The organism is Devosia sp. (assembly GCF_965229025.1).
GTDB lineage: Bacteria > Pseudomonadota > Alphaproteobacteria > Rhizobiales > Devosiaceae > Devosia_A.
In genome coordinates this window covers 460,248-516,809 of the sequence record NZ_OZ245853.1, presented here as the reverse complement: position 1 = coordinate 516,809, position 56,562 = coordinate 460,248, and the positions used below count along the sequence as shown (strand labels likewise).

The window sequence follows — 56,562 nt, the reverse complement described above, 5'->3', positions numbered from 1 at the left end:
TTCCGCGATGCCCCGTTGGCACCTCGCATCGGAAAGGTGAGCGCATCATAACCCCGCCCCAGGCGGCGGGGATAGGTCTGGGCGGAAACCGGCCTACCCGTTTCAATGGGCCGTCGCAACTTGCGCCTATAAGTCAAAAAAACCTGTGACAGCCGGTTGATCTCCCCGGCGATTGCCGCTTGTCTATCACCACCCCGAGGCCGCGTTTGGTATGCAGACTCTCACACTTCTGGTTCCCCTAGCGCTGGCCGTGGTCGTCCTGCTGGGTTGGGTGTGGCTACGTCAGTCCGCAAAACGCGCGCACCAGCGCCAACGGCTGGACACCCCTTCGCAGCCCGTTGTCGCTCGCTCCAATGCTTCGGAACTGGCAGGCAGCAAGATGCTGAGCGCCCTCCGCGCGGAGGCCGACAGCGACACGATCGTTCTTCCAAACCCGTTACGGCAGCGGCGCTAGCGCGACCGAGGACAACGTTGCGCCGCGGCGTCAACCGGTTAGCGTCATGCTATCCACGCCCTTTGTGACAGCATGACCGTTGGTTTTTTGACCATTCAGTAGAAAACTGCTTGCGCTTCCGGGGGCAAACTATAGCGCTAGTGACCATGATCGAGCGGAATCAACGACAGCCAGCGAGAAAGCGTGGGGCACCCGGCCTCATTGCCGACTACAAACTGGTGGCGGGCGTCTCCGACGAGATGATCGACGCGACCGGAGCTATACGGCCCGGCTGGTCCACCCTCATCAACGCGCTCGATGATCTGGGCCCTTCCGAGGTTGCCGCGCGCTTCGAGCGCGCCGATCAATATCTCCGGGACGCTGGCGTTTTCTACCGCAAGTATGATGGCGCCGAGGGCAAGGAGCGCGCCTGGCCCCTCGCCCACCTGCCGCTGATCATCGACGACTCGCAATGGGCCACCATCTCGCGTGGCCTGACCCAGCGCGCCGAACTGCTGGAAAAGATCGTTGCCGACATCTATGGCGACAACGAACTGGTCAAGCGCGGCCTCCTGCCCCCTGAACTGATCGCGCGGAACACCGAATTCCTCCGGCCCATGGTCGGCATCAAGCCGGCGAGCGGGCACTTTTTGCACTTTTGCGCCTTTGAGCTGGGGCGCGGCCCTGATGGTGGCTGGTGGGTGCTGGGCGACCGCACGCAGGCACCCTCGGGCGCCGGCTTTGCCCTCGAAAACCGCGTTGCGACCACCCGCGCGCTCTCCGATATCTATGGCAAGATGCATGTGCATCGGCTGGCGAGCTTCTTCCGCGCCTTCCGCGACGCCCTCAATGGTATCGCCCGCGCTGCGGATGGCCGCGTCGGCATCCTGACCCCCGGCATCCACAACGAAACCTATTTCGAGCACGCCTACATTGCCCGCTACCTCGGCTTCATGCTGCTGGAGGGTGAAGACCTTGTGGTCGACAACGGCCAGGTGATGGTGCGCACCGTCTCTGGGCTGAAGCAGGTCAGCGTGCTGTGGCGCCGTCTCGACGCGAGCTTTGCCGATCCGCTGGAACTGCGCTTCGACAGCCGTATCGGCACGCCGGGTATGGCCGAAGCGGTGCGCCAAGGCTCGATTTCGATCGTCAACGCACTCGGCACCGGCATCCTCGAGACCCGCGCCTTTTCGGCGTTCATGCCGAATTTGAGCCGCGCGCTGCTCGGCGACGATCTTGAACTGCCCACCATTGCCACGTGGTGGTGCGGACAAGAAGCGGAGCGCAAGCACGTCATCGAAAACTTCGACCAGATGATGGTTGGTCCGGCCTTCGCGACCGGCCTCGCCATCGACGACCCCAAGAGTGCCGCTCTCGGCAAGCGCCTGCCTCTGGCCGAACGCGAAGCCATGCTGGCGCGCCTTGAGACGGACGGAGGCGCCTTTGTTGGCCAGGAGCCGGTGCGGCTCTCGACCGCGCCGGTGTATTTTGGCGGCAAGCTTGAACCCCGCCCAATCACGCTGCGCGTCTATGCGGCGCGGACCAAGGACGGCTGGATCGTAATGCCCGGCGGCTTCGCCCGCGTCGGTTCCACAGGAGACACCACGGCAATTGCCATGCAGCGCGGCGGCCAGGCGGCCGACGTCTGGGTCGTCAGCCCCAAGCCCGTCGAACGCGTTTCACTGCTGCCGCGTGAGGGCGAAAAGCTGGTGCGCGTCTCCGCCGGCAGCCTCCCCAGCCGTGCCGCTGACAACCTGATCTGGTTGGGCCGGTACGCTGAGCGCTGCGAAGCGACCGTGCGCATTCTTCGCGCCTATAACGCCCGGCTGGCCGAGAGCTCCAACCCCGACCAGGCAATCCTCAAGGACACACGCGCCTATCTCGATGGCATCGGGGTCGATCCCAAGCAGGCGTTGCCCACCGGACTGCTGGCGGCGATCGATAGCGCCGTGCACAGCGCCAGCCAGATCCGCGATCGCTTCTCGCCGGATGGCTGGCTGGCTCTCACCGATTTGCGCAAGACCGCGCGCAGCTTTGCGCAGAAGGTCCAGCCGGGCGACGACGCGACGCGCGCCATGACCGTGCTGCTGCGCAAACTCGCCGGCTTCTCCGGCCTTGTGCACGAAAACATGTACCGCTTTGCCGGTTGGCGCTTTCTTGAGATCGGGCGCCGCCTCGAACGCGGCATCCAGATCGCCGGTATCGTCGCCTGGTGCACGCGGAAGGGCGCGCCAGAGGGCTCGCTGGACCTGTTGCTGGAGATCGGCGACAGCGTCATGACCCATCGTCGGCGCTACGCGGTGAGCGCAGGTGTCGATTCCTATGTCGACCTGCTGGTGCTCGATCCGCTCAATCCACGGTCCGTCGCCTTCCAGGTGGCCGAGTTGCGGGCCCAACTGGAACGTCTCCCGGGCGGCATCGACGACGGCCACCTGTCGCCGGCCACCCAGGCGGCACTGTCGCTACACACCGAGTTGCGGGTCACCGAGCCCGATCTGATGACCGCCGCCAAGCTCAACCGCCTTCGCACCCAGATCGGCAGCCTCGCCGGCCTGATTGCAGACGCCTATTTCGTCTAGGAGCGGGGCCGTGCTCTACGACGTCCGGCTCGAACTGCATTACGACTACGAGGCATCGGTGCATGGCGACCGCCACCTCGTGCGCGTCACCCCAATCACCATTCCCGGCGTGCAGCGGGTGATCGCGACCTCGCTGTCGTTCGAACCGCGCCCCGAGCAGGAGACCACGTTCTCCGATTTCTTCGGCAACACCGTCACCACGATCGCCTACTCCGGCTCGCACGACCGCCTCGATGTGCGCCTCGCCGCTCGCGTGCAGGTTGAAGACCTCCACCCACCCGCTGACCTGTCTCCCACGGTTGCCGGCCTGCAACAGGAAGTGGCGGCGCTCTGGTCGCTCGATGCCAACTCGCCGCACCACTTCCTCAGTGCCTCCCCGCGCATCCCGATCGACCGCGAGATCACGGCCTACGCCGCTGAAAGCGTCGCACGCACGCTTTCGGTGCAGGCCGCAGCCATGGATATGTGCCTCTCGATCTATCGCGACTTCAAATACGACAAGGACGCCACAGACGTCGGCACCACCCCGGTCGAGGCGTTTGCGCTGAAGGGTGGGGTCTGCCAGGACTTTGCCCATGTCATGATTGCCGGGCTTCGAGGCGTTGGCATTCCGGCCGGCTATGTGTCGGGCTTTTTGCGCACCATCCCGCCCAAGGGCAAGCCGCGCCTCGAGGGTGCGGATGCGATGCATGCCTGGGTACGGGTCTGGTGCGGACAGCATGCCGGGTGGATCGAGTTCGATCCGACAAACGCCATGCTCGCGGGCCCCGATCACATAACCATTGGCCACGGCCGCGACTATTCCGATATCTCACCCATTGTCGGCGTCCTGCGCACCAGCGGCGACCATCACGCCAAGCAATCGGTCGACGTCCTTCGCGTCGAATAGCCTGCCCTTCCCTTAGATATTTGCTTGATCCCCGGGAACCAATCCCGGGCGTTGCCGTTGTTTTGGCATTCGACAAAGCAACACGCGACTAAGCAAAGCGCAGTGCTTTGAAAATTCAAAGCAGGGATTTTAGCCATGAGTTCGATCGAGATTGCCAACCTCGAGCATGCAGGCCGCGTTGCGATGGCCTGGAGCCCTGAGGCGTACGATGGAAAGTCTAGCTATACTGCAGTCCTTCTTGCGCTTATTCTGGCATTTTGCTCGTGACCGTGACTTTTCTTATTTCCATTATCTAGGAGCGTCACATGACAATCAGCACCATCCTGATAATTATTCTCATTCTGCTCGTCATCGGCGCTGTTCCCGCCTGGCCATATTCCAGATCCTGGGGTGCCTTTCCCTCCGGCATCCTCGGTGTCGTGCTCGTGATCGTCCTCGTCCTTATGCTGATGAGGGTGTTCTAGCGCGCAAGCGGTCCCATAGGCCGCCCCCCTTGGGACTTGCATATGACCCTCCGGCCCTCCCTGGCCGGAGGGTCTTTTGCATTTGATGTGGCGCAAAATCTGCGCCGCGCTCAAGTGCAATACTGGTGGAACCTTGGCGCGGTCGCAGCGTTATCGCCTTACAAACGCAAGGAGCGAGAAATATGGCTTCCACGACTGATATGGCCCCCGGCCGCACAAACACGCCCGCCGCGCCCGCTCGGCGCGCCAACAGCTCGCGCCGTCCCAGCGCACCGGCGCGCAATGAGGACGACCTTAGCGCCCAGGTCACCCAGCTGCAAAGCGACCTCAAGCAGATCGCAGTGACGTTGGCGACCTTGGCTGAAAACAAGGTCTCCGATGTGCAGAAAGTGGCACAGAAAGAAGCGCACAACCTCGCAAAGACGGGCCAGAACGCTCTCGAAGACGTGCAGGACGAGTTCGGCGAACTCGAAAAGCAGTTGAAGGACTCCATCCGTCAAAAGCCGCTGACCGCCGTGGCTGGCGCTATCGCGCTTGGCTTTATCCTGGCCGTAGTGTCGCGCTAAGACAATGAACCTTCTCCTGACGCTGGCATCGCTGCTCGGCATCGAAATCGAAGTCCTCAAGGAGCGGGTCAAAAAGGACGTCGCGGCCTGGCTGGTCGTGGCGTCATTTGCTGGGATTGGGGTCGTTTTCCTGCTGGTCGCTCTCCACGCCTGGCTGGTGACGGTTATGGGTCCGATCTGGGCGCCGTTAGCGATCGCCGGCGGCGCGCTGCTCATCGCCTTGATCGTGTTTTTCGCAATGCGCATGGCCGACGCGGCGGAGCATCGGCGGTCACTCGAGCGCAAGCATAATGTCGACCGGACGGCCCTCGTCACCACGGCAGCTATTGCGGCTTTCCCGCTCGCAATGAACTCGGACCTGATGAAGAAAGTTGGTCTGCCAATCGGCGGCGCTCTTGCGGCAGCGTATCTGCTTCGAAAGCCAGGCCGTCACCACAGCACCGAAACCGACACCCCGTCCTGACTCCCACCCAGCAACCTTTCTGGAGGTTGATGCGTTGAATGTCACCGAGCGGAACCACAACGCGGTCCGCTCGGAACCGATCCAAGGAGTGTGAGCTATGACCCACATCAAAGGAAAGATCGCATCGATCCTGACTGATCAGGACATGCCGACGGACGAAAAGATTATCGTGCTGCGCCAGCTGGAGGCAGATTCGCTCTCCAAGGAACGCAGTGCCACTGAAGGAATGACACCCGTCGACGGCGACGACGGGGAAGACCTCAAGCTTATCGAGATCGCACTGCGCACCCTGGGCGAAGGCCCGGTGGATGCCGGAGCAGCAAGCCTTTAGCCAGAACGCCAAGTCTATCCGGCCTCGCTGCATTTCAGGATGCTGCGAGGCCTTTTTCGTTGGCTGCGGCGATATCGGCCAATGGGCTTGCCGGCGCCACCACTTTGAGCGCGCCAGCATGGATTTTGAGGCGCACCTGCCGCTCAAGCGGCACCAACTCACCATCGATGACCGCTCGGAATGATTTCTTGGTGCGCCGAAACGTCAGCGTCAGATCCCGCACCTCTTTTTCCGACACCATCGGATGCTGCTTCCATTTGCCGAACATCAGCGTGACGGCCAGCCTCGCCAGCTCGACGCTGGGCATCGGCTCAACGACATAGACACCGAGCACGCCCTTGTCGATTTCCTCGGCATAGGGCACGTGCCCCTCCATCAGCCGGTTATTGGAGATCGCGATGGCGGTGGCGCGGCGCTTCTCGGTGCCCTTTCTGGTCGTCAGTTCGACATCGAACACCAGGGGCCGCGACAGCGCTTCAAACACCGCCCGGACGCTGGCGGCCATCTTGCCGATACGGCTGTGGTAGACCATGCCGTTGCGAATCCGCACCAGCCGCGAATGCATGCCTACCGTGAACTGATGGACGAAGGGCTGGCCGTTGGCGGTTGCGATATCGACGTGTTGCACAACGCCTGTTGCCACGGCCTCGAGTGCCTGATCGAGGCCGAGCGGCATCTGAAGGGAACGGGCGAAAAGGTTCATGGTGCCAGCCGGCAGCACGGCAAGCGGCTTTCCCGCGGCAAAGCAGACCCCGGCCGCGGCCGAGATAGTGCCATCGCCGCCGCCGGCCATCAGGGCATCGGCAGCGGGGTCGGCAGCGGCGTGTTGGAGGGCAGGCACCAGCTCGTCGCTGCTCACCACACGGCAGTCGAGACTATGCCCATGTGCGGCGAACAAGGCGGTGGCGTTGGTGGCAAACGCAGCCATATCCATGGTGCGAAATGTCCCGCCATCCTTGTTCAAGACGCCGATAAAATGCATGCCATCGCTCCAATGCCTGGCCTGGGGCTGAACGTCCAGACGGCGACTAAATGAATGGCCGCTGGCCTTCCTCAAGCCCGGACCAGCCCGACAATTCCATCAGTCCTGCCTCGTCCAGAACCTCGCAGGCGCTGTCATGCCAGCGGATGAACTTTCGGTCGACCAGCTTGCGTAAGGTCTTGTTGGTGTGCACCACCGACAGGCCCAACGTATCGGCAACGTGTTGCTGGGTAATGGGGATCAGCATCTTGCGGCCCGTACCAAAGCCCAGTCGGTTAGCGCGCTGATAGATGAAGGCGATCAGATAGGCGGCACGCTCCAGCGCACTGCGACGCCCGACGCTGAGGAGGTTCTCATCGAGCATCCTCTCCTCGCGCGAGGCGAGCCAGGTGATATCGAACGCCAGGCCGGGATGGTTGCGAAACAGTCCCGGCAGGCTGTCGCGCTGGAAAACGCAAAGAACGACCGGGGACAGCGTTTCGACTGAATGCTGCATTTCACCGATCACCGAACCCTGCAGCCCGACGAGATCACCCGGCAACAGGTAATTGAGGATCTGCCGCCGCCCGTCTTCGAGCATTTTGTAGCGGAACGCCCAACCCGACAGCAGGGTGAACAGCTGCGCGCTGTGCGAGCCTTCCGACAGGATCATCGAACCCGCATCCGCCACCAGCTCGCCGCGTTTGAACTGCTTGACGAACTTGAGTTCCTCCGCCTCGAAAGGGCGGAAATGCGGATTGGCGCGTAGTGGACACTGCTCGCACGGAACCCGCCGCGCGGTCTGCGTCGCCTGCTCACTCATCGGGGTTACCCGATATGCGGCATTGCGGTGACCTGGGCGGAAACCCCGTCAGGGCCATAGTCGGTCTCGCCTTCCACCTGCAGCGCTTCCTGCAGGCGCGAGCGGGCGCGGCTGACGCGGCTCTTCATGGTGCCGACGGCGCACTTACAGATCTCGGCGGCTTCTTCATATGAAAAACCCGAGGCGCCGATCAGAATGATCGCTTCGCGCTGGTCATCAGGGAGCTTGTCCAGCTCGCGCTTGAAGTCGCCAAGGTCCAGTATCCCGTATTGCGACGGGTTCACGGCCATGCGCTCGGTCAACAGACCATCGCTGTCCTGCACTTCGCGTCCGCGCTTGCGCATCTGGCTGTAAAATTCGTTGCGGAGAATGGTGAACAGCCATGCCTTGATATTGGTGCCCATTTCGAAGCTTTCCTGCTTCGCCCAGGCCCGCATCACGGTGTCCTGCACCAGGTCATCGGCCTTGTCGTGGCGGCCTGTCAGCGACACCGCGAAGGCCCGGAGGCTTGGCAGGGTGGCCAGCATCTCGCGTTTGAAGCTCGGGGTTTCCGGGGTCATAGCGCTACTCGCTCTTGCCGGTTTTGGCGCTCTGCTCCACCTGATCGAGCTTTTCAAGCAGGTCCAGAAGCTTGGAGGGGATGCCCTCCTCCTCGACGGCGCCATAAAGCGCGCGGAGCTTGCTGCCGATATCTGAATTCGGGCCTAGGCCGTCATTTGTACGGCGCTGCCGAATACTACCTGCTTGGTTCATGGTCGTCTTATCTTTCATTAGCCCTGCCCCGCGGTCAGAAATCACGCCCGTTTCCTACCGCCAGAGGAAAAAAGCACCAGCCGAAAAAAAGTTCCCGCCCGTTGCAACCTTTTTTTGAGTACCGGCGTTTTCAACGATGTTAAGCTTGGAATGCGCCAGGGGAGTAGCCTTACGATGACTTTGTCCATGCGGATTGCACCGCATTTGCCGTATCTGCGCCGGTTTTCTCGCGCGGTAACCGGCTCCCAGACGTCAGGCGATGCCTACGTCGCAGCGGCCCTTGAGGCGCTGATCGCAGATCTCTCGATCTTCCCCGAAGGCTCGAACGATCGCATCTCGCTCTACAAACTGTTTTCCGCGCTGTTCTCGACTTCGGCCGTGCGCGTACCCGAGCCCAACTCCACCTACCCTTGGGAATCCCGCGCAGCAGCCAACCTCGCCAACCTCGCTCCCAAACCGCGTCAGGCGTTCCTGCTGGTTGCAGTCGAGGGCTTTACCCACGCCGAAGCCGCTGAAATCCTTGGCACATCGCCGGCCGAGTTCGCCGCGCTTCTGGCCGACGCCTCGGCAGAAATCTCCCGCCAGGTGGCAACTGACATCCTCATTATCGAGGATGAACCGCTGATCGCCATGGATATCGAGCAGATGGTCGAGGGCCTTGGCCACCGTGTGGTCGGCATTGCCCGGACCCACAAGGAAGCGGTGGCGCTCTACCACAAGACCCAGCCGCGGATGATCCTTGCGGACATCCAGCTGGCCGATGGGTCTTCGGGCATCGACGCCGTCAACGACATCCTTTCGACCCACCCCGTGCCGGTGATCTTCATCACCGCGTTCCCGGAGCGCCTGTTGACCGGTGAGCGTCCTGAGCCGACGTTCCTCGTCACCAAGCCGTTCAACCCGGACATGGTCAAGGCCTTGATCAGCCAGGCGCTTTTCTTCGACGAGGGTTCGCGCGCAGCGGCCTGATTGAAGTAGACATGATCGCATTTGAAGAGCCGGGCCCTGCCCGGCTCTTTGCGTTTTGGGCCAGATTTCGCTTTGCCCGGCATGTGCCTTAGCCTGAACTCCTGCTAGGCAGAGTCGCGAACGGTTTGGGGATGGCGTGATGACATTTGAACGCAAGGTGGTGCCGCTGAGGGGCGATACGCCGGGGCAGGTCACCGAGTTCACCTACTACGTCATCGGCCCGCGCGATGCGCCGGAGAAGGTTCATCTGCAGGCAGCGCTGCATGCCGATGAACACCCCGGCACGATGCTGCTGCATCACCTGTTGCCACAGCTTCGTCATGCCGATGAACAGAACCTGCTGAGGGCGCGGTTCACGGTGATGCCGCTGGTCAATCCGCTCGGCATGGCCAACTTCTCGTTCCGCCACCACCTTGGACGGTACGACCCCAACACCGGCGTCAACCACAACCGGCGCTGGCCGGATCTGTTCGCCCAGATCCGCACCCAGCTCGCCGGGCGCCTCTCCGAGGACGAGCGCTTCAACGTCAACCTGATCCGCAAGGCTGTCGCCCAGTGGATCGATGCGCAGCAGCCGCGCACTGTTGCCGAGCAGTTGCGCCTCCTGGTGTTGCGCGAGGCGCATGATGCCGAGTTCGTGCTCGACCTCCACTGTGACAATGACTCGCTGCTCCACATCTTCACCTCGCCCGAGCTGATGCCCGAATTGCAGGATCTTGCCGACTGGATGGGGGCGGCGGCGACTTTGACCGCGGCAGATTCCGGGGGCGGATCGTTCGACGAGGTGCTGCCGCAACTCTATCGCAAGGTGGCACTCGCCAATCCGGGCAAGCCCGTGCCGATGGCCAGCGCCACCGCGACGCTCGAATACCGCGGCACGGCCGATGTGTTCGACCATTTCGGTGCCGACGACGCGCGGCGGCTCTGGGGGTTCCTGTGCGAGCGCAACCTGATCGACGCGGATCCGGGCCCTCGCCCTGGCACGTCGCCCGGCGGGACATCGCTTGAAGCCACCGAGATCGTGCGGGCTGACCGGCCGGGGCTGGTGGCTTACCGGGTTGAGCTGGGCGAGGTGGTCAAGAAGGGCCAGCCGATCGCCGACATCATCGCGCTCGATGGCCCGGAGGCTTTCATGGCCCGAACGCCGGTATTTGCAGGCACCGACGGGTTCGTGCTCTCCCGCGTCGAGCGGAAGTATGCGGCGCGCGGCGCCTCGATCATGAAGATCGTCGGCACCCTGCCGCTGGCGGCAAGGAAGGGCGCGTATCTGCTGGAGGATTGAGGGGGTAACTGCCCCTCACCCGGCCGCTGCGCGGCCACCCTCTCCCTCAAGGGGAGAGGGAAAGAGGGGGCGAGATTGTGCCACAACTCCCCTCTCCCCTTGAGGGAGAGGGTGCCCGAAGGGCGGGTGAGGGGAAGGCTTACTGCAGCCCGAACTCCCGGTGCCCCAGCGCCGTCATGATGCCCCGCAGTTCCGCGAGACCCTTGAGACGCCCAATTGTCGGGTAGCCGGGCTGGGCGCGGCGGGTGAGGTCGTCGAGGATGTCTTGTCCGTGGTCGGGCCGCATTGGGATTTCCCAATCCGCCCTGCCCTCGCGCTTGCGGCGGGCTTCTTCGGTGAGGATCGCCGCGATCAGCGCCACCATATCGGTATCGCCGCCGAGGTGCTCGGCTTCAAAGAACGAGCCGGAGATCGCGTCGCTGTCGCGCTTGACGTTGCGGAGGTGAAGGAAGTGCACCTTGGGGCCGAACTGCCGCATCATCGCCGGCAGGTCGTTGTCCGGCCGGGCGCCGAGCGAGCCCGAACAGAGCGTCATGCCGTTGGCGGGGCTATCCACCGCATCGAGGATCGCCTGGTAGTCGGACGCCGTCGACATAATGCGCGGCAGGCCGAGCAGCGGGAACGGCGGATCGTCGGGATGGCAGCCGAGCCGAACGCCGACCTCTTCAGCCACCGGCACGATCTCCGAGAGGAAATCGATGAAATGCTGCCGCAGCCGGTCGGCAGAGATATTGCCGTATTCGGCCAGATGCGCCCGCACATCTTCCAGCGTCATGCTCTCGGTGGAGCCCGGAAGGCCCATCGTCACATTGCGCGCCAGCTGCTTCTGGCCAGCGTCATCAAGCGCGGCAAAACGGCGTGCGGCTTCTTCAACCACAGCTGGAGTAAACGCCTCCAACGCACCGGGGCGCTTAAGGATATGGATTTCGAATGCCGCGAAATCGTTAATGTCGAACCGCATGCACGAGCCGCCATTGGGGAGGCCCCAGCGGAGGTCGGTGCGGGTCCAGTCGAGCACCGGCATGAAGTTGTAGCAGACCATTTCGAGCCCAGCCGCCGCGACGTTCCTGAGGCTCTCTTTGTAGTTGGCGATGAGCTCGCGCCAGGCGCCCTTCTGCTTCTTGATGTCTTCGGAAACCGGCAGGCTCTCGATCACATCCCACTCGATTCCCGAGGGCGAGCCGTCCTTGCGGACGCGCACCAGCTGCTGGCGCTTGGCGATCTCTTTGGGCGACCAGACGGTGCCGTTGGGAATGTGGTGCAGCGCCGTGACGATGCCTTCGGCACCGGCCTGAACCACATCATCGATGCTGGCGAGATCTGCTGGTCCGAACCAGCGCCAAGTCTGCCTCATATCTGAGCCTCATTGAGTAAAATGAGGGGAGCGGGCTAGGCCCGCTGCCCGGTCAAGTCAACGCCCTTCAGCCCATCGCCGCGACGAGCAGCGCGCGATAGTCGGCGGCCGAGGCAACGCGTGGGTTGGTGGCGTGGCTGTGGTCGGCCAGCGCCCGCTCGACCACCCAGTCGAAATGATCTTCCCGCACCCCCAGCAGCCGCAGCCCGGGCGCAATACCGAGGCGGACGTTCAGGGCATCGAGTTCATCGGCGAGATCGGCATCGGGCTTGAGCCCCATGGCCGCCTTGAGCCGCGACAGCTTTTCGACGATGGCGACGGCATTGAAGCGCAGCACCGGCGGCATCAGGATGGCGTTAAGCGTGCCATGATGCAGCGAGACATCCTTGAGGCCGCCCAGCGCGTGGCTGAGCGCATGGACGGCGCCAAGACCCTTCTGGAACGCCAGCCCGCCCATCAGCGCGCCCATCAGCATTTCGGTGCGCGCCGCGAGGTTCTGGCCATCGCGATAGGCGATCTCCAGCGCGCCCCAGATGCGGGCCGCACCATCGAGCCCAATGGCTTCGGCCGGCGGGTTGATGCGCGGCGAGCACAGCGTTTCGATGCAATGGCTGAGCGCGTCGAGACCGGTGGCCGCGGTAAGCCCCGGCGGCAGGCCCAGCGTCAGTTCCGGATCGGAAATGGCGCGCTTGGGGATGAGGTGCGGAGAAATGAAGCCGAGCTTACGGCCATCATCGAGTGTGAGCAGCGCGGCGCGCCCGACCTCGGCGCCGGTTCCGGCGGTGGTCGGAATGGCAATCAACGGCGCGACCTTACTGGTGATGCGATCAAGCCCACCATAGATCATGGCGTATTGCTCAAGCGGCACCGGGTGCGTCGCGAGCAGCGCCACGCCCTTGGCAAGATCGATGGGCGAACCGCCGCCGAGCGCCACGAGGCCATCGCAGCCTTCTTCTTGGTACATGGCCAGCGCCGCCAGCACGGCGGATTCGGTAGGGTTGGGCGGCGTATCGACAAAGACCGGCGTGCCCTCGGGCAGGAAGGCCAGCGCCTTGGCGGCGATGCCGGCGGCAACGACGCCCTTATCAGCCACCAGCAATGGGCGCTTCAGCCCGAACTCGGTCATTGCGTCTTTCAGTGTGGCAAGGGTGCCGACCCCGAATTCGATAGCAGTCAGATAGGCAATACGGCTCATTTCAACTCCCCCTCAGGCACTAACAATTCAACTCTTGCAATGACCTAGCCATTGGCAATTTCGATAAGGACATCAGCATGGCACGGCGTGCCCGGTTTGCACCAGCAGGCGAGGTTATGTCCCGCGAGTTCTGTGCGGATCAGGTCGAGCGACGGCGCAGGCCCCGGCGACAGCGGCGAAGTGCTGAGCGCGCCGATCAGCCATTGGGTGCAGAGGTCCACCGCCCGCGCCTGCGCCTCCGCCGGGTCGAGCGTGTAGCGCTTGGCAATCTCGGCGATGACGAACGGATTGCCCCATTTGCCCGGCCGCGCCACGATCTTTGCCGGCAAGCCGTTCAACTCGCGCGACGCCTCCTGCAGGTTAAACCCCTTCTTGCGGGAAAGGTGCAGGCGTTGGGGCTTGGCGCTCACCGGAGCTCCTTGTCGTAGACGAATTTCGGCATTTCCAGCTTAAGAATGATTGCGGCGACACGGAGGGAAAAGCCAATGACGATGACGCCCACGACCACTAGATCGTGCGGCAGGCCCCATTGCAGGCCGTAATAGTAGAGGACGCCCGAAACGATCGCGACGGTGGCATAGAGCTCGGACGAGAACACCAGTGGCACGTCGTTGCACAGCACATCGCGCAGAATCCCCCCCACGATCCCGGTGACCAACCCCGAGACGATGATGATGATCGGCGACAGGCCCAGCTCGATCGCGATGTTGCAGCCGATGATGGTGAAAACCACCAGACCCAGCGCATCGAGCAAGAGGAATGGCCATTTCAGCGCATCCATGAAGCGGGCGAGCGCTATGGTGAAGAGCGCCGCACCGCAGCAGATGAGCAGCAGATAGGGGTTCGCCACCCAGGTCAGCGGGTAGTGACCGAGCAGCGTGTCGCGCATCGTGCCGCCGCCGAGCGCCGTGACGCAGGCGAGGACGCACACCCCGAACCAATCCATCTTGCGGCGCCCGGCAGCAAGCGCCGCGGTCATCGCTTCAGCGGCAATGGCGATATAGAAGATGACCTGCAGCAGCATGGCGTTCCCCAAAGGCGCAATTCAAAGTGCGACCCGCGGCGAGTAGAGCGGCTTGCTAGTCCGCCGTCGACTGGATGGTGACGATCTTCACGTCGAAATCGCTGCAGGCATCGTCCTTGCAGATGCCGTTGAGCCAGACCTCGCCATTGCCGAACATCACGCCGTCGGCGTTGACGAACAGGTCCTCGTATTTCTGGGATACCACCGCCTGAGAAATCGCATCGGTGATGATCTGGTCATACTGGGCGATGAAATCTTCTGGGCCTTCGATTGTCACTTCATCGCCGCCCTCGCGCACCGTGATCGGGTAGCTGACCCAGTCCGCCACGACCGCGGCCTCGCCAGCACCGACCGCCGCCTGAATAGCCTCGAACGCTTCGCCGTACTTGGCAGGATCGCCCAGCACGGTTTCGATGGAGGCGTTCACATCCGCCACGCTCTGGGCGAATACCGGGCTCGCGCCCAGCGCCAGTATCAACGCGAACAGGGCCAGGCGTTTCATGTCAGTCTCCGGTCAAAATCAGGTGGTTCGATCGTTATTCCTAGCGCACCATCAGCCAAAAGAGGAGATCGCTCAATGCGTAAGCCACAGAGTGTGAAAGCGTTGGAAGAACTCGGTCGGGTGCGGCTCAGCCCCAGCTTCTTCATGCGCGATTTTCTCCATTCCGAGATCGCCAGCTTTCACGGCATCCCCAATATCCCCGACGATCCCGACCTCGCCATCGCCGCCGGCCGCCAGCTTTGCGAACAACTGCTCGAACCGCTTCGTGCCCGCTTTGGCCGCATCTCCATCCGCTCAGCGTTCCGGTCGATCGAGGTCAACGGCTTCGGCAACGCACACAAGCTCAACTGCGGGCGCAACGAGACCAATTTCGCGGGCCACATCTGGGACCGGCGGGATGCCGCAGGACGGATGGGGGCGACCGCCTCGATCATCGTGCATGCCGCGATCCCCTATTACGAGGCGACGGGTCAATGGGAAGCCATCGCCTGGTGGGTGCATGACCACCTGCCCTACGACAGTATGGAGTTCTTTCCGCGCTACGCCGCCTTCAACATCCAGTGGCGCGAGGAACCGCGCCGCGACATCTATTCCTTCATTCCGCCGCGGCGCGGCTGGCTGACCAAGGGGGATCGCGCGGATGGCCTCGGTGATCACAGCGCGCACTATGCCGAATGGCTTACGAGCCTCGTGCGTCGTGAGGGGTGACAGCGCCAAGATCAGCCGATACCTCTAGGCGACCACCGAGGACGCACCATGACCACCCATCGCTTTGTACCCACCCAATGGCACAATGTGCTGGGGACGCTCCCCGCCGCCCTGCTGGTCTCCTCAGGTGACGTGATCATCACCGAAACGCTCGATGCGGCCGGGTACGACAAGGACGGCATCCAGCGCAAATCCGGGCCCAACCCGATGAACGGCCCGATCTTTGTGGAAGGCGCCGAACCCGGCGATGCGCTGAAGGTCGAAATCCTCCGCATGACGCCCAACCGCGCCACCGGCTGGACCCGCGCCGTGCTCGCGGGCAATGTCGTCGACCCCGAAACGGTGCGCGACCTGCCGCCGCGCGACCGGGCCGAATGGGCGATCGACCGCCAGGGCGGCACCGCAACGCTTGATCCGCCGGTGGCCGGCATCGAGAATTTCGTTCTTCCGCTGGAGCCGATGATCGGCTGCTTCGGCGTCGCGCCCGCCATGGGGCAGGCCTTTTCCACTGCGACCAGCGCCGAGAACGGCGGCAACATGGACTATCGCGGCTTCGGCCCCGGCGCGACGGTGTGGTTTCCGGTCGCGGTTCTGGGCGCGCTATTCTTTCTCGGCGACTGCCACGCCACCCAGGGCGATGGCGAAATTGTCGGCACCGGCATCGAGACCAGCTATGAAGTCGAAGTGCGCCTGACTCTCGAAAAGGGCAAGAAGCTCACCTGGCCGCGCGGCGAGAATGCCGACGACATCTTCTCGGTCGGCAATGCCCGCCCGCTCGACCAGGCGCTGCAGCACGCCACCACCGACATGCTGGAATGGCTCACCACCGACTACGGGCTCTCGAAGGTTGCGGCGAGCCACATCATGGGCCAGGTGGTGCGCTACGATGTCGGCAACGTCTACGACCCCGCCTACACCATGGTCTGCCGCATCGCCAAGAAATGGCTGCCGCAACGTCAATAACGGACGACCTCTCTCGAGGCCGTTGCCTTCCGAGCCGTTGGAAACCATGTTACTGCGTGAGCAGTTGTACGGGTTTGTGCGTTGCGCTATCCATGGATGACAACGTAAACACCTTGTTAACCAAGGATACGGGGGGATGCCGGGAACGCGGAAGACCGCGAACTGGCAGCGGATCGCAGTGAACGCGTACCAACCAATACCTATAGCTGACCCGCATGTGGTGCCGGTGGACGCCGCGCTCCTCTATCCGCGCGTCAAAGGTCCCAAAGACATCATCGTCGGCAACACAGCGCAGACCTTTGCGTTTCAGCTCGACGACGATCTCACCAAGCTGGTCTCGCTGATCCCCAACAAGTCGATACTGCGCGTCGTGGTGCGTTATGCCACCGATGTTGTTGTGCAGCAGGACAGCTATGAACTGCCCGCGAGCACGACCCCGACCGTCACCGCTGACAGCCAGGGCATCATAGTGCGCTGGCAGGCGCGTCTGCTGCCGCGCCTACCGTGGCCGCTTGTTGCGCGGAAGCGCCGGTTTTAGGCCTTAGCCGCCGATCTTGCCGCCCAGTTCATCCTCGATATGGATGCGGATGATCTCGTCGAAGCTGGTTTCGGCCACAAAGCCCAGTGACTCAGCCCGCTTGGTTGCGAAATTGCGCGGCCAGCCTTCGACAATCTTGTCGATCTTGGGATCGGGCACTTCGCGGATCAGCTTGACGGCCTTCTCGCCGGCCACCCGGCGCAGCGCCTCGATTTCGGCGCCCACGGTGGTGGAAAGACCGGGCGCGGAGAGCGTCCGGCGCCAGCCAAGGCGGTTGGTGTCGATTTCGGCGGCGTGGATCAGGAAGCCGACAGCGGCGCGCGGGCTGGCGAACCAGTGCCGCACATCCTTGCTGACCGGCAGGATCGCCTCCTGCCCCACCAGCGGCTCGCGGAGGATATTGGAGAAGAACCCTGAGGCCGCAAGGTTGGGCTTGCCCGGACGGATGACGATGGTGGGGAGGCGGATGCCGATGCCATCGACAAAGCCCTTGCGGGAATAGTCGTTGAGCAGCAGCTCGCAGATCGCCTTCTGCGTGCCGTAGCTGGTCAACGGCGTCAACGCGAATTCGTCGCCGATGGCTTCGGGGAACGGTGCGCCGAACACCCCGATCGAGGAGGTGAAGACGAGACGCGGCAGATACGGCGCCTTGATGCCTTCCTGGCGGATCGCTTCGAGGAGATACCGCGTGCCATCGAGATTGATGCGATAGCCCTTATCGAAATCGGCCTCGGCCTCGCCCGAAACGATGGCGGCGAGGTGAAAGATCACGTCGGCGCGCTTGGCGGCCAGGGTCACAGCTGCGCCGGGAGCGGACAGGTCAATGGCGAGGGTTTCGACCGGGCCCTTGAAATCGATCCCCGAAGGCTGGATCACGTCGGCGAGCGTGAACTTTTCAATGTCTTTGCCGGCCAGACGGCCGGTTTTCAGCAGTCCGGCAGTGAGCTTGCGCCCGACCATGCCGGCCGCGCCGATGATCAGAATGTGCATGGAGTCTCCCCTGATTTTGCGGGGAGACTACCCATTGTGACGCGCCGCGCAAGCACGCAAGAAGGATTATTGCGCGGTATAGCCGCCATCGACCAGGTGGTACGATCCGGTGATGAACGAGGCTTCGTCGGAGAGCAGGAACGCCGTCAGCGCCGCCACTTCCTCAGCTGTGCCCATGCGGCCAAGCGCGTGGAGGCCGGCGAGGTAAGTCTGCGTTGCGGCATCGAGATGCTGGTCGATCAGCGGGGTGTGGATGAAGCCCGGCCCGATCGAATTCACGCGGATGCCCTTCTTGGCATACTCAAGCGCCGCGTTCTTGGTGAGCCCCACCACGCCATGCTTGGCGGCGACATAGGCAGGCGAGGTCGCAAAGCCGACGCTGCCGAGGATCGAGGCCATGTTGACGATGGCACCGCCGCCCGAAGCGAGGATCGCCGGAATCTCATAACGGAGGCCGTAGAAGACGCCGTTGAGATTGATATCCATGACCTGATGCCAGCCGTCGAGCGGATATTCGCCCGTCGGCGCCGCCGGACCGCCGATCCCGGCATTGTTGACGGCCAAATGCAGCCCACCATAGGTCTCGGTCGCAACTTTCACCAACGCCTCGACTTCACTGGCCACGCCCACGTTGCCGGCGGCCGCTGCGGCAGTTCCGCCTGCAGCCTTTATCGCTGCAACAACCGCGTTCGCGCCCTCGATATTGAGGTCAGCCACAACCACCTTGGCGCCTTCGGAAGCAAGGCGCTTGGCAATCGCCTCGCCTATGCCGGACGCCGCGCCGGTGACCAGCGCAACCTTGCCTGAAAAATCGTAAGCCATTCTCAAATCTCCACTATTTTTTGCGTCTACCCAACCTAGATGGGGACCTTATAGCGGATGCGTCAGGGCCACATTGACGCAGGTCAAGCTTGCGGAAGGTCCTTAGCAGACCGTGGCCAGCCGCTCGCGGCAGGTGGCGAGAACCTCGTCGCCGGGGCGCTTCCACCAGGTGTCGCGGGAGAAGATTTCGACCTCTTGCGGGCCATGGTAGCCGGCAGCTTCAAGCATGAACCGGATAGCTTTGAGGTCGATCACCCCGTCCCCCATCATGCCGCGATCGAGCAGCATGTCGCGGGTTGGCACCAGCCAGTCGCAGATATGGTGCGCAAGAATTGCCCGCATCGCTCCGGCCCGGAGGATAGCGGCCGCGAGGTTGGGATCCCACCACACATGGTAGACGTCAATAGCGACGCCGACGCCGGCACCGAGCAACGCACAAAGATCCAGCGCCTGATCGATGGTGTTCACGCAGGCGCGGTCCGCCGCATACATCGGGTGCAGCGGCTCGATTGCCAGCGGCACGCCGGCGGCGCGTGCATGCGGTAGCATGGCTGCGATGCCATCGGCGACCATCTTACGCGCGCCGACAATGTCCTTGGACGATCCAGGAAGGCCACCAACCACCAGCACAAGGCAATCCGCGCCAATCGCTGCCGCTTCGTCTATGGCGCGCAGGTTGTCATCGTTTGCTTTGGCGATGCCCTCGGGCGTTGCGGCCGGAAACATGCCACCGCGGCAGAGGCCGGTGACGCGCAACCCGTTCGATTTGACGATCCGCGCTGCTTCTGCGAGCCCGACGCTCTCCACCTGATCCCGCCACGGCGCAATTGCGGTGATGTCGTGACGGAGACAGCCGTCGACCATCTCGCCGAAGCTCCAGCCGTTGCGCAGGGTTGCGAGGTTGATGGAGAGGGTCTGGTTGGTCATGGGCAGTTACCTGCGGCGATGCAGGCACCGGTCCGCCTTCTCCTCTTGTGGGAGAAGGTGCCCAAAGGGCGGATGAGGGGTTCCCTCCGCGAACTCTGGTCGCTCGTCGCTTCGCTCCGAACGCGCAACACTTCGTGTCGCGGACCCCTCATCCGGCGCTGCGCGCCACCTTCTCCCACAAGGGGAGAAGGCAAGGGGCTGCACCAGCAGAGCGAGATCACCGAGCTTGCAGTTCTCATTCTCAAACCACCCCATGGACCGCGAGCACCCGCTGCATCCGGGCGATGGCAAGTTCCGGGTCCGCCAGCACCCGCGCCTTGTCGGCGAGGCGGAACAGTTCACTCAGGTGCTGCAGCGAGCGGGTGGACTGCTGGCCGCCGATCATGGTGAAATGATCTTGGAGGCCATTGAGATAGGCGAGGAACACGACGCCGGTTTTGTAGAACCGCGTCGGCGCCGCAAAGATGTGGCGGCTGAGGGGGACGGTGGGTTCCAGCAGCTCGAAGAACGCGTTCTCGCTGCCTCGGCCAAGTGCGGCCAGAGCCGCTGAGGCAGCAGGCGCGATGGCGTCGAAGATACCGAGCAGGGCATCCGAATGCCCCATATCGTCGCCCGCGATCAGTTCGGCGTAGTTGAAGTCGTCGCCGGTATACATGCGAACGCTGGCCGGCAGCCGGCGGCGCATGGCGATCTCTTTCTCCTTGCTGAGGAGGGAAATCTTGATGCCGTCGACCTTGTCGGCGTGCGCAGCGATGACATCGAGGCACACATCCATCGCCGCCTCGTGGTCGGCGCGGCCCCAATAGCCCTGAAGCGCCGGATCGAACATTTCGCCCAGCCAGTGGAGGATCACCGGCTGCCGCACCTGGGAGAGGATACGGCCATAGACCCGGGCATAGTCATCGGGCGACCTCGCCGCCACCGCGAGCGCGCGCGAGGCCATGAGGATGACCCTGCCGCCCTGCCCTTCGACAAAGCCGATCTGCTCTTCGTAGGCGGCGATGATGGCGTCGATTGTCACATCCGGTCCCGGCGCGAGGTGATCGGTGCCAGCGCCATAGGCGATCAGGGCATCCGGCCGCGTTCGCGCTTCGGCCTGGGCGCGGCGGATCAGTTCCTGCGCCTCAGCCCAGCCGAGCCCCATGCCGCGCTGCGCGGTATCCATGGCTTCGGCGACGCCGAGGCCAAGGTCCCAGAGCCGGTGGCGGAACTTGAGCGTGGTGTCCCAGTCGATGGCCGGGGCGAGCCACGGATCATTGCTGGCGAGCGGGTCGGCGACGACATGGGCGGCCGCATAGGCGATGCGCGGGAAGTCGCTGGCGCTGTGGTGTTCGAAGGGGATCGGCGTGCCGGTGAGGCGATAGGGGGTGAGCGAGCGATCGGGATTGGGGAGGAGGAGTTCAGACATCGCTACTTCCCGACCCTAGACGTCATCCCAGCGAAGGCTGGGACCCAACTAACCACATGTGCTGACCGATGAATGGGTCCCAGCTTTCGCTGGGATGACGGCCGTGGATAAGGATAGTGAGCGATCGCCACGGACATCACTCAAATCCCCAGCGCCGGGACATCCAGCCAGCGGCGCTCCTGCCAGCTCTGGAGCCCGAGCATGGCCAGTTGCACGCCCTTGGCGCCGGCTTCGAGGCCATAGGGCCACGGCGCATCCTCGGCGACGTGGCGCAGGAACATTTCCCATTGCGCTTTGAAGCCGTTCTCGGCCGGCCAGTTATCGGGGACCTCTTCCCAGTTGGCGAAGAAATCGATGGTTTGCGGCTGGTCGGGGTTCCATACCGGCTTCGGCGTGTTGACCCGGTGCTGGGTGAAGCACTTGTGGAGGCCCGCGACGGCCGAGCCGTGCGTGCCATCGACCTGGAAGGTCACGAGGTCATCGCGCCGCACGCGAACATCCCAACTCGAATTGATATGCGCCACGATGCCGCCCGCCAGTTGGAACGTCGCATAGGCGGCATCATCAGCATCGGCGGTGTAACGATTGCCCTTCTCGTCGACCCGCTCCGGGATATGTGTCGCGCCGAGGCAACTCACCGCCTGGACTTCGCCGAAAAGGTTATCGAGCACGTAGCGCCAGTGGCAGAGCATATCGAGGATGATGCCGCCGCCATCGGCTTTGCGATAGTTCCAGCTCGGCCGCTGCGCCGCCTGCCAGTCGCCCTCGAACACCCAGTAGCCGAACTCACCGCGCACCGAGAGGATGCGGCCGAAGAATCCGGAATCGACCAGCCGCTTGATCTTCAGAAGGCCGGGCAGGAACAGTTTGTCCTGCACCACGCCGTGCTTGATGCCCGCCGACTGCGCCTTCTTTGCGAGCGCAACCGCGCTCTCAAGGTCGTCAGACACAGGTTTTTCGCAATAGACGTGCTTGCCCGCGTCGATCGCCCGGCTCAGGAGTTCGGCACGCATCTGCGTGGTACCAGCGTCAAAGAACACCTGATCGTCCGGGTTGGCGAGCGCCGAATCGAGATCGGTGGACCAGCGGTGGATCTGGTGTTTCTCCGCAAGCCTTTGCATCTTGTCGCGATCCCGGCCCACGATGATCGGATCGATCTGCAGCCGGTCGCCATTCTTGAGCGCTATGCCGCCCTGCGCGCGGATGGCGAGAATGGAGCGCACCAGGTGCTGGTTGTACCCCATGCGCCCGGTCACCCCGTGCATGATCAAACCCAACCGCTGCTCGGCCATTGCGCCCTCCCCAAGGCTCAGTCTTGTAACTGGTTGGTTACTTGGATACACGTGGCTAAGATCAACCGTCAAGAGGCTGGCGGCGACACGCTGGATCGGCCTGGGGCGGTGGGGAGACGGAGAGCATGTCGACGGAGGAGGCAGTGGGAGCGCGGCGGAGCAAGCCGGCCGCCGCATTGCCGGTACGCCCTCGCGACGCTGAACGGACCAAGGCCTCGATTCTCAAGGCGGCGCGGGACGAGTTCTGCGAACAGGGCTTCAACGGCGCGCGGGTCGATGCGATTGCCGACCGCGCCAAGGCCAACAAGCGGCTGCTCTACCACTACTTCGGCAATAAGGAAGCGTTGTACCTGGCAGTGCTGCTCGATGCCTACCGCGAGATCCGGCGCGGGGAGCGCGAGCTCAAGATCGGCCAGTACGACCCTATTGAAGCGGTGGACCGGATCATCCGCTTTACCTTCCGGCACTTTCTGGCGAACCCCTGGTTTCCGCGGCTTTTGTCCGTGGAGAACCTGCAAAACGCCAAGTTTGTCAAACAGATAACCAACCTCGACGAGATCCGCTCTCCGATCGTCGCGGAGTTGCATGAGATCGTGCGCCGCGGCCACGACCTGGGTATTTTCCGTACCGACGTCGACCCGATGCAGCTCTACATCTCGATCATTTCGCTCTGCTACTTCTACGTCTCCAACATGCAGACCCTGTCGGTGGTTTTCGGCAAGGATCTCAGCCAGTTCGCACTGATCCAGGACCGCGAGGCGCAAGCGGTGCAGATGGTTCTGGATTATCTGCGTACCAAGCGCACCTGATCGCCTCAAAGGCGTGTGGCAGCAACGCCAGCAGCGCTCGAACCCGTTATTGCTGCGATTCCATCGGTTCACCGGGTGGCTTGACAGTCCTGCCTGTCTCGGACCAAACTTGTAACCAGTTGGTTATTTAGCGACGATCAAGATCGCGACCACGGGAGTTGGCGGCACTGCCGCCGGGACATCAACGGGAGGAACTGCAATGGGTATCTCGCTCGACCGCCGCCAATTTCTGATGGGCAGCACCGCGCTGCTCGCCGCCGGAGCGATTTCGCCGGCGCTGGCGCAGGAAACACGCCTTCGCCTCACCTGGTGGGGTGGACAGGCCCGCGCCGACCGCACCAATGCGGTGGCCGCGCTTTATTCGAAAGCCAATCCGGCGATCGCATTTGACACCGAGTTCAACGCCTTCAACGACTACTGGCCCAAGCTCGGCACTCAGGTCGCCGGCGGCAACGCCCCCGACGTGCTGCAGATGGACTATCGCTACCTCGTCGAATACGCCAAGCGCGGCGCCATCGCCCCGCTCGACAGCTATGTCGGCAAGAGCCTCAACCTCGCCGATTTCGACCAGGACCAGCAGGACGGCGGCAAGGTCGATGGCCAGCTCTACGCTATCAGCCTCGGCGCCAACTCGGTGGCCATGATGGTCAACACTGCGGCTTTCACCGAAGCCGGCGTGGCCGTTCCGAGCCGCGATGCGTCCTATGCCGATTACATGACGGCTGGCGAAGCTTTCGCCAAGGCCAATATCCGCGGCGGCATGAAGCTGCTCGCCGATGGCAGCGGCAACGAACCTGCGCTCGAGAACTGGCTGCGCCAGCGCGGCAAGGCCCTCTACACCGCCGACGGCAAGGCTGGCTTTGATGCTGACGACCTGACGGCATGGTTCAAGCTCTGGGCCGACCTCCGCGCTGCGGGCGTCTGCGTCTCGGCTGAAGACCAGGCTCTCGACGCGACGGCCGCCATCGACACCACCATGATCACGCTGGGCAAGGCCGCAACGACCTTTGCCAACTCGAACCAGTTGATCGCCTTCCAGGCGGTGAACAAGGATCCGCTGTCGATGATCAACTTCCCCCGCGCCGAAGCCGGCTCGGCGGGTGGCCACTATCGGAAGCCCAGCCAGTTCTGGAGCGTCAACCCGAAGTCGGCCAATATCGAGGAAGCGGTCAAGTTCGTCAGCTTTTTCGTCAACGATCTCGAGGCCGGTGCGGCGCTCGGCGTCGAACGCGGTATTCCGTGCTCGAAGGCCGTTCGCGATGCCATAACCCCGACCCTCGACGCGCAGAGCCAGGTGGCACTGGGCTTCGTAACCAGCCTGGGTGATCTTCAGGGCGCCCTGCCGCCGGTACCTCCGGCAGCCGCCGGTGAAGTGTCGACCCAGTTCACCACCAAGGCCCAGGAAGTGGCGTTCGGTTCGAGCTCGCCCGAAGACGCAGGCGCTGCCTTCGTCAAGGAAACGACCGACATTCTTAGCCGCGCCAAGAGCTAAGCAGAAATGGTCGCGCGCTCGGACAGTTCACCCAAGATGGTGCCCGCCGAGCGCGCGCTCGTTCCCTCGACCTGGTCGCGCCTGTGGAGCGCGAACGGGCCGGGCTACATGTTCCTGATCCCGTGGTTCATCGGCTTTTTCGGCCTGACTGTCGGTCCGATTGTCTACTCGTTCTACCTGAGTTTCACCAATTTCGACCTGTTGACCGCGCCGCGCTGGGCCGGGCTCGATAACTATGTGCGGATGTTCACCGCCGACCCGAAATTTTCCGCCTCGATGCGGGTGACGCTGTTCTTCGTGCTCTTCTCGGTGCCGCTGAAACTCGCCTTTGCGCTCGGCGTCGCCCTGCTATTGAACCGCGGCATGCGTGGGCTGCCACTCTACCGCGCGGTGTTCTACCTGCCCTCGCTGCTCGGCGCCTCGGTGGCGATCGCGGTGCTGTGGCGGCAGCTGTTTGCCGGCGACGGGGTGGTCAATGACTTCCTCGCGATTTTCGGTATCCAAGGGCCGAGTTGGATCTCCAACCCGCGCACCTCGTTGTGGACGCTGGTGGCGCTGGCGGTGTGGCAGTTCGGCTCGCCGATGATCATTTTCCTTGCTGGGCTGAGGCAGATCCCGGCCGATCTGTACGAAGCGGCGAGCCTTGATGGCGCGAGCAAGTGGCGCATCTTCTGGAAGGTGACGCTGCCGCTGCTGACGCCCGTGGTGTTCTTCAATGGCATCATCCAGACCATCGAGGGCTTCAAGAGCTTTACCCCCGCCTTCATCATTTCGGGCGGCACCGGCAACCCGGTCAACTCGACGCTGTTCTACACCCTTTATCTCTACCAGGAGGCCTTCGCCTTCTTCCGCATGGGCTATGCCTCAGCGCTGGCCTGGGTGCTGCTGGCGATCGTGGCGGCGTTCACCTCGGTGTCGTTCCTCACCTCCAAGTACTGGGTGCACTATGACGAGTGATGTGCATCGCCTGACCGTGGTGACCGGCGCAACGCCGGCCTGGCGGAGGCGCCTCGGCTCGGTCATCGCCCACACGCTGCTGATCGGCGCGTCGATCCTGATGCTGTATCCGTTGCTCTGGATGCTCTCGGCCTCGTTCCGCCCGGAGAGCGAAATCTTTTCGTCCAACTCGCTGATCCCCAGCTCGGTGAGCCTTCATGGCTATGAGAGCGGCTGGAACGGACTCAGCCGCAGCTTCACCACGTTCTTTTTCAACTCGTTCCTCGTCTCCATCCTTTGCGTCATCGGCAATCTCGCCGCTTGCTCGCTGACAGCGTTTGCCTTCGCACGGCTGGAGTTCTGGGGCCGGAAGTTCTGGTTTGCGCTGATGCTGGGCACGCTGATGCTGCCCTATCAGGTGGTGCTGATCCCCCAGTATGTGCTGTTTCTGAACCTCGGCTGGGTGAACACCTTCCTTCCGCTGGTGGTGCCCAAGTATCTCGCGGTCGATGCGTTCTTCATCTTTTTGATGGTGCAGTTCTTCCGCGGCATCCCGCGCGAGCTGGACGAGGCGGCGCAGATGGACGGTTGCTCGCCCTGGCGCATCTACTGGAAGATCATGCTGCCGCTGTCGCTGCCGGTGCTGACCACAGCGGGCATCTTCACCTTCATTTTCACCTGGGACGACTTCTTCGCGCCGCTGATCTACCTCAACGACATGGCCTCCTACACCGTGACGCTGGCGCTCCGCACCTTCGTCGACTCGACCGCCGAATCCAACTGGAGCGGGCTCTTCGCCATGTCGATCCTCTCGCTCCTCCCCATCTTCATCTTCTTCCTCTTCTTCCAGAAACTGCTGATCGAAGGCATCGCGACGACGGGGATGAAACGGTGACACTTCGGATAAACCAATGAGCATCAAATTTGCGGCTATCGGGCTCAACCATTCCCATATCTACGGCCAGGTGAACTGCCTCTTGCGCGAGGGGGCGGAGCTGGTTTCGTTTTATGCGCCGGAGGATGACCTCGCAGCCGGCTTTGCCACGAAATACCCGCAGGCAAAGCGCGTTGCCGATCACCGGGCCATCCTTGACGACAAGTCCATCGCGCTGGTGCTGACCTCGGCCATTCTCAGCGACCGTGCCGAGATCGCGATCGCCGCCATGCAGCACGGCAAGGACGTGATGAGCGACAAGCCGGGGATGACGACGCTGGCGCAACTGGCCGAGATTAAGCAGGTGCAGGCGGAAACTGGCCGCATCTATTCAGTCTGCTATTCGGAGCACTTCGAGACGCGCTCGACCGTCAAGGCGGGAGAACTGGTTGCCGCTGGCGCCATCGGCGAAGTGATCCACACTGTCGGCCTCGGCCCGCACATGATCCGCAACAATCAGCGGCCGGACTGGTTCTATGACCGCAAGCGCTATGGCGGGATCCTCTGCGATATCGGGAGCCACCAGTGCGAGCAGTTCCTGTTCTTTTCCAATTCGCTCGACGCCGAAGTGCTGTCCGCGACGGTGAACAACCGCGGCAACCCCGCCCGCCCAGGCCTGCAGGATGTCGGCGACATGCACCTCAAGACCCCCCGCACCACCGGCTATGTGCGGCTCGACTGGTTTACGCCCAATGGCCTCGGCACCTGGGGCGATGGGCGGCTGACCATCCTCGGCACCGAGGGCTATATCGAGTTGAGGAAATACATCGACATCGCCGGCCGCCCCGGCACCGATCATTTGTTCCTCGTCGATGGCAAGGGCACGCGCCACATTGACTGCTCAGATGTCGAGCTTCCCTATGGCCGGCAGCTGATTGCCGATGTGCTCAACCGCACCGAAACCGCGATGCCGCAGGACCGGTGTTTCAAGGCGATGGAACTGGCGCTGACGGCGCAGGCTTTGGCAGAACGCGGTACGGTGTGGGCACAATGAGCAAGGTCTATACAGTCGCCGTCGTCGGCGGCGGCATCGGAAAGAGCCACATCGTCGAGGGCTATGTGCCCAACGCGGACAAGTTCAAGGTCCTCGCCATCTGCGACCTCGACCCTGCACGCAGGAACGGCCTCGCCGACGAGTTCGGCGTCGAGCGGCGCGTCGCCAATTTCGACGACCTGCTGAAGATGGACGACCTCGACATCATCGATGTCTGCACGCCGCCCATGGTCCACTACCCCATGGTGATGGCGGCGCTGAAGGCCGGCAAGCACGTGATCTGCGAAAAGCCGCTGGTCGGCTCGCTCGCAGAGGTCGACGAGGTGATGGCCGAGGAGAAGCGCTCCCACGGCAAGCTGATGCCGGTGTTCCAGTATCGCTATGGAAACGGCATCCAGCAGGCCAAGGCGATCATCGATGCCGGTATCGCCGGCAAGCCCTTTGTCGGGACGGTCGAAACGCTCTGGCGGCGCGGGCCGGACTATTACGAGATCCCCTGGCGCGGCAAATGGAAGACCGAACTCGGCGGCGTGCTGATGACCCACGCCATCCACCCGCACGACATTTTCACCTATCTGATGGGCGACATTAAATCGCTGTTCGGCAGGGTGGCGACGCGCGTCAATGCCATCGAGGTGGAAGACTGCATCTCCGCCTCGGTCGAATTGACCTCGGGCGCGCTCGCGAGCTTCACCGCGACGCTGGGTTCCGCCGACGAGATCTCGCGCATCCGGCTTGCGTTCGAGAACCTGACCATCGAGAGCGACCACGAGGCCTATAATCCCGGCGCGGCACTGTGGAAAATCCTGCCGCGCAATGATGCGACCAAAGCGACAATCGACGCCCTGCTGGCGAACTGGCAGGACGTGCCGTCGCGCTTTACCACCCAGATGGCACTGTTCCATGCGGCGCTCGAAGGCAAGGGTCCGGTGCCCGTGACCAGTGCGGATTCCCGCCGCGCGCTGGAGATCGTCACGGCGTTCTACCATTCGTCCGAAACGCGCGAAGAAGTGCCCTTCCCCATCGGGCCAGACCACCCGAAATACCGCAGTTGGCTCCCGGAGGGGTTCAGATAATGGCCACCAGCGTTGTCCTGCAAAACGTCCTGAAGCGCTATGGCGAGATTGAGGTCATTCACGGCATCGACCTCACCATTGAGCCGGGCGAGTTCACCGTGTTCGTCGGCCCCTCCGGCTGCGGCAAGTCCACACTGCTGCGCATGATCGCAGGGCTTGAACCGATCAGCGGCGGCGACCTGGTGATCGACGGCCAACGCATGAACGAAGTACCGGCGGCCAAGCGCGGCATCGCCATGGTGTTTCAATCCTACGCGCTATACCCACATATGTCGGTATACCAGAACCTCGCCTTCGGGCTTGAGACGGCGCGGGCGCCCAAGGCCGAAATCGAAAAGCGCGTGCAGCGCGCGGCGGAAATCCTCCGCATCGAGCCGCTGCTGAAGCGCAAGCCCAAGCAGCTCTCGGGCGGCCAGCGCCAGCGTGTCGCCATTGGCCGCGCTATCGTGCGCGAGCCAAAAATCTTCCTCTTCGACGAACCGCTGTCCAACCTCGACGCCGAATTGCGCGTCCAGATGCGCGTCGAGATCGCCAAGCTCCACAACGACCTTGGCAACACCATGATCTACGTCACCCACGACCAGGTAGAGGCGATGACCATGGCCGACAAGATCGTGGTTCTGCAGGCCGGCATCATCGAACAGGTCGGCGCCCCGCTCGATCTCTACAACAGCCCCAAAAACAGGTTCGTCGCCGGCTTCATCGGCTCGCCGAAGATGAACTTCCTCGATGGCAAACTCACGTCGGCCGACGCGACAGGCGCCAGGCTGCAGACCGGTGGCAGCGAGATCGTCATTCCGCGCGCCATTGGACAGGTCGGCGATGCGGTGACCTTTGGCGTGCGGCCCGAACACATCGGCATCACCGAGGGCTCGGGCGTACCGCTCGCGACGGTGAAGGTCGATCTGGTCGAGCACCTCGGCGGCCAGACCATGCTCTACGCCACCACGGCAGATGGCCAACCATTGACCATCGCCGTCGACGGCCAGCGGCAGGTGGCACTCGGCTCGTCCCTCACCACCTATGTGGATCCGGCGCGCTATCATCTGTTCGGCAAGGACGGGCGCGCGCTTTAGGGCGCGCTAGCCCCCGCCAACAACTCGGCATTTCCACCGCTCGCCGTGGTGTCGATGCAGACGTGGCGCTCCGCGATCAGCCGTTCGGCATCGCTGGGACAGGTGATCAGCGGCACGATGGCGCCTTCGCGGCGGGCCAGCGCCTGCCGCCAGGGCCGAAGATTGGCCTCGTCGCCAAAGTGCATCACCGCATCGACCTGCAGCCCCGCTTCCATGGCGGCCGGCGAGAGCTTCTTGTCGACTCCGCCAATCGGCTCGCCGTCTTCGCCTAGCAACGCTGCGATTGCCTGCGCGCCGGGCGCGCAGACGAGGACGCCGTTGCCATAATGGAGTGCGAGGCGCGCCTGCTCCTCGGCACTGGCCCGGTCAGGCCCGAGACAGAGCACAACGCCACGCGGGAAGGTCCGGAGTGTGTTGGATTCACCGGTCGGGCCCGGCAGTGCGAGTTCGTGGGGGATGATCCCCGCACGTTCCATGGCAGTCTTGACCTGATCGACTGCCGCGATAGCAAACCCGATCGAGAGGCCTGAGAGCGGATTGACCCCCAAGGAAGGGCGGTGCGTGGCCGGCGGTCGTGAGAAGCGCTTCAGATAGTTCGGCCCACCGGCCTTGGGCCCGGTGCCGGAGAGCCCTTCGCCACCAAATGGCTGCGAGCCCACGACTGCGCCAATCTGGTTGCGGTTCACGTAGATATTGCCTGCCCGCATCTGGTCGGCAATGGCCTCGACCCGTCCGTCGATCCGCGTGTGCAAACCGAAAGTGAGCCCATAGCCGGACGCGTTGATCGCCGAAATCACCGCGTCGAGCTGGTCCGCCTTGAACGTCGCGACATGCAGGACAGGCCCGAAGACTTCCTCTTTCAGTTCGGCGATGCCTGCAACCTTGAGCACCGCAGGGCCGACAAACAGCCCCGACGACGGCGTCGGCAACCGGTGGAGCACCGCCTCGCGCGCTGCAAACTCATCGACATAGGCCTCGATCTTCGCCTTGGCCTTGCGGTCGATCACCGGGCCGACATCGGTGTCAAGCTGCCACGGGTCGCCAAGCTTGAGCTCGTCCATCGCGCCGAACAGCATCTCCAGCGTCCGGGCCGCGGCCTCTTCCTGCACATAGAGCATCCGCAATGCAGAGCAGCGCTGCCCGGCGGACTGGAACGCCGATGCCACGATATCGCGCACTGCCTGCTCGGGCAGCGCGGTGGAATCGACGATCATGGCGTTGAGCCCGCCGGTCTCTGCGATCAGCGGCGCGCCGGCGGCAAGGTGATCGGACATCGCTACATCGATCGCCTTGGCGGTCGCGAGCGAGCCGGTAAAGCACACACCATCAATGCGAGGGTCAGAGGTCAGTGCGGCACCGACCACAGGGCCGGAGCCGGGCAGCAACTGGATGACATCGGCGGGAATGCCTGCCCTCACCATCAGTTCAACAGCGCGCGCCGCAATCAGGGGCGTCGTCTCGGCAGGCTTCGCCAAGACGGTATTGCCCGCGACCAGCGCGGCCGCGATCTGGCCGGTGAAGATCGCCAACGGGAAGTTCCACGGCGAGATGCAGGCGAACACCCCCAGCGGCAGCCGTGGCTCCGACGCCTCGGCTTCTGCTGCGTAATAGCGCAGGAAATCCACCGCCTCCCGCACTTCGCTCACCGCATCGGCAAGGGTCTTCCCCGCCTCACGGGCGCAGAGCACAAAGAGTTCCGGCGCGTTGGCCTCATAGAGATCTGCGACTTCCCGCAGCAAAAGAGCGCGCTCGGCCACCGGGCGGGCTGCCCAATCGGCTGCCGCGTCCTTGGCCGTGGCAATGGCCAGTTGCACCGTCGCGGGCCCTGCCCCCTGCGCTTCACCGACGAGGTAGCCCGTCGCCGGGCTTTCGATCCGGAACTGCTCGCCGGACTCGCCCGGGATCTGCGCCGCCGACACAGCCGACCAGAGCTTGGTGGCATTGGCAAAGCGCTGCCGGTCCGCCAGCAGCGCCTCCACCGCTATCGGGTCGGTGAGGTCATGGCCGCGCGAATTGGTGCGGCTTGGGGCAAACAGTGCCGCCGGCACCTTCACCTTCGAGGTGGCGGTAGCGATCGATTCGAACGGATCAGCCACGACCTTGCTCGCCGGGATCTCCCGGTCGGCGATCATGTTGACGAATGACCCGTTCGCGCCATTTTCGAGGAGGCGCCGTACGAGGTAAGCGAGGAGGTCCACGTGCCGGCCCACCGGGGCGTAAATGCGCGTGCGGGTGCCAGATTGATCGTGGACGATCTGGTGCAGCCGCTCACCCATGCCGTGGAGGCGCTGGAACTCGTAGGCTGTCTTGTCGACCCCAAGAGCTTCGGCCAACTCCAGCACTGCGGCGACCGTATGTGCATTGTGGGTAGCGAACTGCGGGTAGATGCGGTCAGTCTTCGACAGGAGCCGCCGCGCATTGGCGACGTAGCTCACGTCGGTCGCGGCCTTGCGGGTGAACACCGGGAAACCCGGCAGCCCCAGCACCTGCGCTCGCTTGATCTCGCTGTCCCAATAGGCGCCCTTGACCAGCCGGATCATGATCTTTCGATCCAGGCTCCCGGCCAGCGCCTCGAGCCAGTCGATGACGTGGCTCGCCCGCTGCCCATAGGCCTGTACCACGATGCCGAACCCGTCCCAGCCGGCGAGCCGTTCGTCGGCCAGCACCGCCGCGATCACATCGAGCGACAGGTCGAGCCGGTCGGCTTCTTCGGCATCGATGTTGAAGCCCATATTGGCGCCGCGTGCCATCAACGCCAGCGCCAGCACGCGCTCGACCAGTTCGTCCATCACCCGCTCGCGCTTGGCGAACTCGTAGCGTGAATGAAGCGCCGAGAGCTTGACCGAAACACCTGGGTTGTCGCGTACATTGCCCGCAGTCGAACGCGTCGCCAGCACCGCGATTGCCTCGGAATAGGCGGCGCGGTAGCGCTTGGCGTCAGCCTCAGTGCGCGCCGCTTCGCCAAGCATGTCGTAGGAATAGGTGAACCCGTCCCGCTCGGCCTTCCGCGCCACGCGCGTCGCTTCTTCGATGTCGCGGCCGAGGACGAACTGCGAACCGAGAATCTTCATCGCCTGCATGACGGCGGAGCGGATGACCGGCTCGCCAATGCGCTGCACGAAGTTCTTGATCGTTCCGGAAATGCCGGCTCCGCCATCGCGCAGCACCGACCCGGTCAGCGTCAGCGCCAGGGTGGAGACGTTGACCAGCGCCGAATTGGCGCGATCAAGATGCTCGGCCCAACGGCTGGGGGCGATCTTGTCCTCGATCAGGTCGTCCATGGTCTTGGTGTCGGGCACCCGGAGCAGCGCCTCGGCAAGGCACATCAGCGCGATGCCCTCGTCAGTCGATAGCGAATACTCTGCGAGAAAGGCCTCGAGCATGCCCGACGACTGCGCTGCCCGAACCTTCTCGACCAGAGCCTCCGCCCGCGCGCAGATGCTGGCACGCGAAGGCGCATCAAGTGCGGCATCGGCCGTCAGCCGCACCAGCGTTTCCGGTTCATCGGAGTAGATCGCAGCCCGAATGCGGCCGCGCAGTTCCGCCAGCTTGTCCATCGGCTTACCCCCAGAATGTGACTTTAGCCCGGAGGTCGCTGATTTGTGTGGGGAAAGTGTGATGGTGCGCCAAGTCGGCGCCCCACCAAACGCAGACGCCTAGAACTCCTCGTGCGTCCGGGGGTCGCCGTCGAAGAGGCGGCCGGCGGGACGGGTGAGTTGGCCAATCGAGGCCATGTCGGCGGCGTCGAGCTCGAAGCCCGCGATATCCAGATTTTCGGCGCGGCGGGCTGGATTGGCCGACTTGGGTATGGGCAGCACGCCGAGCTGATGGTGCCAGCGAAGGACCACCTGCGCCGGGCTGCGGCTGTGCTTTTTCGAAGCGGCGACGATGGGCGCTTCGGTCAGCAGTGCCGTGCCCTTGCCGATCGGCGTCCATGCCTCGGTCAGGATGCCGCGGGCCTTGTCTGCGGCGCGCTGCTCGGCCTGGTTGAAATAGGGGTGGAGTTCCACCTGATTGACGCTCGGAGTGACGCCGGTCTTCGCGATCAGTTGGTCTAGGTGTTCGGGGAGGAAATTCGAAACGCCGATCGAGCGGACAAGGCCGCGCTCGCGGGCCTCGATCATACCTTCCCAGGCCTCGACAAAGAGCTGCTGGCTCGGGTTGGGCCAGTGGATCAAATAAAGATCGAGATAGTCGAGACCGGTGCGCAGCAGCGATTCTTCGATGGCCCATGTGACGTTGGGCTTCTTGTGGTGGCGGCCGGGGAGCTTTGAGGTCACGCGGATATCCTCGCGGGGCACGCCCGACATGCGCACGGCTTTGCCGACGGCACCCTCGTTCTCGTAGTTCACGGCGGAGTCGAGAAGGCGATAGCCTTGACGCAACGCATCGGCCATTGCCTCGGCGCCGGGAATGCCGCGGAGAGCATAGGTACCAAGACCGATGACGGGGAGCGTGGTGCCGTCGTTGAGAACGTGGTCGGGAAAGGCGGACATGCGGGTTTCCTTGGATGAATTGCTGCCCGATGCGGGCATATTGTTGGGGAGTTGGCTTGCGCCCCCTTCCCCGCCACGCGGTGGGAAAGGAGCGTCTTCTAGGTCGCCTTCCCCACCCCAGCCGCCGCTGCGTCTTCCGCTGTTTCCGGCAGGTCGTCAAAGCTCGAGTAATTCATCGTGTAGAGCCGTGAATAGAGGCCGCGGTTTTCCATGAGCTGGTCGTGGTTGCCGCTTTCGAGCAGCTCGCCGTTCTGCAGCACGATGATGCGATCGGCGCCGCGGATGGTCGCCAGCCGGTGGGCGATCACGAGGCCGGTACGCCCCTTGAGGAGGATCGCCAGCGCTTTCTGGATCAGCATTTCGGTATAGCTGTCGATGTTCGCCGTGGCTTCGTCGAGCACCAGTATCTTGGCATCCGCCACCAGCGCGCGGGCGAAGCTCACCAGCTGCCGCTGCCCCAGCGATAGGTTGCCGCCGCGCTGTTCGAGCTTGGTGTCGTACCCATCGGCCAGCGACATGATGAAGTCATGCGCACCGACGGCCTTGGAGGCCTCGATGATCTGCTCTCGGGTAGCGCTGACCTTGTTGTAGCGGATGTTTTCGAGCACCGAGCCGGTGAACAGGAACGGCTCCTGCAGCACCATCGCGACCTGTTCGCCGAGCGACTCCTGGGTGATGTCGCGCACATCAATGCCACCGACAGTCACCGAGCCGTCCCACACATCGTAGAACCGGTGCACCAGCGACATGCAGCTCGATTTGCCCGAACCGGTCGGCCCGACAATCGCGACTGTCTCGCCCGGATTGACGCGGAAGCTCACGTTCTTGAGCACCGGCTGGCCCTTGCGGTAGCCGAAGGTGACATCCTTGAACTCGACCGAGCCATCCATGGCACCGGTGATCGCCACCGCGCCCGGCTTGTCTGAAATATCGATCGGCACGTCGAGCACTTCGGTGATGCGCGTGCCAGAACTCATGGCGCGCTGGAACACCGAATACTGCATGGTAAGCGAACGGATCGGATCAAAGAAGCGCTGGATGTAGAACAGGAACGCGACCATGACACCAACATCGAGCTCGTGGCCGATCACCATCTGGCCGCCGACCACGATCACCGTCGCCATCGAAATGCCGGTCAAAGTATCGACGATCGGCACCATCACCTGGGCGAACTTGGCGGCCCGAAGGTGCGCGCGGAGGTTGGCCCAGGCCTTTTCCTCATAGAGGTCGAAGTTCACCTGCTGGCGATCGAGGCTCTGCACCGTGCGGACGCCGTTGATGCCCTCGGCGAGCGCGCCATTGGCCGACGAGTTGGTGTGGTGCGCCGCCATGAAGCTGACCTTGGCGGGCGGCAGCCAGAACAGGCGCACGATGAAGAGGATCGGCATCGTCGCCATGGTGAGAAGGCCCAGCCGCACATCGAGATACAGCAGCACGCCGACAATGCCGAACAAGAGGATGATGTCGCCCACTGAAAGCACTGAAGTTTCAAGGAACTCCTGCATGGAGTTAACGTCACCCATGAGTCGCGACATGAGCCGGCCCACCTCGGTCTTGTCCATGAAGCTCAGCGAGACACGCTGCAGGTGCTCGAACATGGCGCGACGCATATCGAACAGCACGTTCTCGGCCGCCTTACCGACGACCGATTCCTGCACCCAGCTGGCGCCGTAGTTGATGAGGATCGTCAGGCCAAACCCGATGATCACCCAGACGAGGATCTCGCGGCCCCCGCCGCCGGCGGCCATGCCCTTATCGATGGCAAAGCGAACAAGAAGCGGGATCGCCAACTGCGTCAGGGTGAACACGATCACCGCCGCCACCGAGAGATAAATCTGCAGCCGGTATGGCCGGACAAAAGCCCAGATGCGCCGCACGATCTTGGGATCGTAGACCTTGCCAAAGACCTCTTCCTCGCGGTCGAGGCTGGAGCCCACCACCGCGCGTGGCGGACGCCGGCCGCGGTCTTCGCTTTCGTCGTCGTCGGGAAGCGCTGCGTCGCTCATTCTGCGGCCTCCACATGGTCATCCCCAGGCCGGATCTGGAGATCGTAGAGCTCACGATAGCGCCCGTTCAGCGCCAGCAGTTCGGCATGGGTGCCACGCTCGACGATCTGGCCGTCGTCGATGAACAGGATCTGGTCGGCGTGCATGAGTGAGCTCAACCGGTGGGAAATGATGAACGTGGCGCGATCCTTGGCAAACCGCTTCATAGCCGTCCGGATGCGCTGCTCAGTGCCCGCATCGACTGCGGCGGTCGAGTCATCGAACACCATCACCGCCGGGCGCAACATCAGCGAGCGCGCGATGTTGAGCCGCTGCCGCTGCCCGCCCGAAAGCGATACGCCGCGTTCACCCACGATGGTCTCGTAACCGGTGGGGAGGCCCATAATGTAGTTGTGCAACTGGGCAAACTCGGAGGCGCGCGCAATGCGCTGCTCCTTGGCCCAGGGGTCGCCATAGGCAATGTTGTTCTCGATGTTGGTGGTGAACAGGAACGAGTCCTGCTGCACCACGGCAACCTGCTTTCTGAGCGACGCGAGCGTCACGTTGCGGACATCCTGCCCGTCGATCGTTACGCTACCGCCCGTGACGTCGTAGAACCGCGGAATAAGGTGCGCGATGGTCGACTTGCCGCTGCCCGGCTTGCCGACAATGCCAATGGTTTCGCCGCGTTTCGCCGAGAAACTCACGCCCCGCAGCACCTGACGATCCGGCGCGCTGGGGTAGGCAAAGCTGACATTGTCGAACCGCAGCGTCCCCTCGGACACCTGCAACGGCTTGGCCCCGGGCGCGTCGGCGATATCGATCTCGAGATCGAGAAAGGCGAACAGACGGTTGCCGCAGGTCGAGGCCCGGGCGAACGAATTGACCAGCAGCCCCAGCTGCCGCACCGGCATCTGGAGGATCGTCATGAAGGTGAGGAACGAGGCCAGCGTGCCCACGCTTAGCTGGCCCGAGAGCACTCGCTCACCGCCGAACCAGAGCACCAGACCCATCGAAATGAAGAACGAGAACCCGGTCGCCGAGGTGTTGACCACCCGGATATCGACACGCTTGTGCGCCATCTCCAGCGCGGCATCGGAAGCTTCGTCGAACTTGGCCATCTCGTGTGCCTGCGCCGCAAAGGCGCGCACGACGCGGATACCGCCGAGATTTTCTTCCATGACCCGTGACAGGCCCTGCAGCAGTTCCTGCAGCGTCAGCCAGGTCGCGCGCAGCGTCAGTTGCATCACCGAGGAGCGCCAGCCGACAAACGGCACGAAACTCAGCGCCAGCAGCCCCAGGACCACGTCGGTCGACAGCATCATGTAGGCGCCGACGCCGATCAGGATGCTGAGCAGCACCACACGCAGCACGCCGGTCGCAAAGAACATGCGCACGCCTTCGAGATCGAGCATGCCGACCGTGATCAGGTCGCCGGTATGCACCTTGTCGTGATAGGCAAAGCTAAGGCGCTGGATTTTTTCGTACACGGCCATGCGCAGCTCGTAGGCCGTGTGATGGCCGACGGCCTCGCCCCAGTAATTGTGCAGCATGGTGAAAATGCCACGCGCGATGCTGACCGCGAGAAGGATCATCGCTGTGGTCCACAGCGCGGCGCTGGCGGCGACGCCATTGTTCAGCACGCCTTCGGCCTGATCGACGGCAGCGCCCAACAGGCGGGGTACCAGCAACTGCAGCACCGAAGCGATGATGGTGGCGGCCACCGTCACCGTGACCTGCCATGGGTGGCGCCAGGTCAGCGCCATGATCCGCCACAGTGTGCTTATCCCACGCGTCGCATGGGTCGCCTCGACGTGAAAATACGCGTCGCGGTGCGGAATGGCGCCATGCCCGGTCCGACTACTCAATTCTGAAATCCATATTTGTTGTGCGATCCGCGGCGCGCCAACTGCAACCGCAGACTCGACCCTGAGAACCAAGGGGCGTTGTTATTCCTCGCCCCGTTTTGCGTCTGGTTCAAGGCAGACCTGCAATAAAAGTTGCAGAACTTTCGTATGACTAGCCGGCTAGCTACCAGTCGCCCGCAATCGTCGGGCCAGCATCGGCGTGGCGGCGCCGACTGCAATGCCCAGCACACCACCGAGCACCTTGAAGCCCATATCCCCCAGCCGGGCATGGCGGCTGGTCACCAGGGCCTGCATCAGTTCAAAGCCGATTGCAGCACCGATCACCAGCACGCCGATCAGCAGCAGGTGGCGCGGATAGAACAGCGCGAAACTGAACCCCACGGCCGCAAAGGCGGCGAAACGCTCGATATTGGGCGAAAAGCCGGAATTGGGCCTGAGCCCAATCGGCGACAGGGTGACAAAGGCCACGGCACCCAGCAACAGCCAGGGCAGCAGCGCGAACTTGCGCAACAAGGGTGACAGGGGGATTTCTCCAGCGCTCAGACGGCGTTCTGCCGTGTCTTGGGCGAGAAAACCGTCAGAAAGATGATCCACCAGTCGAGAAAGATTGACCAGTTCTCGATATAATAGAGGTCGTGCTCCGTACGCCCCTCGATCTGGGCGAAGGTAGTAGTCTCACCACGAAAGCCGTTGACCTGCGCCCAGCCGGTAATCCCCGGCTTGATCCGCTGCCGATGGGCGTAGCTCGCCAGCTGTTCGCCCAGTTCGTCGTCGTGCACAATCGCATGGGGCCGGGGGCCGACGAGGCTCATCTGCCCCTGCACCACGTTGATCAACTGCGGCAGCTCATCGATCGATGCGGCGCGGATGAAGCGCCCGATCCGGGTGATCCGGCTGTCGCCAACGCGCACCTGCGTCATCTGCCGGCCGCTTTCGGTCACCCGCATTGAACGAAACTTCCAGATGTAGAAGCTCCCGCCGTTAAAGCCCCGGCGCTCCTGCCGGTAAAATACCGGACCGGGACTATCCAGCTGGATGAGGACGGCGAGAATCAGGAAGAACGGCGCGAGGAAGATCAGGCCCAGCCCTGCCGCCACTATGTCGAACGACCGCTTGAGCAGCACCGCTCCATCGCCCATAGGCTTGGCCAGAAACTGCACCGCGTTGTTGGGGCCGATGCCCGCAACATCGAGAAACTTCACCCGGGCGTTGCCGGTGGCCGGAGCGCAATAGACGTTGATGGCAAAGCGCTTCAGCCCGTTGACGATCCGCTCAAGGCCATCGACATCGTCGAGCGCACCGACCAGCACGATATCCTCGGCCCCTCGGGCTAGCCACCGCTGCGCAAAGCCGGCGATCTGGCCAGCATCGACCTGCCCTGCCACGTCGCGGATGGTGTCGAAGTGGAGAACCCCGGCGAGGCGATAGCCCGACTGCCAGAGCTTACCGTTCTGGACCAGCCCATCCACATCGGCGCGGTTCCCGATCACGGTGATCTGGCGATACTGCAGACGCCCGGCCATCACCTGGGCAGCAAGCCCAGAATAGATCATGCCACGCGCCACCAGAAGCACTGGAAGTCCGATGAAATAAGCCGAGATCATCGAAATACGCGAGAGATCATCGGAAAGCCCGAGGAGATAGGCGCCGAACAGCGCCACGGCAAAGGCCGCGGTCCAGCCAAGGGCGCTACCGGCGAGCTGCTGCTGGGATTGTGCCGGACGCGCGAGGAACCGCGCCGCAGCGACAGCTGAAAAGCCGCTGTAGACAAGCCCTACGACAGCGGCGAACAGCCCGTAAAGCGTCACCGACGCCTGCCCCAGCGGCACATGCATCAGGGTAACGTGATACACCAGCGCCGCCAGCACGACCACGAGGCTCGCAAGGCACCCTTCCAGCAGCGCGATGCTCCAGCGGATGGCGGCGAGGCTGGCCGCTAGGCGCGGCAAACGTCGACGCTCAAGACCCGAATATGCAAACTGTTCTGGCGTCACGGCACGTCTCAGGTTGATTTTATCCTGATTAACACGCCGACCTCGCCCCCCAAATCGGAGGGTTAAGAGAGGGTTAATGGCGGCCCCGCAGTTAAGGATGAATCGAGGTCCCGCCTTTTGGTGCCGAAGCCGCATGTTAAGAGACCGTTAACTGCGGGGCGGAGAGCCAGACGAGATGCGGACGAGATCGGTAGCCATGCTGGCGGCAAACCCCGCCTTTGCCGATATTCTGTGCCGGACGCTCGAGCAGTTGGGCGGCTATCGTGTCGCGACGTTCACCGGCATCGAAGCGCTCACCACCTTTCTCCGCATCTCCCCGGTCGACGTCGTCGTTCTCGATACCGACCTTCCGGGCGCGCCCGCAGCCGATATCGCACGCGGTCTCCGCAACCACATGCGGCTTGCCAGCGATGCCTTCGAAATCGTCGCCCTCACTCGCGCCGCCGAACCGTTCCACCGCCCACTGCTTGCCGCCGGCATCGACGCTGTGCTGACCAAACCGGTCTCCGCGCCGCAACTGCTGATGTGCATCGATACGATCCTCGCTGAAGCTCGGGGCGCCATGCCCGAGCCGCGGCATATGCCGAGCGAGCGCAGCTTGGTGCGCGTCGCGGCTACGCCCGCGCCAGCTCCCGCCCGCGCCGGCAATGTCATCCCGCTCTTTGGTGAAGGCCGCCAGCGGCCGTAAGGCGCCGACCTAGTTGGCCAGCAAGGCCTCGTAGCGATCGCCTATTCGCCCGACTTCGAAATCTGCCGCGCGCGCTTTGAGCGAATTGGCCGAAGTGGGTTCGCTCAGCATTTTATCCATGGCGAGCGCGAGACCTTCCGCATCTCCCACCGCGACCAATGCGCCGTAGATGCCGCCCTCAAGGATTTCGCTGGGGCCATGCGGACAATCGGTGGAAACGACCGGGACCCCTGCCGCCATCGCCTCGACCAGCACATTGCCAAATCCCTCGGTGAGGGAGGTCAATACGAAGAGATCAGCCACCGCATAGCAGGCTGCCGGATCGTTGATGTATCCGGCGAAGAGCACGTGGTTCGCGATGCCAAGCTGCACGGCAAAGGCGCGGAGTTCAGCCTCGAGCGGGCCCTCGCCGAAGATTACCAGCCGCGCTGGGCGATGTTGAATCAGTTTAGCAACGCTAGCCAGCAAGGTCTTGTGATCCTTGACCGGAACCAGCCGGCCGGCGGTGATGATCACCGGCCCCTCACCCATCGCTTCAAGTTGGGCCTCGAACGGATACGACCGTTTGGGTGTCGTTAGCGCGGGGGGCAACGGGTTGTTGATCACCGCAACCTTTGTCCGACGAACGCCGCGTGCTTCGAGGTCTCTGCCAACGCCGGCCGACACGGCGATTGCCTTCGTCGCGCGGTGAGCCACCAGTCCCGAGAGCAGCACGGCTACCCGCGCACCAATAGTATCGGAACGGATCGCTGCTGCCGCATGAAAGCTTGGAAAGAACTGCGCGCGGCTGCGCGACAGGATCAGCGACAGCGCCATCACCAGATTGGCAAATTCCGGCGCGCTGTAGACCGCATCGGGCTGGTGCCGGCGTAGGAACCGCGCCATGCGCCAGAGCCCGCGCAAAGTGGCAGGCTTCCCAAAACTCTCGCCATGAATGGTCATGCCGAAATCGACGAGGTGTACCGCGTCCGACCGCAACGCAGCATTGGGTCCTTCGGCGTTCCAGACCAGCAGCGTGACGTGATGCCCACGCGCCGCCAGCTCATTGGCCATCAGCACCCAGACGCGTTCCGCTCCGCCCCCTCTGAGACTGGGAACGTGAAAGACGATCCGCTTTGGCAGCATGCTGGTTCAGGCAGCCGCGAGGACGGCGCCGTCCCGCGGCTTAGGCTGCCGCATATCGCGGATGATGCCCACGACGATCGCCAGCAGCATGCCCAGCATGAAGCCACCAATGCCGCCCACGGCCAGCATCAGGATCGGGCGCGGTGGCCACGACCGCGCTGCCGGTGGCACGGCGGTCGAGATGACGCGCACGTTGGTGGTGTCGATCTGCTCGCGCTCGGTGACCTGGCGAGCCCTCGCCAGGAACGCCTCGTAAATGGTCGACTTGGACGCCGCGTCACGTTCCAGCTCGCGCAGTGTCACCTGTGCATCGTTGTCGGTGAACACTTCGCCCTTCAGCTGGTCGGCCCGCGAGGTGAGCGCCGCGAGGCCGGACTTAGCCTCGTCGAGCGTCACCTTGGCGGCGGTCACAATCCGGCCGATCTCGGCCTGCAGCTGCGCATTGACCGCTCCGAGTTCGGTGTTGAGCTTGACGATCGTCGGATGCCGCGGGCCATAGATCATCGACTGCGAGTCAAGCTGCTGCTTGAGGCTGCCCGCGGTGGCGCGCAGCGTCGTCAACGTGGCCGAGCTCTGTGTGTCGGACGTCGTGGCGTTGGGGCCGGCATTGACCAGTTCATCATAGGCCGACTGCGCCGCGATCACCCGGCCCTGCGCCTCGACCACCTGCGCATTGAGCTGCGTCATGGTCTGCGCTGAGACCAGCTCGCCCGAGCTGGACGAGAGATTGTTCGCCCGCTTGTAGGCCTCGACCTTTTCATCGGCGACCTTCACCGAGTCCTTCAACGCCTGAAGCCGCTCGTTGAGCGAGGCGGCGGTGCGCGAGGCGCCATCGGCTTCGCCCTTGGCGAGCTCTTCCTGGAAAGCCTTGACGATGGCATCCGAGATCTTGATGGCCTTGTCCGAGGTCTGCGACGAAACCAACAGCGTCGCGACAAACGACTTGTCGTCGGCCTTGGTCCCCACGAGTTTGCTCAGGCTCCCAAGCGCCGCCAGGCGCGGGTCGGCCTCGGTCTTGTCACCACCACCGAACAGCGAACTCAGGCTGAATGTTGGGGTCGGATCGTAGAATTCCGGGTCGGCAACCAAGTTCAGATCATCGACCACACGGCCCAGCACATTGCCCGAAGTCATCACGCGCAGCTTGCTGGCGGCGTTGAGCAACTGCCCATCCTGACCCGGCTGGGAATAGATGTCGTCGGCGACGACCTGCAGGTTCGCCGGGTCGATAAGCACTTCGGTCGAGACGGTATACTTGGGCTTGGTCAGCACCGAATAGGCGCCACCGGCCAGCGCACCGATAACGGCGATCACCAGTGCCATCACCAGCCCTGCCCGCAGCCAGACGAACAGGCGCCGGAAATCCAGCTCGAGGAAATCACCGATCTTGCTCAGCGTCACCGTTTCCACCGGCTCAGCCACCCGCGCTTGCGGCGCCGTATCGGCGTTTGCGGCGCGCATGGTATCGAGCCGCGCGAAGGCGCGTGCGCCGGAGGGGGTGGGCCGATCAGACATGATGGACATGGCGTTAACGCCTCGTTTTCGAAGGTGGCCTATTGTTAGGGCTTTATATACCAAGCCCGGCACACCGCTCCCGGAATGGCTATTCTTGGTTAAACTGGGCGGCATCCCTGCCAAGCAAAGGTGAAGCGTGAGCGTTTCGGCCACCGGACCGGAGGTTTCCCTCAGCGAGGGCGCACGGCGGCAGAATGCCCTCTCGCTGCTGCTCTTCCTGCTGATGGTGGTGGCATTCCTCACCCGCTTCTGCATCCCGCCGGAGCTGATGAACCGGGTGATGGACTACACCTCGGAAAATGGCGCCATCTACGAAAAGCTGCACGCCGGCACCTACCTGATCCTCTTTCTTGCGCCGTTCGCACTGTTCTGCAGGCCGATCTTTTTGCGCGGCGACGAGATCGGCAAGTTCAAGGCGCTGCTGCGCTTTTGCGGCTTACTCGTGCTTCTCGTTATATTTCTGGTCGGCACAGGACGCGCCGGCTCGTCCGGCACCTACATCGACACCTACCTGATCGCCGGTGCCGCCGGGCTGACACTGTTCAGTGTCAACGAAGCGATGCGGCGAATGGTCGGTAACGTCATCCTTGCCATGCTGATCCTCAGTGCGCTGATCGGTGTCGGCGAGGCGGCGACGCACTTCCGCCTCCTGCCCTACACCAACAATGAGCTGAGCTTCCGCCCCACCGGGCTGACCGACCATCCGCTGACGCTCGGCATGATGTGCGCCACCGGTATTAGCTTTGTTGCCCTGGCGCGCTGGCCAATCTGGGCCCGCTCCGCTTCGATCCTGGTCCTCTTCATCGGCGCCGCAGCCTCGGGGGCGCGCTTTTCCCTGTTGCTCGCGGCCGCCGAAATCCTTGCCCTCGTGATCTTCGTGCCCTGGCCGCAGCTTTCGCCCCGCCATGCCCGGCAAGCCAAGGCGGTTGTCCTGCTCGGCACGCTGGTCGTGGGTGCAGCTCTGGTTGCCGTACTGTTCGCCGGGGGCTTCCTCAGCCGCTTCGGCGATACCCTGTTCGACGAGAACGCTGCAGCCCGCGTCACCATCTATCGCGTGTTCGAATTCACCGGCTGGAAGGAACTGCTGTTCGGCGCCGACCTCAACATGATCGTCAAGATCGTCAACGAGGAGCTTGGCCTGCCCTTCATTGAATCAACGCCCGTCTATCTCACCTACCAGTTGGGCCTGCCGCTGGCGCTGGCCTTTGCTGCGCTGGTATTCTGGATTTTCGGCCGGATGCTGCGTAGGTCGCCCCGCACCGCGTGGATCGCGACAGCGATCTTCTTTCTGACGGCACTTTCAAACAACACGCTCTCGTCAAAGACCCCGGTGGTCGCCATCGTGTTGGTGCTGATCATCGCCTTTGGCGCCAGCAACGTGCCGGCAGAAGACAGGCGCGACGTAGGCTAGGCCGAGCTGTCGATGACCTCGAGCCTGCCGGCACGATTGAGTGTGTGGATGCCATCGTGCTCCCAGGCCGCACCCGGAACCACCGCCTCGGGCTGAGAAAACACCACGTCGTCATCGTCGAGCCGGGTCAATTGCACCAGGCCTAGCCCGCCGCCATACTTTTTCGAGCCGTCCTGCACCGGAAGCAGCAGCTTGCCACCCTGCTCGATGAACCGCCCGCCCGGTCGCGCCGCCGACTGATCGATCAGGATCGGGTTCATTGCGTGCGGCGTCCACGGCCCGTGCAACGATGGCGCACTGTAGACCGCCATCGTGTCGGATGAACTGCCACCACCACAGCGTTGCGTCCCGAACAGCCAGAACCGCCCACCCTGCTCGAGCAGTGTCGCGTCGTTGAATTCCTTGCCAGCAACCAGCACGGTGTCGCGCACCCAGCGCTGCGGGAACGGCGCAGCTCGATACAGCACCAGCTCTTTGGCGGCGCTGCTTTCGGGGATCATGTAGATTTCCCCATCGTGCTCGAACACTTGCGGGTATGAGAGATGATGCGGCTCTTCGAGCACCACACGCGGGGTTTCGAACTGACCGTCCGCACCCAACTCCGCCACCGAGATCACTCCCCTGCCCGTCGCATAGGGAAATTCTTCGACAAACACGAAGTGGTGGCCAAGATGCGCAAAAGCGAACGGGTCGGCGTAGAAGCGGTCCCCGTCATCAGGCAGTGTCTGGAACCGGACTCCATCAAGCCGACCGGTCTCAGCAATGCCCGGACCGTCGAGAAGCCGATACCCCACCTGCCAGTAGAACGGGCGCCGCCCGAGCCTGAGCTTGCGAATGGCGCGCCGCACCAGACCGGACGTGAGCGACGGCAAATAGGATCGCAGCAACCCAGGAACCGGTCGGCGCGCAGGTTTTGGCGCCTCGTCGATTGGCAACAGGCGCCCGGCGGCGAAGCGCGCGACCGACTGCTCCAGCAGCGAGATCGCGCCCGAGAGCAGGTCGTTGCTCCCGCGCCCCAACCACACCCGGTCGCCAATCATCGGCCGGGCGCACCCCACCGCGACGCCATCGAGCCGCACGGTGAGTTCAGCAGGCTGACCTGAAGCCAATAGTCGGACAATCCCGTCACTGAGGTTGGGTTCGCCGGCAAACTCCAGCGTCAATACCGGAGCGGCCTCCGCTCCGGCGGCACCGGTCAGATCAATGACCAGTGCTATATCCGAAACTTCAGTCGCCACCAGAGGGTCGGCGGCTGCGGCAAAGGAGGGGCCAAAACGGCGGGCTTCTATTCCAAGCACCAGATCCAGTTCTCGCGCGGCGGGCGGCGCAGCGTCGGACAGCCGGACGCTCACGCGATGACCGGCAGCCTTCAGGCGGCTGAAGAGCTCGTGCTCCCACCGGCGGGCAACAGCAGAATAGCCGATGAGTAAAATACTAAACAAATTGAATCGAAAGCCCCAAAGCCAACTGGGCGGTTATATTCAGCAACATTTTGAAAAACAAACAAACGTCACCTTGAGGGTAAACGCGTTTCTGACGTTAATCATATCTTAAGACTACCCATCGCAGCCGGCCGAGCTAGGGCTAATATGGCTATCGTGAAGCGTTGGTTAACGACACCCGTCGAAGACTTCGCGCCTGTAGGACCCGAAATGAACTTCTTCTCGCGCCCTGAACTGCCGCGCAAGCAGCGGCTCCTCATCGTGTTCGGCACCCGCCCCGAAGCGCTCAAGTGCTTCCCTGTGGCCCGTGCCGCACTGGCTCATCCCGGTCTCGAGACCGAGATCTGCGTGACGGCCCAGCATCGGGAAATGGTAGACCAGGTGATCGAGCTGACCGGTCTGCCGGTGCATTACGACCTCAACATCATGTCGCCAGGCCAGACGCTGTTCGATGTAACTACCCGCGTCCTCACCGGCCTTGCCGAGGTTCTGGAAAAGTCGAAGCCTGACATCGTCATGGTGCAGGGCGACACGACCACCGCCATGGCCGCTGCGCTCGCTGCGTTCTACAAGCGCATCCCGGTCGCCCATATCGAGGCGGGACTGCGCAGCCACAACATCAATTCGCCCTTCCCCGAAGAGCTGAACCGCAAGATCGCGGGCGATATCGCCACCTGGCACTTCGCGCCCACCACCGAAGCGCGCGACAACCTGATCGCCGAAGGCAAGGACCCGGCCGCGATCTTTGTCACCGGCAACACCGTCATCGATACGCTGCTGCACTTTTCGGGCGCGCTCGACGATGACAAGCTGCTGACTGATGAACTCGGCGCCCGCTTCCCGTTCATCGATCGTTCGAAGAAACTCATCCTCGTCACCGGCCACCGCCGCGAGAACTTCGACGGCGGCATCGATCGCATCTGCACCGCACTCAAGGTGCTGGCGACCCGCGGTGACGTGCAGATCGTCTACCCCGTCCACCCGAACCCGAATGTGCGCAATGTCGTCAATGCGCAGCTCGGCGGCGTGCCCAACATCCACCTGATCGACCCGCAGGATTACCTGCCGTTCCTGTACCTGCAGAAGCAATCCTACCTGGTGCTGACCGATAGCGGCGGTGTGCAGGAAGAGGCGCCGTCGCTGGGCAAGCCCGTGCTCGTCATGCGCGAGAATACTGAACGCCCCGAAGGCGTCGCCGCGGGTACCGCGCGTCTCGTCGGCACCGATATCGACAAAATCCTTTTGAACGCCAACCGCTTGCTCGATGACCCGGCCGCCTATCGCGGCATGGCCGAGCAGCACAACCCATACGGCGACGGCCGGGCCAGCGGCCGGATCGTCGAGGAACTATTGCGCCATGTCTGAGGTCGCCAAAATGTCTGAGGTCACCAGAATGTCTGAGATCACCAATACTGCAATCAAGACCGTTTCGGTCATCGGCCTCGGCTATATCGGCCTGCCGACCTGCGCCATCTTTGCCCGCAGCGACCTCAACGTCATCGGCGTCGACGTGAACGTCTCAGTGGTTGAAAAGATCAATCGCGGCGAGGTCCACATTGTCGAGCCCGATCTCGATGGTCTGATCCAGAAGGTGGTCAGCACCGGCAAGCTGCGTGCGTTCACAACACCGCAGCCCGCCGACGCCTTTGTCATCGCGGTCCCGACCCCGATCACTGCCGACCGCAAGCCCGATATCAGCTACGTCATGGAAGCCACCCGCAGCATCGCTCCGGTGCTGAAGGCCGGCGATCTCGTGGTGCTGGAATCGACCTCGCCGGTCGGCACCACCCGCAAGATGTCGGCGCTTCTCGCCGAAGCCCGCCCCGACCTCACCTTCCCGCACAGCCACGGCGACGACGCCGATGTCATGGTGGCCTACAGCCCCGAGCGCGTGCTGCCGGGCAAGGTGCTGATCGAGCTGATCAATAACGATCGCTCTGTCGGTGGTCTCTCCAAGCGCTCCTCGGCGCGCACGGTCGAGCTCTACTCGACTTTCGTCGCCGGTGACCTCTTCATCACCTCCGCAGAGAGCGCCGAACTGGTCAAGCTGACCGAGAACGCCTTCCGCGACACCAACATCGCGTTCGCCAACGAACTGGCTGCCGTCTGCCAGGACCTGTCGCTGAACGTCTGGGAAGTGATCGATCTGTCGAACCGCCATCCGCGCGTCAACATCCTCCAGCCCGGTCCGGGCGTTGGTGGCCATTGCATCGCGGTGGATCCGTACTTCATCATCGACGCGGCCCCCGACAACACCCGGCTGATGAGCACCGCTCGCCTGATCAACTCCGACCGGCCGCACGCCGTGGTCCGCGATATCCAGGCGCTGCTCGAGCCCGGCAGGATCCAGACGGTTGCGTGTCTCGGCCTGAGCTTCAAGCCCAACATCGATGACCTGCGCGAAAGCCCGGCCGTCGAGGTGGTCAAGCTCCTCGCCGACATCCCGAACCTGCGGCTGCTTGCTGCCGAGCCGCACACCAACGCGCTGCCGCGCGAACTGGAAGGCCTCGGCATCCGCTTCACCGATGCGCTGACCGCCATCGACAAGGCCGATATCGTCGTGCTGCTGGTCGATCACCGCCAGTTCGCGCTGATCGACTCCGAAGCGCTGGGCGACAAGAAGCTTGTGGATACGCGCGGCCTATGGACCTGGCGCAAGGCGCGCCGCCCCGACGCCCGCATCGAAGGCCCGCGTTCGCGCCAGCCGCACCCGCTGCGCCGCATCACGGACCGCGCGGCATGAACATCGTCGCGCAAGGCTGGACCTATCACGCCCTGCTCGCTTCCCGGCGGGTCGAGTTCCTCGGCAGCCCGATGCATCTGATCACCATGGACGAAACCCTCGATCTCGCGACCGAGGCGATGGAGCGGCACCGCCCGCTCCATCACACTGTGGTCAACGTGGCCAAGCTCGTGACCATGCGCAAGAACGCCGAACTGCGCGAAGACGCGGCCTCGGCTGACGTGATCAATATCGACGGCACCGGCGTGGTCTGGGGCGCGCGCCTCTTCGGCATCAAGGTGCCGGAGCGCGTTGCCGGCGTCGATATCATGGAGCAGCTGTTCGCGCTTTGCGCCGAACGCGGCTTCAAGCCGTACCTGCTCGGCGCTGAACAGCACGTGCTCGACGCAGTGATTGCCCGGCTGCAGCAGGTTCATCCGAACCTCGTCATCGCTGGCACTCATGACGGCTATTTCAGTGTTGAAAACGAGGGGTCCGTCGTCGACGCGATCAACGCCTCCGCCGCCGATTGCCTGTTCGTCGCCATGCCAACACCCCGCAAGGAACGGTTTCTGAAGCAATATCGCCAGATCCTGACCCCGAGCTTCGTCATGGGCGTGGGTGGCAGCTTCGACGTCTACGGGGGCAAAGTCGCGCGCGCGCCCAAGCTGATGCAGAAGCTCGGGCTCGAGTGGCTGTTCCGCGTGCTGCAGGAGCCCAGGCGCCTGTGGCGCCGCTACTACGAGACGAACACCGCCTATGCCAGCCTGCTCTGGCAGGAATGGCGGGCACGCCGACGCGGCAACGCCTGATCCAGTCTAGAGATTGTCCCCTTCCAGATCCCCGCTTCGGCGGGGATTTTCGTTTGGGCTCAGGCGATCCCGAGCCGGCTGCGAACCATACCGGCAAACCGGCGGGTCTCCACCGGGTGGAGCAGCGAGTTGAGCCCGAGGAACATTACCCCGCCTGCAAAGCCGCCAGCGGCGAGCTTGAAGACTGGCCAGACATCGCCAAGTGCGGCACTGGCGAGCGCTGCAACGACGCCGGTCGCGACCGCCACGAGAGCCGAAAGTCCGATGCTAGCCCATGGCACCGGCACCGGTGTCAGCCGATGGCTCACCACCACCGACGCAATCAGCGTCACCAGCGAACCACCAGCGAGCGCCAGCGCCGCCCCGATCTCGGCATAGGCAGGGATCAGCAGCAGCGACAGCCCGATGGTGGCAACCGAACCCGGCGCCATCAGGCCGATCAGCAGCCAGTTCCGCTTGTGCGCATGGATGACGTTTTCGAATACGAAGCTCGTGAGGTTTCCAAAGAGGACGCTCACTGCAATGATCGGAAACAACGCTCCCACATGCCCCTGATAGTCCGCCGGTAGCACCAGCGCGGTAATGTCATGACCCAGCGCCGTCAGCAGCGCCGCGATCGGCAGGCAGAGCCGCATCATCAGCGCCATCAGTTGCGACAGGAACTGCGCTGCGGCCGCCGGCCCCTGCCGGTCAAACCGGCTCACCATCTCCGGGAAGGCGCCGGTATTGATGGCGTTGGCCACCATATCGATCGGCTGCCGGGCCAACGAATAGGCCGCTGCGAAGATCGCGACCGACCCGGCGTCATAGAACACCTTGAGGATCACGCGCTCGGCGTTGTTCAGGCCAAACCCCACCAGCGCTGTAATGATCAGCGGCACGCCCAGCGCGAACAGCTCGCCATAGGTAAAGCGCGATGGCCCCGCGACGGTCCGCCCCAGCGCCAGCCACAGGGCGGCGCAGCCGGCGATGAACACTGCCAGGCTCGACGCCAGCGACACCATGAGGAAAGAGTCATGGAACAGCGCGATGGCGCCGATTGGCAACAGCAGTTGCAGGATCGCACGGACGAACTCTAGCAGCGAATAGGCGGTGTGCCGCTGCTGCATCTGCAGCACCGTGAGCGCATAGCGCCCGACGGCCCCAACGACGAGGTAGGTACAGACCGCGAGCGCGAACTCCATCCAGCGCTCGGGTACGATCAGCGTCGAGGCAACGATGGAGATGACAAAGGCTACGAGCGTTGTGGCCGCCAGCACCCGCGCCGCCAACCAGAGGCTGCCCCGGCTGATCTCACCCTTGCCGCCCAACCGCAGCAACGCAATGCGCAGCCAGTTGGTCACCGCCACGTCGGTCATCTCGCCGACCGTCACCACCAGCGTCAGTAGCCCATACTCGGTCTGGTCGATCAGCCGCGTTGCGATGATCAGCAGCAGCAGCGCCGAAATGCGGGTCAGAAAGATCGCCGGGGCGTAGATAAGGGTGGAGCGCAGCAGCACGGAAAACTTGGCTTTCATATCGGGCGGCTCGGCAGAACCGCGACCTTAACCTTCGAGTAACCCTTCACGCGCGCGGTTTACAGACATTTGCCGAACTTAGGTAAACCACGACAATTGTCACCATTCTCCCCGCCGTAAACCTTGCCGAACGGCTCTGCTTTTTTCCTCAAGCGTGAACCGCTATGCCAGCTATCGAACAGAGGAGATCAGGCATGTTGCAGGTCAACCAGCGCCCGGCGCCGCTCGACGTTTTGGTTGCAACGCCATCTGGCGCCGGCGGCCAGGGCGGCATCGATCGCATCATGGGTTCGCTCCGCGACGAGCTCGACCGCCAGCAGCGTCAAGGGCTGAAGGTTGCCTTTGCTCCGACACGCGGCGGCGGCCACATCGCCACTTCGCCGTTCTACCTTCTCGCCTTCTGCCTGCGCATGATCGTCCTCCGCATCCGCGGGCGGCTCGATCTGGTGCATATCAATATCGCCAGCTCCGGCAGCACCTATCGTAAGCTGGTTATCGCTCGGCTCGCCCGCCTGCTCGGCATTCCCTATATCCTGCATCTTCACGGTGCCGATTATCGCAGCTTCTGGGGCAACGCCTCGCCCTTCCTCAGCTACCGCATCCGCTCCATGTTCGAGCACGCCGCCCGCGTCGTCGTTCTCGGCCGCGTCTGGCGTGATTTCGTCGCCGAGGCAGCGCCCGGCGCCGCCGAAAACATCGTCATCGTCCCCAATGCCAGCGCCCGTCCGTCGCTCCCCCATCGCGGTGGCGGCGACAAAGTGCACATCTTGTTCCTCGGCCGCATCGGCGACCGGAAAGGCGTTCCGCAACTGGGCGATGCCTTGAGGCGTATGGAGCACCTCGACACCTGGCGCGCCACTATCGCCGGTGACGGGGAAGTTGAAGCCGCCCGCGCCAAGGCAGCAGAGATGAGCCTCGCTGACCGCGTCGCGCTCCCTGGCTGGGTCGGCGCGCAAACTGTCGCCGAACTCATCGCCGAAGCCGATATCCTGGTGCTCCCGTCGTTTTCCGAGAACCTGCCGGTCTCGATCATCGAAGCCATGGCCGCAGGGCTCGCGATCGTCGCAACCCCCGTCGGTGCCGTGGAAGACATCATCATCGACGGCAAGACCGGCCTGCTGGTGCCGCCGGGGGACGTTACGGCCCTGACCGAGGCCCTGACGCGGCTCGTAAATGATGCGCAGCTCCGCGCCGAACTCGGTTCCGCCGCGCTGGCGCTGCACCGCGAGCAGCTCGACCTTGAACCCTTCGCCGACGCCATCCGGGACGTCTGGCAGACTGCCGCGCGTTAATACTAACTTAAGCATGCGATAGGCAGCGGGCGCCTCCAGGCGTACCACAACTCCAGGCGCCACACGCCCTTGGCGCATGGAACCGCAGCCGATGTCCTTTGAGATACCAGCGCTGTCCTACACCAGGCCCACCGCCATCGCGGCGGCCGATGGGCTTGTGGTCAAACTCGATTTCATCGGCGAGCAAAGCGAGTGGGATGACCTCCTCGCCAAAGCCCCTGCCCCGCAGCTGCCGCAGAGCTTTGCCTACGGCGCCGGCAAGGCGGCCAAAGGCTGGATCGTCCGCCGCGTCGCGCTCACCATCGATGGGCGCTTTGTCGCCCTCGCCACCGTGCTGGAACTCCACCGCTTCGGCATCCGGCTCGTCAGCCGCATCAACCGCGGTCCGATCTTCCTCGAAGCTGCACCAGACGATGCCCGTATCGTCGCCATCTATGCAGCGGTACGCCAGCACTGGGGCCGGCTCGGCCGCGGTCTGTTGATGATCGCCCCTGCCCTCGAACACGGCGACCATAGCTCCACCCTGCTGCGGCGCGCGGGCTATCTGCAGCGCCATGACATGGGCTGGCGCTCAGGCCTCATCGATCTTACTCGCGACAGCGATGCCATTTGGGCGGGCTTCGGTTCCACCTTCCGCAATCGCGTCCGCAGCACCGAGAAATCTGATGCTCAGTTGCGCATCGCCGACGACAGCGACACCTATGAGTGGATGCTGGCACGGCACGCCGAGAACATGCAGGGCAAGGGGTTTTCCGCCGCCGATGCCACATTGTTGCGCGGCCTGCGCGCCGCCGCACCCGGCGATGTCACTGTGCTCCAGCTCATCGCTGGAAACGCACCCGTCGCCGGCATGTCGGTAGTCCGCTTCGGTCAGCGCGCCGAATACCATATCGGCTGGTTCGGCCCCGAGGGCAGGAAGCTCAATGCCGGAAATTTCCTGATGTGGCACGCCATGCGCGAAATGCAGCGGCGTGGGGCGACCATTTTTGACGTCGGCGGCATGAAGCCGGGCGACGGCTACACCCGTTTCAAGCAGACCATGAACCCTGTCGAGTACCGGCTCGCGGGCGAATGGGTCAGCTTCTGACTGTCGATTGATCTGAGGAGAGGGATAAAATGAGTTTGATGGATGTCGCCCGTGGCGCCTACGTGCGTAGCCCGACTTTTGTCCGGCGCTCAATCGCGCCACTGGTCTCGCTGGTCCCCACTCGCCTCAAGTTCGGGCGAACCTATCGCACCTGGCGCGAGCGCATCGCAGAGAGCGCTAGAGATCCGGCCTACGCTCACACCGCCCATCTCGCAGCGCTCCGCGTACTGATACAAAAGGCGCATGCCGCAAGTCCGTTCTATCGCGACCTCATCGACAGCGCCCTCGGCGCGGGCTTCGAGCTCGCAACGATTATGCCCGCCGATCTGGCGCACCTGCCGGTCCTCCGCAAGGCCGACCTCGTCGCCGCCGGCGAGGCCGCCCTCACCGTCCCCAGCGCGCAGCTCGATCGTGGCGACACCTCTGGGTCGAACGGCGAACGCCCGTTCTCGTTCTATCTCGACAAGGACCGCAGCGCCCGCGAGATGGCCTTCGTCTACCACAACTGGAGCCGCACCGGATTCAGCGAGTCCCAGGCCAAGATCGTGTTGCGCGGCTTCGGCCTCGACCCACGCGGCCAATACATCACCGAATGGGAGCCCGCGCTGCGCGAGTTGCGCCTGTCGGTCTTTCCGATGACCCGCCAAGATGTCTCGCACTACCTCGATCTCATTGACCAAAGGCAGGTCCGTTACCTTTACGGCTACCCCTCGGCGATCGAGCTGATGTCGCGGCATATGTGCGCGCTCGGTCGCGTGCCCAAGCTGCCGCTGAAGGGCATCCTGCCGATTTCCGAGCCGCTCTACGCCCACCAGCGCCGCGCCATCGAGGCGGCTCTGGGACCGGTTCCCATCGCCAACTTCTACGGTCTCAGTGAAAAGGCACTGTTCGCCTGCGAGCTGGATGGCGCCCCGGAAGTCTATGAGTTCGAACCGCTCTATGGTCTAGCCGAACTCGTCGACGAGGACGGCCATCCCATCACCGAGGTTGGTGTTGAAGGCCGGCTGATCGGCACGGGGTTCCTCTCCACCGGCATGCCCTTCATCCGCTACGACACCGAAGATCGCGCGCGCCTGATCCGCCTGCCCACCGCCGAGAACGGGCAGCGCATGCAGGTCGAAAAGCTGATCCCGCGGCGGAAGCCGGATTTCTTGATTTCCAGCGAGGGCAACCGTGTCGTTACCATCGACTTCACCCCGGAAAACCCGCGCTTTTTCAGGGGCATCGAGGAGTACCAGTTCTTCCAGGACGAGCCTGGGCACTGTGTCATCCGCTACATCCCATCGCCTGACGGCACCATCGAGGATGCCCGCCGCGTCGCGTCAGACCTCGAAAACCGCACGCGCGGCAAGATCAGCTTCACAGTCGAACCGGTGAAAAAACTCGCCGGCGGCCGCGCCGGCAAGCGCGCCTATATCGACCAGCGGCTCGATATCTCGCGCTACTGATTGAGGCCCAGCGCTTCGAGCAGCTTCGTGTCGGGCACAGCTGGCCCGTCCGGCACGATCACCGACATGCCGTAGGGGTTGGCATATTCCCAGATCGACCAGGGAATCCCGTTGGCCTCGGCCAGTTGTCGCAGCGCCGACAGGTAGCGCAGCCTGTCGGCATCAAACGCCCCCATGCGGCCGTCCGCGCTCATCAGGATCGCCCCGAACTCGCCCATGAACAGCCGCGTGGGCGGAATGTTACTGGCTTTGGCCCAGTCCACGGCCTCCCCCACCCGCGCCGTCATCTGCTCGGCCCCCCAGCCTTTGGCAAAGTAGTCGTCGATTGCACCCTCGAGCGCTGTCACCGTCATCGTCTGTTCGACTTCGCTGACCCCGGCTGCGGTCATATGCGCCCTGAGGCTTTCTATCACCGCCTCCTTGCTGCCGGCGCTCGCTGGCCAGGGTAGCCCAGAAGCGAACCCCCCGTCGGTCTCCGAGCGCTGATGGGTAAAACTGTGCGGCTCATACATGTGAAAGCTGTAGAGCAGATTGGGGTCATCGAAATCCGGCTTGAGGTCGGTGAGCCCGGTTATGGAACCGCCACAGGCCCCAGTCGCCACCAGCGTCAACTCGCTGCTGACCACACGGATCGTCTTCACCGTCGCGGCCATGATTTTCTGCCACTCGCCATCCCCGCTCGCATCACACGGATAGTGCGCAGGCTCGTTGAACGGCTCGAAAGCGACCTTGTCGATACCAAGCGGCACCAGCATCGCCGCCACATCGGCCGTCATCTGCTCGTAGTGCGCAATCGCGTCGGAACCGGCCGCGCTATTGACCACATCCATCCCATAGTCCGGCACCTGGCTGACCGAATGGAGGTTGAACACCACCTTGAGCCCTGCATCCGTGACCTTGCGCACCGCATCAGCCAGCACCTGCAAAGCCTCTTGCCGGCGTGCGCCCTCATTGGCGAGCAATGGGCCGGGATCGACCGTCAGCCGCACGAAGTCGAAGCCAAGTCCATGCAGCCGCTTCAACTCGTTCCCACCAGGCCAGTCGCTCAATGGACGGTCCTGGCTCAGCCACTCCTCCTCGCTGCGATAAGGCGGCCAGCGATAGCTGCCATCGGCAGCGAGCGGCGACCAGTTCAGCCACTGATGCAGCCCCACCCCGTGATGAAGCTCGATTGGCGCGCCCAGCGCCATCGCTGGCACGAGACCAACCGCTACCAACGCCGCTGCGATCCACCGCATCTCACCAACTCCCGTATTCTCCGCCGACATTAACCGCGCTGCAAAAAGAGCCCCTAACGTTCACGGTGATTTTGCGCGGTGTGGTGTATGAAATCTTGACCATAGTGGAACCCCTCGATGCGCCTTGCCTGGATCATCAACCGCCTGCGGGCCATGGGCCCGGCCGAGATCGCTCACAGGGTCGTCGAGCAGGCGCGCAAGATGACATCGCGACGCCTCCACCGGGGCTGGGCGCGCTACAAAGCGGCCGAACCTGTGATGCCCCTATCCGGCCTGCGCGAGGCGGTCCTCGGGGCCGCTGCGTCCGACCGTGCCGTCATCGCCGCAGCTGCCGCGCGCCTCCTTGCGGGAGAATTCGAAGTGCTGGGC

At 63.5% G+C, this 56,562-nt stretch carries 52 protein-coding genes (1 of these 52 cut by a window edge); 27 read left to right on the top strand and 25 right to left on the bottom strand.

All coding sequences use genetic code 11. The annotated features are described in order from the left end of the window. Positions 1–600 precede the first annotated feature (600 nt). The 6 genes from ACO06J_RS02485 to ACO06J_RS02460 all read left to right on the top strand — a co-directional run bounded on the left by ACO06J_RS02485 (position 601) and on the right by ACO06J_RS02460 (position 5,725). Positions 601–3,012, top strand: a complete 2,412-nt coding sequence (locus tag ACO06J_RS02485) for a circularly permuted type 2 ATP-grasp protein (RefSeq protein WP_421759116.1) — start codon at positions 601–603, stop codon at positions 3,010–3,012. A gap of 10 nt (positions 3,013–3,022) precedes the next feature. Continuing rightward, positions 3,023–3,901 carry a transglutaminase family protein gene (locus tag ACO06J_RS02480; protein ID WP_421759115.1) on the top strand — a complete coding sequence of 293 codons (879 nt, stop codon included), beginning with the start codon at positions 3,023–3,025 and terminating at the stop codon, positions 3,899–3,901. 305 nt (positions 3,902–4,206) lie between these two features. Next, on the top strand, positions 4,207–4,365 hold the full coding sequence (locus tag ACO06J_RS02475) for a DUF3309 family protein (protein ID WP_421759114.1): 159 nt from the start codon (positions 4,207–4,209) through the stop codon (positions 4,363–4,365). 182 nt (positions 4,366–4,547) lie between these two features. Beyond that, on the top strand, positions 4,548–4,931 hold the full coding sequence (locus ACO06J_RS02470; RefSeq protein WP_421759113.1) for a DNA gyrase subunit B: 384 nt from the start codon (positions 4,548–4,550) through the stop codon (positions 4,929–4,931). Between the two features lie 4 nt (positions 4,932–4,935). Next, positions 4,936–5,394, top strand: a complete 459-nt coding sequence (locus ACO06J_RS02465; protein WP_421759112.1) for a phage holin family protein — start codon at positions 4,936–4,938, stop codon at positions 5,392–5,394. 97 nt (positions 5,395–5,491) lie between these two features. Continuing rightward, the gene (locus ACO06J_RS02460; protein ID WP_421759111.1) at positions 5,492–5,725 is read left to right on the top strand and encodes a hypothetical protein; all 234 of its coding nucleotides are present in this window, start codon (positions 5,492–5,494) and stop codon (positions 5,723–5,725) included. A 34-nt stretch (positions 5,726–5,759) separates the two neighbouring features. On the opposite strand, the gene ACO06J_RS02455 is transcribed toward ACO06J_RS02460, so the two are convergent. The 4 genes from ACO06J_RS02455 to ACO06J_RS02440 are packed head-to-tail and all read right to left on the bottom strand — an operon-like array spanning position 5,760 to position 8,280. After that, positions 5,760–6,707, bottom strand: coding sequence for a diacylglycerol/lipid kinase family protein (locus ACO06J_RS02455; RefSeq protein ID WP_421759110.1), 948 nt, complete (start codon positions 6,705–6,707; stop codon positions 5,760–5,762). 46 nt (positions 6,708–6,753) lie between these two features. Next, on the bottom strand, positions 6,754–7,509 hold the full coding sequence (locus ACO06J_RS02450) for a Crp/Fnr family transcriptional regulator (RefSeq protein WP_421759109.1): 756 nt from the start codon (positions 7,507–7,509) through the stop codon (positions 6,754–6,756). 5 nt (positions 7,510–7,514) lie between these two features. Continuing rightward, positions 7,515–8,069 (bottom strand): RNA polymerase sigma factor, encoded by a 555-nt coding sequence (locus ACO06J_RS02445; RefSeq protein ID WP_421759108.1) that lies wholly within the window; start codon positions 8,067–8,069, stop codon positions 7,515–7,517. A gap of 4 nt (positions 8,070–8,073) precedes the next feature. After that, on the bottom strand, positions 8,074–8,280 hold the full coding sequence (locus tag ACO06J_RS02440) for a NepR family anti-sigma factor (protein WP_421759107.1): 207 nt from the start codon (positions 8,278–8,280) through the stop codon (positions 8,074–8,076). Positions 8,281–8,436: 156 nt separating this feature from the next. Here ACO06J_RS02440 and ACO06J_RS02435 point away from each other — a divergent pair, with 156 nt between their 5' ends. Continuing rightward, complete coding sequence (locus ACO06J_RS02435; RefSeq protein ID WP_421759106.1) at positions 8,437–9,231, top strand: response regulator; 795 nt, start codon at positions 8,437–8,439, stop codon at positions 9,229–9,231. 139 nt (positions 9,232–9,370) lie between these two features. After that, positions 9,371–10,513 (top strand): succinylglutamate desuccinylase/aspartoacylase family protein, encoded by a 1,143-nt coding sequence (locus ACO06J_RS02430; RefSeq protein ID WP_421759105.1) that lies wholly within the window; start codon positions 9,371–9,373, stop codon positions 10,511–10,513. A 139-nt stretch (positions 10,514–10,652) separates the two neighbouring features. Here ACO06J_RS02430 and uxuA read toward each other — a convergent pair whose 3' ends face one another. The 5 genes from uxuA to ACO06J_RS02405 all read right to left on the bottom strand — a co-directional run bounded on the left by uxuA (position 10,653) and on the right by ACO06J_RS02405 (position 14,588). Continuing rightward, a complete protein-coding gene (uxuA, locus tag ACO06J_RS02425; RefSeq protein WP_421759104.1) occupies positions 10,653–11,867 on the bottom strand; it encodes a mannonate dehydratase in 1,215 nt (404 codons plus the stop codon). A gap of 67 nt (positions 11,868–11,934) precedes the next feature. Further along, positions 11,935–13,062 carry an iron-containing alcohol dehydrogenase gene (locus ACO06J_RS02420; protein ID WP_421759103.1) on the bottom strand — a complete coding sequence of 376 codons (1,128 nt, stop codon included), beginning with the start codon at positions 13,060–13,062 and terminating at the stop codon, positions 11,935–11,937. 44 nt (positions 13,063–13,106) lie between these two features. Next, positions 13,107–13,472 carry a DUF4326 domain-containing protein gene (locus ACO06J_RS02415; RefSeq protein ID WP_421759102.1) on the bottom strand — a complete coding sequence of 122 codons (366 nt, stop codon included), beginning with the start codon at positions 13,470–13,472 and terminating at the stop codon, positions 13,107–13,109. Continuing rightward, positions 13,469–14,086 (bottom strand): trimeric intracellular cation channel family protein, encoded by a 618-nt coding sequence (locus ACO06J_RS02410; RefSeq protein WP_421759101.1) that lies wholly within the window; start codon positions 14,084–14,086, stop codon positions 13,469–13,471. Before ACO06J_RS02410 ends, ACO06J_RS02415 begins: the two co-directional genes overlap by 4 nt. A 55-nt stretch (positions 14,087–14,141) precedes the next feature. Continuing rightward, positions 14,142–14,588: a hypothetical protein gene (locus tag ACO06J_RS02405; RefSeq protein ID WP_421759100.1), complete on the bottom strand. Its 447-nt coding sequence runs from the start codon at positions 14,586–14,588 to the stop codon at positions 14,142–14,144. A 75-nt stretch (positions 14,589–14,663) separates the two neighbouring features. Here ACO06J_RS02405 and ACO06J_RS02400 point away from each other — a divergent pair, with 75 nt between their 5' ends. From ACO06J_RS02400 to ACO06J_RS02390, 3 genes are all read left to right on the top strand, one after another. Then, positions 14,664–15,296 (top strand): hypothetical protein, encoded by a 633-nt coding sequence (locus tag ACO06J_RS02400; RefSeq protein ID WP_421759099.1) that lies wholly within the window; start codon positions 14,664–14,666, stop codon positions 15,294–15,296. A gap of 48 nt (positions 15,297–15,344) precedes the next feature. Further along, on the top strand, positions 15,345–16,259 hold the full coding sequence (locus ACO06J_RS02395; protein WP_421759098.1) for an acetamidase/formamidase family protein: 915 nt from the start codon (positions 15,345–15,347) through the stop codon (positions 16,257–16,259). Positions 16,260–16,395: 136 nt separating this feature from the next. Then, positions 16,396–16,797, top strand: a complete 402-nt coding sequence (locus ACO06J_RS02390; RefSeq protein ID WP_421759097.1) for a hypothetical protein — start codon at positions 16,396–16,398, stop codon at positions 16,795–16,797. A 3-nt stretch (positions 16,798–16,800) separates the two neighbouring features. Here the strand turns inward: ACO06J_RS02390 and denD are convergent, their stop codons facing one another. The 5 genes from denD to ACO06J_RS02365 all read right to left on the bottom strand — a co-directional run bounded on the left by denD (position 16,801) and on the right by ACO06J_RS02365 (position 22,236). After that, the gene (gene denD / locus ACO06J_RS02385) at positions 16,801–17,787 is read right to left on the bottom strand and encodes a D-erythronate dehydrogenase (protein ID WP_421759096.1); all 987 of its coding nucleotides are present in this window, start codon (positions 17,785–17,787) and stop codon (positions 16,801–16,803) included. A gap of 66 nt (positions 17,788–17,853) precedes the next feature. Further along, on the bottom strand, positions 17,854–18,609 hold the full coding sequence (locus ACO06J_RS02380) for an SDR family NAD(P)-dependent oxidoreductase (protein WP_421759095.1): 756 nt from the start codon (positions 18,607–18,609) through the stop codon (positions 17,854–17,856). Between the two features lie 102 nt (positions 18,610–18,711). Continuing rightward, positions 18,712–19,536 (bottom strand): sugar phosphate isomerase/epimerase family protein, encoded by an 825-nt coding sequence (locus tag ACO06J_RS02375; protein WP_421759094.1) that lies wholly within the window; start codon positions 19,534–19,536, stop codon positions 18,712–18,714. A 241-nt stretch (positions 19,537–19,777) separates the two neighbouring features. After that, a complete protein-coding gene (locus ACO06J_RS02370; RefSeq protein WP_421759093.1) occupies positions 19,778–20,944 on the bottom strand; it encodes a dihydrodipicolinate synthase family protein in 1,167 nt (388 codons plus the stop codon). Positions 20,945–21,084: 140 nt separating this feature from the next. Beyond that, positions 21,085–22,236, bottom strand: coding sequence for a Gfo/Idh/MocA family protein (locus ACO06J_RS02365; RefSeq protein ID WP_421759092.1), 1,152 nt, complete (start codon positions 22,234–22,236; stop codon positions 21,085–21,087). A 125-nt stretch (positions 22,237–22,361) separates the two neighbouring features. On the opposite strand from ACO06J_RS02365, the gene ACO06J_RS02360 reads away from it, so the two are divergent. The 7 genes from ACO06J_RS02360 to ACO06J_RS02330 all read left to right on the top strand — a co-directional run bounded on the left by ACO06J_RS02360 (position 22,362) and on the right by ACO06J_RS02330 (position 29,553). After that, positions 22,362–23,045 carry a TetR/AcrR family transcriptional regulator gene (locus ACO06J_RS02360; RefSeq protein WP_421759091.1) on the top strand — a complete coding sequence of 228 codons (684 nt, stop codon included), beginning with the start codon at positions 22,362–22,364 and terminating at the stop codon, positions 23,043–23,045. Positions 23,046–23,244: 199 nt separating this feature from the next. Next, positions 23,245–24,537: an ABC transporter substrate-binding protein gene (locus tag ACO06J_RS02355; RefSeq protein ID WP_421759090.1), complete on the top strand. Its 1,293-nt coding sequence runs from the start codon at positions 23,245–23,247 to the stop codon at positions 24,535–24,537. A 36-nt stretch (positions 24,538–24,573) separates the two neighbouring features. Continuing rightward, positions 24,574–25,494 (top strand): carbohydrate ABC transporter permease, encoded by a 921-nt coding sequence (locus tag ACO06J_RS02350; protein WP_421762433.1) that lies wholly within the window; start codon positions 24,574–24,576, stop codon positions 25,492–25,494. Then, entirely contained in the window at positions 25,484–26,368 is an 885-nt protein-coding gene (locus tag ACO06J_RS02345; protein ID WP_421759089.1) for a carbohydrate ABC transporter permease, read from the top strand. Before ACO06J_RS02350 ends, ACO06J_RS02345 begins: the two co-directional genes overlap by 11 nt. A 16-nt stretch (positions 26,369–26,384) precedes the next feature. Further along, on the top strand, positions 26,385–27,401 hold the full coding sequence (locus ACO06J_RS02340) for a Gfo/Idh/MocA family protein (protein WP_421759088.1): 1,017 nt from the start codon (positions 26,385–26,387) through the stop codon (positions 27,399–27,401). Further along, a complete protein-coding gene (locus ACO06J_RS02335) occupies positions 27,398–28,477 on the top strand; it encodes a Gfo/Idh/MocA family protein (RefSeq protein WP_421759087.1) in 1,080 nt (359 codons plus the stop codon). The genes ACO06J_RS02340 and ACO06J_RS02335 overlap by 4 nt, the downstream gene beginning before the upstream one ends. Further along, positions 28,477–29,553, top strand: coding sequence for an ABC transporter ATP-binding protein (locus ACO06J_RS02330; protein WP_421759086.1), 1,077 nt, complete (start codon positions 28,477–28,479; stop codon positions 29,551–29,553). Before ACO06J_RS02335 ends, ACO06J_RS02330 begins: the two co-directional genes overlap by 1 nt. Here the strand turns inward: ACO06J_RS02330 and putA are convergent. The 6 genes from putA to ACO06J_RS02300 form a co-directional block, all read right to left on the bottom strand. Next, on the bottom strand, positions 29,550–33,110 hold the full coding sequence (putA, locus tag ACO06J_RS02325; RefSeq protein ID WP_421759085.1) for a bifunctional proline dehydrogenase/L-glutamate gamma-semialdehyde dehydrogenase PutA: 3,561 nt from the start codon (positions 33,108–33,110) through the stop codon (positions 29,550–29,552). The two genes, ACO06J_RS02330 and putA, sit on opposite strands and share 4 nt — an antisense overlap. 99 nt (positions 33,111–33,209) lie before the next feature. After that, positions 33,210–34,049, bottom strand: coding sequence for an aldo/keto reductase (locus tag ACO06J_RS02320; protein ID WP_421759084.1), 840 nt, complete (start codon positions 34,047–34,049; stop codon positions 33,210–33,212). Between the two features lie 98 nt (positions 34,050–34,147). Then, positions 34,148–36,055, bottom strand: coding sequence for an ABC transporter ATP-binding protein (locus tag ACO06J_RS02315; protein ID WP_421759083.1), 1,908 nt, complete (start codon positions 36,053–36,055; stop codon positions 34,148–34,150). Continuing rightward, positions 36,052–37,800, bottom strand: a complete 1,749-nt coding sequence (locus ACO06J_RS02310; RefSeq protein WP_421762432.1) for an ABC transporter ATP-binding protein — start codon at positions 37,798–37,800, stop codon at positions 36,052–36,054. Before ACO06J_RS02310 ends, ACO06J_RS02315 begins: the two co-directional genes overlap by 4 nt. A 261-nt stretch (positions 37,801–38,061) precedes the next feature. Further along, positions 38,062–38,415 (bottom strand): hypothetical protein, encoded by a 354-nt coding sequence (locus ACO06J_RS02305; protein WP_421759082.1) that lies wholly within the window; start codon positions 38,413–38,415, stop codon positions 38,062–38,064. 26 nt (positions 38,416–38,441) lie between these two features. After that, on the bottom strand, positions 38,442–39,851 hold the full coding sequence (locus ACO06J_RS02300) for an exopolysaccharide biosynthesis polyprenyl glycosylphosphotransferase (RefSeq protein ID WP_421759081.1): 1,410 nt from the start codon (positions 39,849–39,851) through the stop codon (positions 38,442–38,444). Positions 39,852–40,071: 220 nt separating this feature from the next. Between ACO06J_RS02300 and ACO06J_RS02295 the strand changes: the two genes are divergently transcribed. Continuing rightward, entirely contained in the window at positions 40,072–40,584 is a 513-nt protein-coding gene (locus ACO06J_RS02295) for a response regulator (RefSeq protein WP_421759080.1), read from the top strand. Between the two features lie 9 nt (positions 40,585–40,593). Here ACO06J_RS02295 and ACO06J_RS02290 read toward each other — a convergent pair whose 3' ends face one another. After that, positions 40,594–41,709, bottom strand: coding sequence for a glycosyltransferase (locus ACO06J_RS02290; RefSeq protein WP_421759079.1), 1,116 nt, complete (start codon positions 41,707–41,709; stop codon positions 40,594–40,596). Between the two features lie 6 nt (positions 41,710–41,715). Next, positions 41,716–43,233 (bottom strand): GumC family protein, encoded by a 1,518-nt coding sequence (locus ACO06J_RS02285; RefSeq protein ID WP_421759078.1) that lies wholly within the window; start codon positions 43,231–43,233, stop codon positions 41,716–41,718. A 127-nt stretch (positions 43,234–43,360) separates the two neighbouring features. On the opposite strand from ACO06J_RS02285, the gene ACO06J_RS02280 reads away from it, so the two are divergent. Then, positions 43,361–44,635: a VpsF family polysaccharide biosynthesis protein gene (locus ACO06J_RS02280; RefSeq protein WP_421759077.1), complete on the top strand. Its 1,275-nt coding sequence runs from the start codon at positions 43,361–43,363 to the stop codon at positions 44,633–44,635. Here the strand turns inward: ACO06J_RS02280 and ACO06J_RS02275 are convergent. Further along, positions 44,632–46,077, bottom strand: coding sequence for a glucosamine inositolphosphorylceramide transferase family protein (locus tag ACO06J_RS02275; RefSeq protein ID WP_421759076.1), 1,446 nt, complete (start codon positions 46,075–46,077; stop codon positions 44,632–44,634). The genes ACO06J_RS02280 and ACO06J_RS02275 overlap by 4 nt on opposite strands. A 210-nt stretch (positions 46,078–46,287) precedes the next feature. Here ACO06J_RS02275 and wecB point away from each other — a divergent pair, with 210 nt between their 5' ends. The 3 genes from wecB to ACO06J_RS02260 are packed head-to-tail and all read left to right on the top strand — an operon-like array spanning position 46,288 to position 49,611. After that, on the top strand, positions 46,288–47,442 hold the full coding sequence (gene wecB / locus ACO06J_RS02270; protein ID WP_421759075.1) for a non-hydrolyzing UDP-N-acetylglucosamine 2-epimerase: 1,155 nt from the start codon (positions 46,288–46,290) through the stop codon (positions 47,440–47,442). Between the two features lie 28 nt (positions 47,443–47,470). Further along, positions 47,471–48,820, top strand: a complete 1,350-nt coding sequence (gene wecC / locus ACO06J_RS02265) for a UDP-N-acetyl-D-mannosamine dehydrogenase (RefSeq protein ID WP_421759074.1) — start codon at positions 47,471–47,473, stop codon at positions 48,818–48,820. Beyond that, positions 48,817–49,611, top strand: coding sequence for a WecB/TagA/CpsF family glycosyltransferase (locus tag ACO06J_RS02260; protein ID WP_421759073.1), 795 nt, complete (start codon positions 48,817–48,819; stop codon positions 49,609–49,611). The genes wecC and ACO06J_RS02260 overlap by 4 nt, the downstream gene beginning before the upstream one ends. Before the next feature lie 59 nt (positions 49,612–49,670). Here the strand turns inward: ACO06J_RS02260 and ACO06J_RS02255 are convergent, their stop codons facing one another. Beyond that, a complete protein-coding gene (locus ACO06J_RS02255; RefSeq protein WP_421759072.1) occupies positions 49,671–51,128 on the bottom strand; it encodes a lipopolysaccharide biosynthesis protein in 1,458 nt (485 codons plus the stop codon). A gap of 194 nt (positions 51,129–51,322) precedes the next feature. Between ACO06J_RS02255 and ACO06J_RS02250 the strand changes: the two genes are divergently transcribed. From ACO06J_RS02250 to ACO06J_RS02240, 3 genes are all read left to right on the top strand, one after another. Beyond that, entirely contained in the window at positions 51,323–52,420 is a 1,098-nt protein-coding gene (locus ACO06J_RS02250; RefSeq protein WP_421759071.1) for a glycosyltransferase family 4 protein, read from the top strand. A 91-nt stretch (positions 52,421–52,511) separates the two neighbouring features. Then, complete coding sequence (locus ACO06J_RS02245) at positions 52,512–53,507, top strand: lipid II:glycine glycyltransferase FemX (protein ID WP_421759070.1); 996 nt, start codon at positions 52,512–52,514, stop codon at positions 53,505–53,507. 29 nt (positions 53,508–53,536) lie between these two features. After that, entirely contained in the window at positions 53,537–54,955 is a 1,419-nt protein-coding gene (locus ACO06J_RS02240) for a hypothetical protein (protein WP_421759069.1), read from the top strand. Here ACO06J_RS02240 and ACO06J_RS02235 read toward each other — a convergent pair. Then, positions 54,949–56,193, bottom strand: a complete 1,245-nt coding sequence (locus tag ACO06J_RS02235) for a glycoside hydrolase family 5 protein (RefSeq protein WP_421759068.1) — start codon at positions 56,191–56,193, stop codon at positions 54,949–54,951. The two genes, ACO06J_RS02240 and ACO06J_RS02235, sit on opposite strands and share 7 nt — an antisense overlap. Before the next feature lie 117 nt (positions 56,194–56,310). On the opposite strand from ACO06J_RS02235, the gene ACO06J_RS02230 reads away from it, so the two are divergent. After that, a protein-coding gene (locus ACO06J_RS02230) for a heparinase II/III family protein (RefSeq protein ID WP_421759067.1) crosses the window boundary here: on the top strand, positions 56,311–56,562 show its beginning. 1,683 nt of this gene lie beyond the right edge of the window; only the first 252 of its 1,935 coding nucleotides appear in the window; the start codon lies at positions 56,311–56,313; the stop codon falls past the right edge of the window.

Excerpts from the sequence above, each read along its gene's own strand:
- ACO06J_RS02485 (WP_421759116.1), top strand. The coding sequence starts at position 601 with ATGATCGAGCGGAATCAACGACAGCCAGCGAGAAAGCGTGGGGCACCC.
- ACO06J_RS02475 (WP_421759114.1), top strand. The coding sequence starts at position 4,207 with ATGACAATCAGCACCATCCTGATAATTATTCTCATTCTGCTCGTCATC.
- ACO06J_RS02470 (WP_421759113.1), top strand. The coding sequence starts at position 4,548 with ATGGCTTCCACGACTGATATGGCCCCCGGCCGCACAAACACGCCCGCC.
- ACO06J_RS02465 (WP_421759112.1), top strand. The coding sequence starts at position 4,936 with ATGAACCTTCTCCTGACGCTGGCATCGCTGCTCGGCATCGAAATCGAA.
- ACO06J_RS02460 (WP_421759111.1), top strand. The coding sequence starts at position 5,492 with ATGACCCACATCAAAGGAAAGATCGCATCGATCCTGACTGATCAGGAC.
- ACO06J_RS02455 (WP_421759110.1), bottom strand. The coding sequence starts at position 6,707 with ATGCATTTTATCGGCGTCTTGAACAAGGATGGCGGGACATTTCGCACC.
- ACO06J_RS02450 (WP_421759109.1), bottom strand. The coding sequence starts at position 7,509 with ATGAGTGAGCAGGCGACGCAGACCGCGCGGCGGGTTCCGTGCGAGCAG.
- ACO06J_RS02445 (WP_421759108.1), bottom strand. The coding sequence starts at position 8,069 with ATGACCCCGGAAACCCCGAGCTTCAAACGCGAGATGCTGGCCACCCTG.
- ACO06J_RS02440 (WP_421759107.1), bottom strand. The coding sequence starts at position 8,280 with ATGAAAGATAAGACGACCATGAACCAAGCAGGTAGTATTCGGCAGCGC.
- ACO06J_RS02435 (WP_421759106.1), top strand. The coding sequence starts at position 8,437 with ATGACTTTGTCCATGCGGATTGCACCGCATTTGCCGTATCTGCGCCGG.
- ACO06J_RS02430 (WP_421759105.1), top strand. The coding sequence starts at position 9,371 with ATGACATTTGAACGCAAGGTGGTGCCGCTGAGGGGCGATACGCCGGGG.
- uxuA (WP_421759104.1), bottom strand. The coding sequence starts at position 11,867 with ATGAGGCAGACTTGGCGCTGGTTCGGACCAGCAGATCTCGCCAGCATC.
- ACO06J_RS02420 (WP_421759103.1), bottom strand. The coding sequence starts at position 13,062 with ATGAGCCGTATTGCCTATCTGACTGCTATCGAATTCGGGGTCGGCACC.
- ACO06J_RS02410 (WP_421759101.1), bottom strand. The coding sequence starts at position 14,086 with ATGCTGCTGCAGGTCATCTTCTATATCGCCATTGCCGCTGAAGCGATG.
- ACO06J_RS02405 (WP_421759100.1), bottom strand. The coding sequence starts at position 14,588 with ATGAAACGCCTGGCCCTGTTCGCGTTGATACTGGCGCTGGGCGCGAGC.
- ACO06J_RS02400 (WP_421759099.1), top strand. The coding sequence starts at position 14,664 with ATGCGTAAGCCACAGAGTGTGAAAGCGTTGGAAGAACTCGGTCGGGTG.
- ACO06J_RS02395 (WP_421759098.1), top strand. The coding sequence starts at position 15,345 with ATGACCACCCATCGCTTTGTACCCACCCAATGGCACAATGTGCTGGGG.
- ACO06J_RS02390 (WP_421759097.1), top strand. The coding sequence starts at position 16,396 with ATGCCGGGAACGCGGAAGACCGCGAACTGGCAGCGGATCGCAGTGAAC.
- denD (WP_421759096.1), bottom strand. The coding sequence starts at position 17,787 with ATGCACATTCTGATCATCGGCGCGGCCGGCATGGTCGGGCGCAAGCTC.
- ACO06J_RS02380 (WP_421759095.1), bottom strand. The coding sequence starts at position 18,609 with ATGGCTTACGATTTTTCAGGCAAGGTTGCGCTGGTCACCGGCGCGGCG.
- ACO06J_RS02375 (WP_421759094.1), bottom strand. The coding sequence starts at position 19,536 with ATGACCAACCAGACCCTCTCCATCAACCTCGCAACCCTGCGCAACGGC.
- ACO06J_RS02370 (WP_421759093.1), bottom strand. The coding sequence starts at position 20,944 with ATGTCTGAACTCCTCCTCCCCAATCCCGATCGCTCGCTCACCCCCTAT.
- ACO06J_RS02365 (WP_421759092.1), bottom strand. The coding sequence starts at position 22,236 with ATGGCCGAGCAGCGGTTGGGTTTGATCATGCACGGGGTGACCGGGCGC.
- ACO06J_RS02360 (WP_421759091.1), top strand. The coding sequence starts at position 22,362 with ATGTCGACGGAGGAGGCAGTGGGAGCGCGGCGGAGCAAGCCGGCCGCC.
- ACO06J_RS02355 (WP_421759090.1), top strand. The coding sequence starts at position 23,245 with ATGGGTATCTCGCTCGACCGCCGCCAATTTCTGATGGGCAGCACCGCG.
- ACO06J_RS02350 (WP_421762433.1), top strand. The coding sequence starts at position 24,574 with ATGGTGCCCGCCGAGCGCGCGCTCGTTCCCTCGACCTGGTCGCGCCTG.
- ACO06J_RS02345 (WP_421759089.1), top strand. The coding sequence starts at position 25,484 with ATGACGAGTGATGTGCATCGCCTGACCGTGGTGACCGGCGCAACGCCG.
- ACO06J_RS02340 (WP_421759088.1), top strand. The coding sequence starts at position 26,385 with ATGAGCATCAAATTTGCGGCTATCGGGCTCAACCATTCCCATATCTAC.
- ACO06J_RS02335 (WP_421759087.1), top strand. The coding sequence starts at position 27,398 with ATGAGCAAGGTCTATACAGTCGCCGTCGTCGGCGGCGGCATCGGAAAG.
- ACO06J_RS02330 (WP_421759086.1), top strand. The coding sequence starts at position 28,477 with ATGGCCACCAGCGTTGTCCTGCAAAACGTCCTGAAGCGCTATGGCGAG.
- putA (WP_421759085.1), bottom strand. The coding sequence starts at position 33,110 with ATGGACAAGCTGGCGGAACTGCGCGGCCGCATTCGGGCTGCGATCTAC.
- ACO06J_RS02320 (WP_421759084.1), bottom strand. The coding sequence starts at position 34,049 with ATGTCCGCCTTTCCCGACCACGTTCTCAACGACGGCACCACGCTCCCC.
- ACO06J_RS02315 (WP_421759083.1), bottom strand. The coding sequence starts at position 36,055 with ATGAGCGACGCAGCGCTTCCCGACGACGACGAAAGCGAAGACCGCGGC.
- ACO06J_RS02310 (WP_421762432.1), bottom strand. The coding sequence starts at position 37,800 with ATGGCGCTGACCTGGCGCCACCCATGGCAGGTCACGGTGACGGTGGCC.
- ACO06J_RS02295 (WP_421759080.1), top strand. The coding sequence starts at position 40,072 with ATGCGGACGAGATCGGTAGCCATGCTGGCGGCAAACCCCGCCTTTGCC.
- ACO06J_RS02290 (WP_421759079.1), bottom strand. The coding sequence starts at position 41,709 with ATGCTGCCAAAGCGGATCGTCTTTCACGTTCCCAGTCTCAGAGGGGGC.
- ACO06J_RS02285 (WP_421759078.1), bottom strand. The coding sequence starts at position 43,233 with ATGTCCATCATGTCTGATCGGCCCACCCCCTCCGGCGCACGCGCCTTC.
- wecB (WP_421759075.1), top strand. The coding sequence starts at position 46,288 with ATGAACTTCTTCTCGCGCCCTGAACTGCCGCGCAAGCAGCGGCTCCTC.
- wecC (WP_421759074.1), top strand. The coding sequence starts at position 47,471 with ATGTCTGAGATCACCAATACTGCAATCAAGACCGTTTCGGTCATCGGC.
- ACO06J_RS02260 (WP_421759073.1), top strand. The coding sequence starts at position 48,817 with ATGAACATCGTCGCGCAAGGCTGGACCTATCACGCCCTGCTCGCTTCC.
- ACO06J_RS02255 (WP_421759072.1), bottom strand. The coding sequence starts at position 51,128 with ATGAAAGCCAAGTTTTCCGTGCTGCTGCGCTCCACCCTTATCTACGCC.
- ACO06J_RS02250 (WP_421759071.1), top strand. The coding sequence starts at position 51,323 with ATGTTGCAGGTCAACCAGCGCCCGGCGCCGCTCGACGTTTTGGTTGCA.
- ACO06J_RS02245 (WP_421759070.1), top strand. The coding sequence starts at position 52,512 with ATGTCCTTTGAGATACCAGCGCTGTCCTACACCAGGCCCACCGCCATC.
- ACO06J_RS02240 (WP_421759069.1), top strand. The coding sequence starts at position 53,537 with ATGAGTTTGATGGATGTCGCCCGTGGCGCCTACGTGCGTAGCCCGACT.
- ACO06J_RS02235 (WP_421759068.1), bottom strand. The coding sequence starts at position 56,193 with ATGCGGTGGATCGCAGCGGCGTTGGTAGCGGTTGGTCTCGTGCCAGCG.